This is a genomic window from Mesorhizobium sp. WSM4830, from assembly GCF_055811495.1.
Window position 1 is genome coordinate 269,289 of the sequence record NZ_JBVVQI010000004.1, and the last position, 55,244, is coordinate 324,532.

Consider the following 55,244-nt stretch of genomic DNA (forward strand, 5'->3'; position numbering starts at 1 on the left):
AGAGTCGGCGGCTGAGCCGTCGCCAGCCCGACGCCGAGCGTCGCGATCGCCATGCCGGCGATCTGGAGCGGGCTCAATTGCTCACCGAACAATGCCCAGGCGATGACCGCGGTGACGGCCGGCACGAGGTAAAACAGCGAGGCGACCTTCGACATCTCGCCGTCGCGGATCATCACCATCAACAGGAAGATGGCGCCGATCGACAGCACCAGCACGAGCCAGGCCATGGCGAAGATCAGTTCGCCGTTGACGATCACCGTTCGGGTCTCGAAGGCGAGCGAGGCCAAGGCCATCACCGATGCGCCGCCGACATATTGCCAGAACGTGGCAGCCACCAGATCTCCGCCGGAGGCGAAACGCTTCTGCCAGATCGTACCGGCGCTCATGCCGAGTACGGAGACCAGCGAGGCGCCCAGTGTTTCGGCCGTCACGCCGCCGCCGAGCGCGCCGAGCTTCGGCCAGAGCACGATCACCACGCCGATCAACCCGAGGCCGAGACCGGTCCAGTGGCGCGGCAGGATGGCCTCGCCCAGAAGCCGGCCGGCGAGCACTGCCGTGATCAGCGGCTGCAGGCCGACGATCAAGGCTGAAAGCCCGGCGGGCATGCCCCTGTGGATTGCCCAGAACACGCCGCCGAGATAGATGCCATGCATCAGGATGCCGGCACCGGTCGCGTGCAGCGCCTCGTCGCGGGTAGCGCGGCTCGAACCAAGTGCGGCCATCAAAGCGACAAGCAGGATTGCAGCCAGGACAAAGCGCGCGGCCAGGAAAGTAAAAGGCTCCGCCCACGGCATGGCATAGCGCGCGCCGATGAAGCCGGTCGCCCACAGGACGACAAAAGTGGCGGGGACGAACCGCTTGAGGCTGTGCATTTCCGGAGGCCGCGGTGAATTCGGATGAGGGATCGACTGTCGCGACTGCTTAATGCGGTTCGGAGCGGCAGGCAAAACCAAACGGTTGATCCATAGAATTATTGGAATTGAAGGAGCGCCGTTGATGGCCGTCAGCTCACCGGTCCAGTCTAGAGACCGACCAGCCGTTTGACATCGGCCGGCGATGCGCCCGCCTTACGCTGGGCGGCAAGGCCGGTATCACCAAAACTCTTCGACAGCTTTCGTCCGTCCGGGCCGAGGATCAGGCGATGGTGAAAATAGGCCGGCTGCGGCAGGCCAAGCAGTTGCTGAAGCAGCCGCTGCACGCTGGTCGCGGAATAAAGGTCCTGGCCGCGCACGACATGGCTGACCCCCTGCAGCGCGTCGTCCATGATGACGGCGAGATGATAGCTGGTCGGGATTTCGCGGCGCGCCACGATCACGTCGCCCCAATCCTGCGGACGGGCTTCGACACGACGCGTCGCGGAGAGCGTCTCGTCCGTGTATTCGGCCCATGACAGGTCCTTGCCGGCGCGCGCCATTGCCGCATCGACGTTCAGCCGCCAGGCAAATGGCACATTTTCGGCGATGCGCCGCTTGCGCTCGCTCGCCGGCAACGCCTTGTCGGCGGCGGGATAGAGCGGCACGCCGTCCGGGTCGCGCGGCCAGTCGCGGCCGCGCTTTTCACTGTCGGCGATGAAGGCGCGGATCTCACTTCTGCTCATGAAGGCCGGATAGACAAGCTCCGCTTCGATCAGCCGCTCGAGCGTCGCCCGATATTCGGCAAAATGCTCGGACTGGCGGCGCACCGGTTCTTCCCAGCCAAGCCCCAGCCATTTCAGGTCGCGAAAAATGCCTGCCTCGAATTCCGGCGTGCAGCGCGTCGTATCGATATCCTCGATGCGCAGCAGCAGGCGTCCACCCGCCGCCTTTGCCAATTTCTGATTGAGCAGGGCCGAATAGGCATGGCCGAGATGCAGTTCGCCGTTCGGGCTCGGCGCGAAGCGGAATGTCAGCAGTGTCATTGTCCGGCGGCAATCGGGTTGTGCGGCGCTTTCGCCAATTGCTACTTTGCGCCGGTGGCGTCGTGCGTCGAGAGGAACACGTGACGAAGCGTGCGGCACTTTTGATTTTGGAACAAGCAGACATGCAACGCATCGCCAGTCTCGACGACATTGCGCAAGGGCTGGATAGGCTATGCTTACTCGACCCACGCCTGGAACAAGTGCGCGGCATGGCCGGCGAAGTGCCGCTCAGGTTGTCGGAGCCGGGGTTCAGGAGCCTTGCCTCGATCGTTGTTTCGCAACAAGTGTCCCGCGCGAGCGCCGATGCCATCTTCGGCCGGCTGACGAAACTGCTCGATCCGCTGACGCCGCAGGCGATCCTTGCCGCCGACGAGGCGATCTTTCGCGAGGCCGGGCTGTCGCGGCCCAAGCAGAGCGGTCTGATTGCCGTCGCCCGGGCGGTGGCCGACGGGCTCGACCTCGATCACCTGTGCCGGCTCGATGCAAGCGAGGCGATCGCGGCCATGACCAAGGTGCCGGGCATCGGCTCGTGGACGGCTGAAGTCTATCTTTTGTTTGCCGCCGGACACCCAGATATCTTTCCGGCGCGCGACGTCGCATTGCAGAGCGCGGTCGGCCATGCGCTCGGCATCGACCCGCGTCCGCCGGAGAAAATGCTGATCCGGCTTGCCGAATCATGGAGCCCGTGGCGCGGTGTCGCATCGCGGCTTTTCTGGGCTTATTATCGCGAATTGAAGGGCAGGGATGCCGCGCCTCCGGCCTGAATCCGCAAAAAAGCATTGAAATCATGCGTTTTTGAGACCCGGCATGATCGACAATCCGCTTCACATCCCTGTCATGTCGGGCTTACAGTATCCGCGTCGACCGGTTCTAGGGTGAAGGAGGTCAACGACGTGACGGTTGCCGTATCTCCGGATGGGCTTCCAGCGCTGGTGCTGAATGCGGATTACCGTCCGCTCAGCTATTACCCCCTGTCGCTCTGGTCCTGGCAGGATGCCATCAAGGCGGTGTTCCTCGAGAGGGTGAACATCGTCGCCGAATACGAACACGCCGTCTCTTCACCGACCTTTTCGATGAAGCTGCCGAGCGTCGTCAGCCTGAAGGCTTACGTGAAGCCGTCGAGGCATCCGGCGTTTACCCGTTTCAACGTCTTCCTGCGCGACCGTTTCCAGTGCCAATATTGCGGCACGCCGGACGATCTGACGTTCGACCATGTCATTCCGCGCCATCGCGGCGGCGCCACGACCTGGGAGAACGTCGTCGCTGCCTGCTCGCCCTGCAATCTGAGGAAGGGGGGCATGATGCCGGCCCACGCCAAGATGTGGCCGCTGCAGAAGCCCTATCAGCCGACGGTGCATGATTTGCATAATAACGGCCGGCTGTTCCCGCCCAACCATCTGCACGAAAGCTGGATGGATTATCTGTACTGGGATGTCGAACTCGAGCCGTAGGGCCGGCTTCAACATCGGGGCTGTTTGGCCGACGCATGTACAAGATCACGATCGAGTGCCTCGACGTCGCGCCGCGGTCAGGTGCGCAAGCGGCCATCGAGATAGAGCAAGAGTTTCGCACCCATCGGACTTGGCACGAGCGGCCTAGCTGCACCTATGCCGATGGGAGACTTCTGCTAATCGCACGAAATAACTTTGACGCCGACGGAAAGGCCCTGCTCGATGAATTCTGGGACTGTCTGGCCGCGTATCTCGGTGAGCACGGAGCGATGCACATCCTTAGCGTCGAGCAGGTCTGAGCAGCCCTAATCTGTTTGCTCAATCGCGGGCGAAGGCGCTGCGGAAGGCTACGGCTGCCAGGACAAAGCTGGCGATGGCGTTCCAGCCGGCCAAGGATAGGCCGAGGATGCGGAGCGCCGCCTTGTCGCAGGAGGGCGGGACGAATTTGTCGAGAGCGTCGAGCACGCCCTTGCCGCCGGTGTCCACCGGTCCGGCGGCTGCGGTGCAATCGGTCGGGCCCGGCCACCACGCCCATTCGACCCCGGAGTGATAAACGCCGAGATAGACGCCGTAGAGCATCAGCAGGCCGCCAATGGCCAGCAGGCCACGGCTTATCCAGGCTGGCGCCTTGAGGGCCGACGCAAGCACCGCCAGCAGCATCAAGGGCACGCCGACGTAGTAAGGCGTGCGCTGCTCGAGGCAGAGCTTGCAGGGGATGTAGCCGCCGAGATACTGGAAGGCCAGCGCCGAGCCGACCGTGGCGGCCATGGCGACAGCGAGAAACAGGGCGGTGCGCAGCCGCTGGCGTCCGGTATCGGGATTCACGGTCGCTGTCATCGGACTCAGTCCATTCGGTTCGATGCCGTTCAGACGGCGTATTTGACGACGATATAGAGCAAAATCAGGGCAGCGGCGGCGGCGCCGGCAATCTGGCCAAGGCGCTTTTCGATGAAGTGGCGGATCGGCTCGCCATAGCGGCGCAACAGCCAGGCGAGAAACAGGAAGCGGGCGCCGCGCGCAACAATTGCCAGCACGATGAACAGCAGCAAAGGAACGCCGATGACGCCGGACAGGATCGTCACCACCTTGATCGGCGGCAGATGGGCGAGGCCGGAGGTGACCAGCATCAGGATGATGAAGCCGACACCCGACGAGACGCGCATCGCCTCGAACTCGTCGTATTTGCCATAAAATTCGAGGATCGGCCGCGCCACCGCATCATAGGCATAATGGCCGATGAACCAGCCGGCGATGCCGCCCAGCACCGAGGCGACGGTCGCGACCAGCGCGTAACGATAGGCGCGATCCGGCCGCGACAGCGCCATCGGCAGATAGAGCACGTCGGCCGGCACCAGGAACACTGAGCTCTCGACGAAGGCGATGAAGGCCAGCCACCATTCGGCGGATTTGCTCGCCGCCAGCGACAAGGTCCAGTCGTAAAGTCCGCGAAGCATCGGCACTCCTAATGCACGCCCAAACCAGTAGCGGTCTTGGGATCACGACATGGCACAAACAAGACTTGGAAGCGCCCCGCATCAACCTCGTCGGACAGGGTGCGCTTCAATGACATGCGCCGCCTGTCTAGAAAGATTTTCCGCGCTGCACAATGGCAGCTGCTTCACGAAATCGAAAGGCTGAGGCTTGAGCGAGACCGGATCTCGGGAATTGGCCAGTTGACGAACAGGCAAGAGCATCGAACTTTTGTGCCTGAAATGCGTCAAGGCGAGTTCTAATACGTTGCCGCGTTTTCCGGTCGAACACGATCCGTGTTTAAATACCGGTGATTCCTGTCGCATCCTCTCTCCCTGCTTCGCCCTTTGCGCCGCCATGTCGTTGTCTGATTTCATTTATCGCCCCTTTGAGACGCTCATCCGTCCGCTGGATATTCCACCCGCGCCGCTGCCTGCGAGCGGGCCGTTTGCACTGCTCCTGCATTTTGCGCGGATGTTCCGCAGCACCCTTGCGGCCATTACCATCCTGATGATGGCGGTCGAGGGGATCAACCTTGCGACGATCTGGGGTGCCTCGTTCGTCGTCGACGGGGTGAGCGCGAAGGGCGCGGCGGTGTTCCTGCAGGAGGACTGGCCGACGCTGGCCGTGCTCGGCGTGCTGGTTCTGCCCGTGCTGCCGTTGCTCATCTTCGTGGGCAACGCGCTGAACTCGCAGACGGTGGCCGTATGCATGCCGGCGGCGATGCAGTGGCAGGGCCACAAGGCGGTGGAACGCCAGGACCTTGCCTTCTTCCACGACCTCTTTGCAGGTCAGGTGGCGTCGCGCATTTCGCAAGTCGCATCCGCCGTGCAGCAGCAGATCGTCGTGGCCTTCTACAGAATACCGCTGTTCCTGGTGCAACTCGTCGGTTCGCTCGTTCTGCTTGGCGCGTTGTCCTGGCCGCTGGCGCTTCCGGTTTTCGTCTGGATCTCCGCCAACATCGCCATTGCGGTGGTGGCGGTACCCCAATATTCCGAGCGGTCGCGCCGCTCGGCGCGGGGGCGAAGCCTCGTGGTCGGCGCCATGACCGACCTCTACAGCAACATCCAGATGGTCAAGCTGTTTGCGGCGGAAGACAGCGAGGCGGGCGCGATGCGGACCGTCATGGAAAACGCCATCGAGACCCAGCAGCGCGAAAGGCGCATCTATCTGACGACCGACATGGGCGTCGTCCTGCTCAACGTTGCCCTCTTTCTCACCAACGTTGCTATAGGGCTCTGGGGATTTGTCGCCGGCTTCGTCACGGTTGGCCAGTTCGCCGCTTCGATCGCCATCGTGCAGCGGCTCAATGCCAACTCCCGTGCCTTCCTGCAGATGGGCCAGCAGATTTTCCAGGCGGTGGGCACCATCCGTGACGCAATGCCGGTCGTGACGACGCCGCCGACCATAAAAGACGTGCCGAACGCCAAGCCGCTCGACGTCACTGCCGGCGAAGTCGAGTTCAAGAATATCCAGTTCGAATACCGCGAGGGGCAACGGGTGATCGAAGACCTGTCGCTCACCGTGCGCGCAGGCGAGAAGGTCGGGCTCGTTGGCCTCTCCGGCGCCGGCAAGTCGACCCTTGTCAGCCTGCTCCTAAGGTTCTTCGAGCTGAAGGGCGGCGCGATCCTGATCGATCGGCAGGATCTCCGCAGCGTGACCCAGGCCAGCCTTCGGGAGAGCATCGGCGTCGTCACCCAGGACGTCTCGCTGCTGCATCGCTCCGTCGGCGACAACATCCGTTATGGCCGGCCCGATGCCCCGCCGGAGGAGGTGGAGCACGCCGCGATGCTGGCCGAGGCCGACGGCTTCATCGCCGATTTCAGAGATGGTGAAGGCCGCATCGGCTACGACGCTTTCGTCGGCGACCGCGGGGTGAAGCTTTCCGGCGGCCAGCGCCAGCGCGTCGCGATCGCCCGGGTGCTGCTCAAGGACGCGCCAATCCTGGTTCTCGATGAGGCGACGTCCGCATTGGACAGCGAAGCCGAGGCGGCGGTCCAGGACAAGCTCGCTCTTCTGATGGAAGGCAAAACCGTGATCGCCATCGCCCATCGCCTGTCGACCATTGCCAGGATGGACCGGATCGTCGTCCTCGACAAAGGCCGCATCGTCGAGGAGGGAAAACCATCGGCGCTGCTGGAGCGCGACGGGCTCTATGCCCGACTGTGGAAGCTTCAGACCGGCGGCTATATTGCCGACGCCCTCGAGGAGATGTGAGCCGCCCTCGGTGATGATGGTTTGCTGATGGCCGGCTCGATACATTCTGCTTTCACTCCGGAAACCGGAATCGGCTGAACTCGTTTCCGCCGTAGCGTTCGGACGCCGATCCCACTCCATCCGATCATGAGCGAAGCCACAATCCCGAACTCCCGTGCCGCCATTCTCGAGCGGCAATCTGGCGGCGCGCTGACATGGTCCGGCCCCGCCCTGATGTTGTTCGCACGGTCGGCTTTCGCTGTTGCCGCGCAGGGCTTCGTTGCGGCCATGTACGCTGCGCACGGTTCGGCGACGCCCTGGCGCGACGCAGGGGCTTGGCTGCCGGTATACGGCAGCTTGATCGACGCGGGCTGCCTTGGCCTCCTTTGGTGGCTTGCGCGGCGCGAGGGCATCACCTTGCTCGATTTGATCGGCTTCGATCGCAAACGCTTGGGCGCGATCTGTTGCTGGGCGTTGCGCTCATCCTCCCGAGCCTCGTTTTCATCTACGGTGGGATCACCACCAGCAGCTTGTTGGTCTATGGCAACGCTGACGCACCGCAAATATACGGACCTTTGCCGCTCTTGCCTGCGCTCTACGGGGTGCTGATCTTTCCGTTGGTCTGGGGCATTACGGAGCAGACCACCTATAACGGCTATCTTCTGCCGCGTTTCCAAGTCTTGTCGGGAAGCACGGGATTTGCCGTCGCCGTCGTAGCGTTTTCCTGGTCGTTTCAGCATGCGGTGATGCCGCTGACGTTCGACCCACACTTCATGCTCTACCGGCTCTTGGCGCCAATCGCACATTCGACATTCATCACCCTCGTGTACCTGCGGGTGCGCCGCATCCTGCCGTTGGCGACGGCGCATTGGCTCATGGATGGGGCGTCGGTATTCATCGGCATTCTGTGGCCGCTGTTGCGGTAGAAGGGTTCAAACGGGCTGAGATGCCCACTATGGACCGAAGCCTTCGAGGACGAAATCGAAAGCCTGGGCTTGGGCTAGATAGGTTCCCGGGAATTGGCCAGTTGACGAACAGGCCTCCAACCGTATAGTCCGCGCCCATCCAGGCCGCCCGGCCTGAGCCCCTATGGCGGAATTGGTAGACGCGCTCGACTCAAAATCGAGTTCCGCAAGGAGTGCTGGTTCGATCCCGGCTAGGGGCACCACTTCCCAAAATCCCCACGCCACTTCTTATTAAAGCCAATGGCGTGGGTGGGATCGTCCAACCCACTGAAATGATTGCACCTCGCCAGCCCCGCCGCCATGCCTAGCGGAGGGCCGCCACGACGTCGGCGAGGTCGGCCTGCTTGCCATTGCCAGCGCGGCGCAATTGCACCTCGACGGGCTTACCGTCGGATTGGTCGCAGTAGAAGATGGGTCCGGGCCGCACCCATTTGTCGCCCCACTCGGTCAGCGCGATAATGACCGTTTTGAATTCCAGGCCCTTCCGGGTCAGGACGTATTCGGACTGCTCGCCGGCGGTGCCCGGGCGACGGTCCATCAGACCGGCCTCGACAAAATCCTCGAGTCGCTTGGCCAGGATGTTGGTGGCGATCCCCAGGCTCTTCTGGAATTGCGAAAAGCGCGTGTAGCCGCCGAATATCGCGTCGCGCAGGATCAACAGGCTCCAGCGCTCGCCGACCAGTTCCAGGGCGCGTGAGGCCGAGCAGTTCTGTTTTTCATAGAGACGACCAAGCATGGTGTGAACATACCCTGTTGACTTGCATCATGCAAGTATGCATTGTGCTTGCATGATGCAAGCGAAAGAGGTCGCTCACGTCATCGCCCGAGATTTCGGGTGTCCACCAATCAGATCCAGACGGGAGATATGTCATGAAAAAGCAAGAAGATTACACGACGTCATTTGTCGTTGAGCAAAGCCCGCAAGAGGTTTTTGCGGCGGTTGTCAATCCGCGCGCCTGGTGGTCCGAAGACATCGATGGCGATACCGATAGACTCGATGCGATATTCTACTATCACTTCAAGGATATCCACCGCGGCACCTTCAAGGTCACCGAGCTTGTGCCCGGCAGGAAGGTCGTCTGGCACGTCGTTCAGAACTACTTCAACTTCGTCAAGGATGCGACCGAGTGGACCGGCACGGACGTGGTCTTCGAGATCGCGCCAACCGACAAAGGGACCGAGCTGCGTTTCACCCATGTCGGGCTGAAGCCGAGTGAAGAATGCTACGATGTCTGCCATGATTCCTGGCGTTTCTATGTCGCAAGCCTTCGCGACCTGATTTCGACGGGCAAGGGGCAGCCCAACAAAGGCGAGGAGAACGCCAATCCAACGGTCGTGCCGCAAAACGAGAACATCGGTCTCGAGCGCAAAGCGGCGGGCGATGGCGCCGAGATGATCGTCATGACGACGGCAGCGGCCAAGCCCGGCATCGAGAGCAAGGTGCGGGATGCCTTGCGGGACGTAGCGGGGGCGGCCCGCAAGCAAAGCGGATGCATCGACTACAGCGTCTTTCGCTCGCAGGCAGAGCCCAACGTTACCATCTGCGTCGAGCGCTGGGCATCGAAGCAGGAGCGCGACGCTTTCCTGGGCTCGGCGGACGCGAAGAATTTCGTTTCGGCCATAACCGGTGCCTTCCTGGAGCGGCCGTCGCCGATCTCCTACACGACATTGGAAGTCAGGTCTTAATTGCAAGGGTTCGCCCGACGCCGGCTGCCCTGGAGCAATGCAAAGGGGGACGGCATCCAAGCATGGAACAGAAAATTATAACCGACTTGCATGATGCAAGAATAAATCGCCTGCACTCATGCAAGTAGGAGGAGAGATCGCCGTGCTGAAATCGATGGAAGTCACAGACAAGGCCGTTCTGGTGACCGGGGCCAACCGCGGCCTCGGCAAGGCGCTGGTCGAGGAAATATTGAGGCGGGGTGCCAAGCGCGTCTATGCCGGCGCGCGCAAACCGCTCGCCCACGCGGATCGGCGTGTCACGCCGCTGATCCTGGACGTGACCGATACGGCGCAGATTGAGGCGGCTGTCGAGCGGATCGGGTCTCTCGACATCCTCATCAACAACGCTGGCATCGGGCTCTATGACGACCTTGGCGATCGTGCTGCGCTCGAGCGACACCTCGCCGTCAACCTGCTCGGCGTGCATGGCGTAACCCACGCATTGCTGCCGCTGCTCACGCGTTCGCGCGGCGCCGTGGTCAACATCCTGTCGGAAGCGGCCCTCGTTCCCTTCCCGATTATTCCGTCCTACTCGCTGTCGAAGGCCGCCGCGTTCTCCATGACTCAGTCGTTACGTGCTCTCGCCGGGGCTCGTGGCGTGAGCGTTCATGCGGTCCTGTCCGGTCCCATAGACACCGACATGAGCAGAGACGCCGACATACCGAAGAGCTCCGCGGAGAGCGTCGCGAAAGGTATTCTGGACGGTATGGCGCGAGGGGAGGAGGAAATTTTCCCGGATCCAAAATCGGCATCAATGGCCGAGAGCTGGCGCGGCAGCGCGTTCAAGGCGCTCGAACGCCAGATGGCGGCTTTCGTCCAAGCCATGCCCGCCAAGCCATAGGGCGACCGCCATCAGTGCGCTGCCAGGATTTGCAATTCAGCGCCAGTGGTGAGCAACACCGCTGCTGTTGAACGAAACTTCCCGGTTTTCACCAGCGGATCACGATGACTTTCTCGGTCCCGTTGGCGAGTTCGACAGCTTCGGTGCCATCCGGCTTGCGGCTTTGGATTCTGGCGCTCCCGACAGCTTCAACGCCAACAACGTTGACTGCGAAGGCTTCATCGATTTCGGCGGCACAAACCAAGGTGTCAGGCGGCAGGTCCTTTACTTGATCCAACAACTCGCGAAGTTTCATGGTCGAATCTCCTTGGCGACAGCAGGATGAGGAGCAGCACGCTTTCGCCGCCCATTCGGAACCATGTCCCCTGCGAAAGGTTCCCGATGTCACTTCGCGTCGGGGTCGAGTCGTGATTGCCAAACGGCAAAACGAGTCCGAAGTCCGGGCACGGAGTTTGGTTGGACGTTATCCCGGGAGCGTCCTCTGGGATAACGTCTGAGATCCGGCAGCCCTGGCAAGCTCGGATCGTAGCCTGAGCTATCACATCGGCCCCGGCACCATCTTGGTCGGCTGCTCCGGCATCGGAAACGCATAATTGTCGCATTTCACGTCCGGGTTCGTCGGGCTGAACATTCCGAGCGGGTTTTCCTTGAACAGCCAGGCGTGAAGGTCGTAGTGGTGGAACTCCTTCGGGATGAGCGGATAATGCCCCTCCATCGGCCCCATGAATGTCTGGCCGAAAAGCTTCGGCGGCTCCTTGGTGTCCGGCGTCAAGGGCACGAGCCATTCCACACCGACCAGGCGCAATTCGCCGCCGACCGGCTCATAGATCAGCACATTGGGGCGCGTCGGATCCGCGGTCGGGCCGACAGTCGTGACATTGACGAAATGGATGCCCATCGCGCCCTTCGGGTAGTCCATCGCCCCTTCCACCTTTTCTCCGCTGTAGAAGACGCATCCAACCGTCGATAAATAAAGCTCGCGAACGGCAACCTTGTAGTCTTCATACCTGGACAGCGATTTACGCAGGGCATCGATCTCGGCCTTGTCGGGTTCGGCGGCCCGAGGCGCGGCGGCATTCAGACACGCGCCAACGAGACCTGCCAATGTGAGGATACCGAGACGCCTGAGGTGAGTTGTTTTCGTCATGCATTCCTCCCAGATTTTTCTTCTGGCCGTGCAGGACCGAGGCGGCAATGATGCTGGACGCGCGGCCGTAATTGATCGCCTCATCCCGGTTGGGACTGCGTCGATGCTAATCCTTTCCGTTGATCGGGAGAATTAACCCTGACGAGCTAGGCCCGAGCGGGCCGATGGTTCGGAGACGCGGGCAGTCGCTCAGGGGAAAGTGCCCCCTCACCCGGATTGCCAACACAAATGCTAAGGGGAATAGAGGGCAAGACCACCACACCCCGACCGGAGACGAGCAGGGGAACAGCGCGGGCGTCCGCCTGTTCTCCCCAGCGGGGAGAAGGTGGCCGCGAAGCGGCCGGATGAGGGGGACTCCATGTGCAATAGCCCATGGTGCGGACCTGACCAACAGCCGATCCGGTCGCATCCCTAGGACCCGATGCACTAGCGCCGGCGCAGCAGGCTTCTCATCCGGTTGCGCAGCAGGCGCGCCATGTTGCGGGTCTCGCGGTAGAGGTGAAGCTGCGAGGCCGCCTGGCGGGCGAGGCGGTCGGCATCCGGCGTCAGCCCGATCACCAGCGTGCCCATCGGCTTGCGTTCGCTCCACAGCCGGCTCATCACCGGATGGTCGGGCACCGCGCAGGAATCGGTCATCATGATGTTGGGGTCGTCGAGATGCTGCCTGGTCACCTCGATCATCAGCAGCGTGCCCGGCGAATAGGCGGCGAGCGTCTCGTCATAGGCGGTCTTCCAGGTGTAGGCGACGCCGGCCTCGACGAAGACGACCAGGCAGGCGATGGTGCGGCCGTCGAGCGTCAGCGAATGGATACGGCAGAGATCCTGCTCGGCCAGCCGGTGCACCGCTTCGCGGGCGAAGGCGGCGCGGTAGCGGTCGATGGCCATGGCGGTGCGCTCGCGGCCCTTCCAGCCGGCAGCCTCCAGCGTCAGAAAATTTTCGATGGCGTGGCGGATCTCGTCCGGCCCGCGCGCCACGACATGCTCCAGCCGGCCGAGGTCGGCGAGGCGGCGCTTCAGGCGGCGGAACTCGCGATAATGGTGGGCGCGCAGCGAAGCTTTCAGATACTCCTCGCCGTCGAGCTCGCTTTCGAGCACCGGGCGGTCGGCCTTGCCGGTGGTGACCAGCGTCAGGCCGCGTGTCTCGGCGACGCTGGCGAGCAGGCTCGCCACCGGGCCGTCCAGCCTTATGTCGGGCAGCACGAAGACCTTCGGCAGTTTGAGATGCGGCCTCGACAGCATCGAAAAGAAATCTTCGATCACGCCGATCGGATCGTCGCGGTCGACCAGCGGCGTGCCGATCGGGCCGAACGGGCTCGACCAGGTGCGCATGACGGGAACCCCGAGCGGCACCATCGGCCGCTCGACCGAGAACGGCACCAGCAGGCGCAGCCGATTGCGATACTGGTCGCCGTCGCGGATGACCGCCAGCCGCACCTCGCGGTCCTCGAGCCTCGGCATGGCCGGCGCCAGGAAGCGCGGATTGAAGAAGACGTTGGGCTCGATCGTGCGGGTGCAGAGATAGTCGAGTTCCTCGACCAGGTCGAAGCCGGCGGAGGCCGGATAGATGGCAAGCCTGCGCTCGGGCCGGTTGTTGGCGGGGATTTCGACATGGGCGGGATCGGCTTCGCGGGCAAGCCCGGCAAGGCCGGACACCATGGTGCCGGCCGGGCCGCCGCTGGTTTCCTCGAGCAAGGGGACGGCAGCCATCAGGCGGCTCCTTTGGCGGGCACGAAAATGGCCATGGCGATGCCGAGCTTGCGCCAGACCGTAAAGGACAGCGCGCCGGCCTCGAAGATCATGGCGAAGACGGTGGCCATCGCCGCGCCCCACAGGCCGAAGAGCGGGATCAGGACGACGCTGAGCGCGATGTTGAAGGCCAGCGTCATGGCATAGACGGCGGCACAGATATTCTGGTTGCCGCTCATGGTGAGCAGGCTTTCGCAAGGGCCGACGGCGGCCCGGGCGACGACGCCGAACACCAGCAGGAACAGCAGCGGATAGCCGGCGGAAAATTCCGGGCCGAACAGGGTCAGCATCGGCTCGCCCAGCGCCAACACCAGCAGCGCCATCGCCAGCGACGGCCAGAAGGTCCACGACACGGTTTCGCGGGCGAAGGCGGCGAGCTTGTGCGGCTCGCCATGGGTGAATTGCGCATAGCGCTGGGCGACACCGGCCTTGACGGCGAAATAGACGAAATGCACCAGCGCCAGCGTCTTGACCGTGGCGAAATAGACGGCGACGTCGTTGGGATCGAGATAGGCGCCGACCATCAGCACGTCGGCATTGGTGAGCAGGAAGAAGAAGCTCTCGACCAGGAAGATCGGCAGCGAGACGATGAACCATTGGCCGAAATGCAGCTTCATCGGCCCGGCCGGGATCCTTTTGTCGATGCGCGAGGTGACGCCGATGAGCTGACCGAGCGTGGTGGCATAGGTGGCGGCGATGGCGGCGAAGATCGCCGTTTTCGCGTCCGGCGCGTAGCCCGCCAGCAGCATCAGCGCCATGAACGCCAGGATCAGCACTGGCCGCACCAGAAAGGTCGGCGACAGCGCAAACAGCGCCCAGGAATTGGCTCGCGCCAGCCCTTGCAAAAGGTCGGACATGGCGATCATCGGCAGGCAGATGATGCCGAGGATGAACGGCACGACGTAGTAGTCTTCGATATAGGCCGACAGCAGCCAGACGCCGAGCGCGCCGATGCCGGCGATCACCGTCGAGGCAATCAGCACGAACAGCCGGCTGGCCCGCACGATACCGCGCAATTCGGCCAGCATGCCGCGCTCGCGATATTCGGGGATGAAGCGGATGATCGAGGTGTGGAAACCGAGGCAGGCGAGATTGCCGACGATGACCATCGTCACCCAGACGAGAACGAAAATGCCGTATTCGAACGAGCCCATCCAGCGCGCCATCAGGACCTGGCTGACGAAGGCGATGACGGCGCTGACGATGCGGACCGAAAAGGCGATCAGCGACATGCGGCCGGCCTCGCCGCGCGCGCCGGCGCTGAACAGCAAGGCATCGATCAGGCCAAGCAGCGGTCTTATGCGCAGCGCAAGGCGCTGCGGCAGGAACCGCCCGGCTGTCGTCGCCGCGGAAAAACGCACCCCGATCACACTCCGTTTTCCGCCTCTTTCTGGCTATGCGTCTAACGAAAACACATTAAGAAACGGTTGGGTGGCACCTTCGCCCCGTCTCTATACGGGGAGAAGGTGCCGGCAGGCGGATGAGGGGCGGGGCGGGCGTTGGCCGCCTACATACCCTTCACCGGTTCGCACGACACCTTCGGGTTCATATCGGCGAACGCGCCGGTCGGGTTGCCCTTCCAGGCCCAGACATGCAGCTCGTAAAACGGGCCGAGACCATAGCGGTTGGGCGCGCTGTTGAAGTTGAACAGATGCCCATCGAGCGATGCCGGGCCTTTCGACGTGATGTATTCGACCGCGATCAGTTTCAGCGTGCCGTCGGCCATCGGCTCGTACATCACCGCTTCGGGCTTGGCGACATCGACAGCGTCGTCCTTGAGGTAGCCGGGATTGACGTAGTGGATGCCCATGGCGCCGCCGGTGATGCCGCTGGCGCAAGGAAGGGGCGCATAGCCCTCGGCGGTCGCCGCCGCCACATTCTCGAAGCGGCTGTTGGCGGCGCGCACCTTGTCGGCCAGCGGATTGCCGTCCTTCGCCTGGGCCGCGGTGGCGGCGATCGACAGGATGGCCAGGGCGGCGAGGCGCCCGGTGCAAGGATTGATGTTCATGTGTTTCTCTCCGGTTGTTTGAGGCCGCGCGGGTCTGCTCAACGCTGCGGCGTCCGTTGGAATTTTGCGAAACAGGTCGTTCGTCCTGTTTTCATGTCGGCCGCAATGGTGCGGCCGTTTCCGCGGCTTGTTTTCAGCCCGTCAAAACGGCGCGGCGCCTTAATGGTCCCACCAATAATATTCCCAATATTCGTGCCGCTGCTCGCGGTCGGGAAGGCCCATGTCCTGCCTCAGATAGTCGTCTTGCGGGGGCAGCCGGCGCCGCCTGCCCAGCAGATGCGAAGGCAGCGCCGCCGCGATCCGCCATAGACGGCCAAGCAGGGAGCCGCCGGGGTTTCCCACGACAGGCGCCGGTTCGCCGACCGGCATGCCATCAGGCATGTCGCCATTGCCGCGAAGGGCAGTCTGATACTCATCCTCGTCTCCGCCATGGGAGGCCTGCCAGCGGTCAGCGATAAAAGTAGGGGTCAAGAACCCGCACCTCCGTGATCTTGTCGACGGGCAGCGAATTCTTCTGGGCGGTGCTGCGGATCGCTTCGGGCGAGGGCGCGTCGTAGATGCAGAAGCTGCGCTTCTTGTCCGGCGACACGTAGGACTGCAGCCAGGTGACACCCTTTTCGGCATTGCGCATGACGACGCCGCCCAGCGCGTCGGCGCCGGCCTCGTTCATCGGCACGTTGAGGCCATCCGGGAATGTGCGTTCTATCAAATAGCGAGGCATCGAAGCCTTCCTTTCTCCAGCGGTCGCGCCCGATCTGAGCGCGGCTCGACATTGATCACGCCCGGCAAGAGCGCACATCGGAACCTTTCCCCATTTTTGGCGGGACGATTCCCTATGTTGGCAGCGTTAAGGGCGGGGGATATGTTGGCGGGTCCATCGCGGGTCCGCTTTTTCGATGAACTCGATCTCCGTGAGCGAATGATGCTTCTGGAACGGCAGATACAGCTTGAGCGACTCGATGGGCTGCTGACGGAGGCCGGGCGCGGCCGTGGTTGCGTCGCGGTGCTTGCCGGCGAGGCGGGAGCTGGCAAGACCGCGCTTGTCGAGGCCTTTGTCGATCGCATGGTGCAGAGCACTCGCATCTTGCGCAGCGCCTGCGAGGATCTGTCGATACCCGATCCGCTCGGGCCGCTTTACGATCTGGCGCGGGACGCGCAATGGGTGCTGCCGCAGGCGATCGATCATCGGCAAGGGCAAAGGCTGCCGCTATTTTCGGATGCGCTCGATATTTTCGAGACGAAGGCGCAGCCGACCTTGCTGGTCATCGAGGACTTGCACTGGGCCGACGATGCGACGCTCGATTTCGTCCGCTTTCTCGGCAGGCGCATCGCCAACACCCATCTCCTGCTGCTGCTGACGGCGTGCACCGACCGCAGCGAGGGCCAGGTGCGGGTACGCCGCGCGCTCGGCGAAATCCCGGCAGGCAGCGTCGCGCGCATCGACGTTCCGTTGCTCAGCGAGGCGGCGGTGCTGTCGCTGGCCGAGGCGGCCGGCCGCAATGGCGATGCCATCTACCGGGCGACGGCGGGCAACGCCTTTTTCGTCACCGAGCTGTTGTGCAGCGGATGCGAGGAAAAAACGGCGCTGCCGGCAAGCGTGCGCGACGCGGTTCTGTCGCGCGCCGAGCGCCTGTCAGCCGGTGCCCGTGCGATGCTCGACGCGGTGTCTGTTTTCCCCCGGCGGGCCGATGCCTGGGCGTTGCAGGGCCTCTGCGGCGTCGCCAGCGCCGGCCAGCTTGCTGAATGCGTCGCCAACGGCCTGCTGGAGGATCTGGGCAATGGTTATGCCTTCCGCCACGAGATTGCCCGCCGTGCCATCGAGGCGATGCTGACGACGAGCCACCGGCGGCAGTTCAATCAGCGCGCCCTGACCGCCTTGCTTGAAAACAGCGAGGTCTCCACCGGCCGCCTGGTGCACCACGCGGTCGAGGCGCACAATCTGCAGGCGGTGCGTGAACTGGCGCCGGTTGCGGCGCGCGAGGCCTCTCGGGTCGGCGCCCATCGCGATGCCGCCGGCTTCTACGAAGCCGTGCTGCAGCAGGCCGACAGCCTGCCGTTGGAGGAGCGCACGGCGCTCTATGAGACATATGCCTTCGAGTGCCATCTGATCGGCAAGATCGACGAGGCTGTCGCCGCGCAGGACCAAGCGCGGCGGCTGCATCAGGCCCAGGGGAATGCGGCGAAGGAAGGGGATTGCCTCAGATGGCTGTCGCGCTTCGCCTACCTGCTTGGCGACCGCCAGGCAGCCGACGTTCTTGGCGAGCAGGCGGTTCAGCTGCTGGAGACCGCGCCGGCCGGGCCGGAACTCGCCATGGCCTATTCCAACCTCTCGCAACTAGCGATGCTGGCCGAAAGACTCGACGACACGCTGCGGCTCGGCAACAAGGCGATTGCGCTCGCCGAACAACTGAACCGGCCCGACATCGTCTGCCACGCGCTCAACAATGTCGGCAGCGCCGAGCAATGGCTGGATCTGGCGAGCGGACGGCTGCACCTTGCCCGCAGCCTGGAGATCGCGCTGGAGCAGAACTTCCAGGAACATGCGGCGCGCGCCTTCACCAACAGCGCCTGCAGCGAGATGAACCAGCTCGGTTTTGATGAGGCGCGCTCGTTCCTCGATCGCGGCATCAACTATTGCGTCGAAAACGACCTTGTCACCTGGCGCGACTATATGCGCGGCGTGCTGGCGCAGCTGCTGCTGCGCCAGGGGCAATGGGAAGAGGCTGCGGCCGAGGCACTCGAGGTGATCGCCAACGAGCAGGCGACGATGCTGGTCCGCCATCCCGCTGTGGTGGCGCTGGCAAAGCTGCGCGTACGGCGCAGCGATCCTTCCGCCGAGCCGCTGCTTGCCGAAATGGCGCGGTTCCTCGAAAAGGGATCGGAATTGCAGCGGCTGGCGCCCTATGCGGCATTGATGGCCGAGCGGGCATGGCTTGGCCAGGGCGATCGGGACGAGGCGCTCGGCCTGATCGCGCTGGCCGAGAGCCTGTCGACGACGCGGGCGGTCTTCGGCGAGCTGGCGATGTGGCGGCAGAAGCTGGCGCCGGACATGGATCCCGGCGACACCGCCGGGATGGCCGCGCCCTACCGGCTGCTGCTCGCCGGCGATTGGCAGACGGCGGCAGGACTATGGGCTGAGATGAACGCGCCCTACGAACGCGGGCTGGCGTTGGCAGAGGGCGACGAGACCGCGCAGCGCTCGGCGCTGGAGATTTTCGAGAGCCTCGGCGCCAGGCCCGTCGCCGTTCACCTGCGCGATATCATGCGCCGCAACGGCGTCAGCAACATTGCAAGGGGGCCGCGGCATACGACGCGTGCCAATCGTGCCGGCCTGACCCAGCGCCAGATGGAGGTGCTGCAACTGATTGAGCGCGGCTTCTCCAACAAGCGGATTGCCGAGCAGCTGACGATTTCGCCGAAGACGGTCGATCACCACGTTTCGGCGGTTCTGGGGAAACTGGACGCGGTTTCGCGGGGTGAGGCAACGGCCGCGGCACGCGATTCAGGGCTGATTTGAGCTTCTGAACAGGCAAGGGCCGGCGGGACAGAGAGGGGCCCGCCGACCTACGAAAAAAATCGCTTAAGCAAACGCCCCATGACAATGCTTATACTTCTTGCCCGAACCGCACGGGCAGGCTTCGTTGCGGCCGACCTTGCCCCAGGTGGCCGGGTTCTTCGGGTCGCGGTCTTCGGGGGCAACGATGGCATTGGTCTCCTGGCGGACCAGCACGGCCGTCTCGCCGCCTTCGAAATCGTCTTCGCCGGTGCTGCCGTCGATATGGCTGCCGAACATGTCGGGGGCTTCGGGCGGCGGCGCTTCCGCTGCCTGGCGGACCAGTTCGACGCGCATCAATTGCGCGGTGACGGCCTGGCGCAGATTGCCCAGCATCGCCTGGAACAGCTCGAACGCCTCGCCCTTGTACTCCTGCAGCGGATCGCGCTGGGCATAGCCGCGGAAGCCGACGACCGAGCGCAGATGGTCGAGGTTGACGATGTGCTCGCGCCACAGATGGTCGAGCGTCTGCAGCACCACGGAGCGCTCGACATAGCTCATCACGTCGGGGCCGAATCGCTCGGCGCGATCCTTGGCGGCGGCTTCGGCGGCCTGGCTGATGCGCTCGCGGATGTCGTCCTCGGCAATGCCTTCTTCCTTGACCCAGTCCTCGACCGGCAGATCGAGGTTGAGGAATTCGGCGATCTCGGCCTTGAGCCCGGCGACGTTCCACTGCTCGGCATAAGCGTTTTCGGGGATGTTCTTGGCGACGATCTCCTCGATGACGCCTTCGCGCATCTCGGTGATGGTCTCGGACAGGCCTTCGCCGTCCATCAGCTCGAGGCGCTGTTCGAACACCACCTTGCGCTGGTCGTTGGAGACGTCGTCATATTTCAAGAGGTTCTTGCGGATGTCGAAGTTGCGCGCCTCGACCTTCTTCTGCGCCTTCTCCAGCGCCTTGTTGATCCACGGATGGATGATCGCCTCGTCTTCCTTGAGGCCGAGCTTCTGCAGCATGCCGTCCATGCGCTCGGAACCGAAGATGCGCATCAGGTCGTCCTGCAGCGACAGGAAGAATTTCGAGCGGCCGGGATCGCCTTGTCTTCCTGAACGACCTCTAAGCTGGTTGTCGATGCGGCGCGATTCGTGGCGTTCCGTGGCGAGCACGTAGAGGCCGCCGGCGGCGAGCGCCTTTTCCTTTAGGCGGGCGATGTCGTCGCGGATTTCCTTTTCCCTGGTCTCGCGCTCGGGGCCGGCCGGCATGTCGCCAAGCTCCTCGGCGATGCGCATGTCGGCATTGCCGCCGAGCTGGATGTCGGTGCCGCGGCCGGCCATGTTGGTGGCAATGGTGATGGCGCCGGGTTTGCCGGCCTGGGCGACGATCGCCGCCTCGCGCTCGTGATGGCGGGCGTTCAGCACCTCGAAATCCTTGAAACCTTCCTTGCGCAGGCGTTCGGCCAGTTGTTCGGACTTTTCGATCGAGGTCGTGCCGACCAGCGTCGGCTGGCCCTTGGCGCGGGCTTCCTTGATCTCCTTGACGATCGCCTTGTATTTCTCCTCGACCGTCCGGTAGACCTCGTCGTCTTCGTCAATGCGGATGACCGGCAGGTTGGTCGGGATCTCGGTGACGTCGAGATTGTAGATGTTGGCGAATTCTTCGGCCTCGGTCAGCGCCGTGCCGGTCATGCCTGCGAGCTTCTTGTAGAGGCGGAAATAGTTCTGGAAGGTGACCGAGGCGAGCGTCTGGTTCTCCGGCTGGATCGCGACGTGCTCCTTGGCTTCAAGCGCCTGGTGCAGGCCTTCCGAATAGCGGCGGCCGGGCATCATGCGGCCGGTGAACTCGTCGATGATGACGATCTCGCCGTTGCGGACGATGTAGTCCTTGTCCCGCTGGAACAGCCGGTGCGCCTTCAGCGCGTTGTTGACGTGGTGGACGATGGCGACATTCTCGACGTCGTAGAGCGACTCGCCCTTGAGCAGGCCGGCATCGCGCAGCATGTTCTCCAGCTTCTCGGTGCCTTCCTCGGTGAAGATCGAGGTCTTCTGCTTCTCGTCGATCTCGTAGTCCTGCGGCTGCAGCTGGATGATGAAGGTATCGATGGTGTTGTACATTTCCGAACGGTCCTCAAGCGGACCGGAAATGATCAGCGGCGTGCGGGCTTCGTCGACCAGGATGGAATCGACTTCGTCGACAATCGCGTAGCTATGGCCGCGCTGCACCATCTGGGCGCGCTCGTATTTCATGTTGTCGCGCAGATAGTCGAAGCCGAGCTCGTTGTTTGTGGCGTAGGTGACGTCGGCGGCGTAGGCGACGCGGCGCTCTTCGTCGGACAAGCCATGGACAATGACGCCGACCTTGAGGCCGAGGAATTTGTAGACGCGGCCCATCCATTCGGAGTCGCGCGTGGCCAGATAATCGTTGACGGTGACGACATGCACGCCATTGCCGGCGAGCGCGTTGAGGTAGACCGGCAGCGTCGCCACCAGCGTCTTGCCTTCGCCGGTCCGCATCTCGGCAATGCCGCCATTGTGCAGCACCATGCCGCCGATCAGCTGCACGTCGAACGGGCGCATGCCGAGCACGCGGCGGGCGGCCTCGCGCACGGTGGCGAAGGCCGGCACCAGCAGGTCGTCGAGGCTGGCGCCGTTGGCGATGTCCTGGCGGAATTTGTCCGTGCGGGCCTGAAGCTCGGCGTCGGAAAGCGCCCGCATCTCGTTTTCCATGGCGTTGATCGCCTCGACCCGTGGCCGGGTCGATTTGACCCGACGATCGTTGGAGGAGCCGAAAACCTTACGGGCGAGACCGCCGAGACTGACCATCCAATGGCCCTTTCGATAGCATTCCAAGTCATTGCGACGGGCGCCGGCCGGCCCCATCAACTCCACGTGAACGCGGACAAACGCAAAAAGCGCCCGGAAAACGGTTCTGGACGCAAAGTCGTTGGACAGATAAGAGGGGGCTCATTCGATGTCAACGCCGCGCTCGCCCTGTCGACCGCGCCAAATTCCGCCACAATCCTGCTGGTCTGGAAGCCATTCCGCTCTAGCTACCCCGCTTTGGAGATAATCGTAATGTCTATATTGTTCCGCCGCGCGTCGCTCGCCAGCCTTGGTCTGGCATTCGGGCTGTCGGCCCTCTCGCTGTCGCCGCTGATGGCGCAGGAAGCCGCCCCTGCCCAGCCGGCAGCACCCGCCCCGGCGGCCAAGCCGGTCGATCCGAACGCCGTGGTCGCCACCATCAACGGCCAGACGCTGACCGAGGCAGACCTTGGGCTTGCCGAGGGCGAGCTGTCGCAGCAGTTCGCGCAGCTTCCGCCCGAGCAGCGCCGCGCCGCGGCGCTGTCGGCGGCGATCGAAATCCGCGTCATGGCGGCTCAGGCGGTGACCACCGGCCTCGACAAGGATCCCGACTTCCAGCGCCGCATGGCCTTCCTGCAGCAGCGCGCTCTGCATGGCGAAATGGTCGAGAAGGGCGTCGTCGACAAGGTTACCGATGCCGAGGTCCGCGCCCGCTACGACCAGGAAATCGCCAACACGCCGCCCAGCAATGAGGTGCACGCCCGTCACATCCTCGTGAAGACGAAGGAAGAGGCAGACGCCATCATCAAGCAGCTCGACGGCGGCGCCGACTTCCAGAAACTCGCCAACGAGCACACCAGCGATCCGAGCGGCAAGACCAGCGGCGGCGATCTCGGCTGGTTCGGGCCTGGCCAGATGGTGCCGGAGTTCGACAAGGCGGTGTTTGCGCTGGCGGTCGGCAAATACACCGAGCAGCCGGTGCAGTCGCAGTTCGGCTGGCACGTCATCAAGGTCGAGGACAAGCGCACCAAGCAGCCGCCGGCCTTCGACCAGGTCAAGGACCAGGCGCGCCAGGCGGTCATCCGCGACAAGTATTTCGCGCTGGTCAAGTCGCTGCGCGCCAACGCCAAGGTCGACATCCCCGATGCCAACCTGAAGAAGACGGTCGACGCACTGGAAAGCGCGAAGTAGGCCAGATTGAGCTACGACAGGGCGCGCTGCCGCCCTGTCGCTTCTATTTGGTAGGGCGAGCGATGATGCGTCGACGCCGCCGCCGGACCGCCGTGGCGTCGCCGGCATCGCCAGCGACTATGCCTTTCAAGATATAGCCGACCGCCCTGCGTAAGATCGCTTCGTCCTCGTCCAGGCGGTCTGTCAGAAGGTGCGCCCAGGCAAACGAGGCGATCAGGTCGGCGACGACCGTGGCATCGACATCGGCTGCCACCTCTCCCCTTGCCTTGGCGCGTTCGACCATCTGGCCGGTGTGGACGCGACGCCCTCGCGCGTATTCGGCAAGGGCGGCGGCGGCTTTTTCGTCCGACTGCGCCTCGGCAATCAGCGATCTGAACACGCTGCCCGACGATGTGTCGCGCCAGTGCGCGAACAAGCTCTTCAGGAAGCCGACGAGATCCTGCTCCAGGTTCCCGGTATCGGGATTGTCGACGCGCTTTTGCCGCTGGTAAACGTCGAGCAGCAAGGCGGCCTTGCTTGGCCACCAGCGATAGATCGTCGGCTTTCCGGCGCGTGCGCGGCGCGCCACAGCCTCGATCGAGAAGCCGGAATAGCCGGCCTCGACCAGTACCGCCTCGGCGGCATCAAGAATGGCATCGGCGCTTTCGGGGCTGCGCCGTGCGCCGGCTGATTTGCGCCCGGGATCGGTGGTTTCGCCCATTTCTTCTTCCTTACCCGCGATTTCTGCAGCCATCATATACAACTCTTGACGAAACGGAACGATCCGTTTTATATGTAACGAAACGTTCCGTAACGATAGAGAGAAAAACAATGACCTGGACCGCCGCCACCCGCTTTTCGCGCTTGCGCTTCGCTTTGCTGGTGCTGCTCGGCGTCTACCCGCTGATCACTGCCATTTTGTACGTGGTTTTTCCGCTGACGCAGGAATGGCAAATCTGGCAGCGTACGCTGGTCATCGCGCCGCTTATGGTCTCGATCATGATCTGGGGGCTGATTCCGGGCGTGCAGCGGGTGTTTCGCGGGTTCATCAACCCTGCGGTCCGCTGATGTTCATTCCAGCGCTTGCGACGCTTCCGACGCAACCCGCCATGCGCCGTCGGCCAGCACGAGTTCCAGCGTCACCTGCGCCTTGCCGGTCAGGCGCTGCGCCGATTTGTCCTTGGGCACATAATCGTAGCTCATGGCGAAAACCACGTCGGCACGATCCTTGCCGTTCGGCGTCACCTCGAGGCTGCCGGGCTCGAGACCGAACGACCACGACGCCCATTGCGCGAACCAGTCGGTCTTGACTTTGACGATGGCCTCGCTGTCGTAACGCGTGCCGTAGATGGTGGCCGACGAACCATAAAGCCGCTTGACGGTTTCGCGCATTCTCCTGGCATCAGGCGCCAGATAGTCCTGGCGCAGAAACTGCTCGATGGCGCCCTTGTCGCCGACGGAGCGCTCGAGCGCGGCCACCTCGGACGCGGGCGCCGGGCTAACGGCCGGTTTCGGTTGCTGGGCAGTGTCTCCGCCCGGAACGAATTCGAAGCGCTCGAGCAGCGATCCCTGCTCCCAGGGACGCTGCGCCTCGCGCGTTGCGGAAACGACGTCGCGGCGCACCGCGATCATCATGTCGTTGATGCTCTGTCCGGGCTCAGCCATGTGCCGCAAAAGCGCCGCCGCAAAGGGCGAGTTTCGCCCCGTCCCGTCCATTGCGACGGCGCCGGGCGCCGTCGAGAAGGCGATGAACGAGCCGCGTGTCGACTCGAACTGGGCAAGGCCGGCGAGAGCCGTCGCCGAGCGTGTCGTGGCGCTGCGGCTGAGACTTCGGGCAAACGGGTTGTTGCGGCAGGCATCGAGGAAGACCAGGCTGACCTTGGTCTGCTGCTCCATGATGTCGAGAACCTCGTCGATCGGCACCGCCTCGAGCTGCAGCTTGACCGGCATATCCAGCCTGGCGTCGACCGGCACGATGAAATTGTGCCCGTCGACCTGCAGGCCATGGCCGGCATAGTAGAACAGCCCGACACCGGCGCCTTGCAGCGCATCGGAGAATTCGCCGATCTTGCGTTCGAGCTCGCGCTTGCCGAGATCGTTGCCTTCGATCACCTCGAAGCCGATGGCGCGCAGCTTGTCGGCGATGTCGAGCGCATCGTTGACGGGATTGGCCAGCGTACCGGCTTCGGCGTAGCTGCCATTGCCGACCACAAGCGCTACGCGCCGCGCCGTCTGCGCATCGGCGCGCAGCAGCAGAAAGCCCAGAAACGCCAGTGCCAAGACCACAAGCCTGCCCATCGGGCAGGATCATAGCGCTATCGGTCGCAGCGACACCAACAAATTTGCAACAGCCTGCTTGCTGCCGCGGCAGGCGTCAGGCGTCCGGCACCCGTAACGGCTGTGAAAACGCCTTGCGCCGGCGCGTGCTATCGGGCAAACCGGCGTTCCTTTCGCGATTTTTCCCGCCCGGGGTCTTCCATGTCCACACAGGTTTCGCCGCTCGCGCCGAAGAAATATCCCAAGATGCCGGTGATCGAGGGCGTGCGCATCGCCACCGCCGAGGCCGGCATAAAATACAAGAACCGCACCGACTTGCTGGCCATAGTGTTCGACGCCGGCACCACCGTCGCCGGGGTGTTCACCAGGTCGAAATGCCCGTCGGCGCCGGTTGATTTCTGCCGGCAGAACCTCGTGGCCGGCAAGGCACGCGTGCTGGTGGTCAATTCCGGCAATGCCAATGCCTTTACCGGCCAGAAGGGCCGCGCCTCGACAGCACTCACGGGCCAGGTGGCGGCGAAGGCGGCCGGCTGCACGGCGGGCGAGGTGTTCCTGGCCTCGACCGGCGTGATCGGCGAGCCGCTCGACACCGGCAAGTTCAGCCATCTGCTGGCCGGGCTGGTCAAGGACGGCAGGCCGGAATTGTGGACCGAAGCCGCCAAGGCGATCATGACCACCGACACCTATCCCAAACTGGCGACCGCGACGGTCAAGCTCGGCGATGCCGACGTCACCATCAACGGTATCGCCAAGGGCGCCGGCATGATCGCGCCCGACATGGCGACGATGCTTTCCTTCATCGCCACCGATGCGCCGATCGCAGCACCCGTGCTGCAAGATCTCTTGTCGCGCGGCACGGCCAAGACCTTCAACGCGGTTACCGTCGACAGCGACACCTCGACCAGCGACACGCTGCTGATGTTCGCCACGGGTGCTGCCGCCAGGCGCGGCGCGCCGGCAATTTCCGACCCCAAGGATGCGCGTCTCGGCGCCTTCCGCCGTGCCCTGGGCAAGGTGCTGAAATCGCTGGCGCTGCAGGTGGTGCGCGACGGCGAGGGCGCCCGCAAGCAGGTCGAGGTCACCGTCACCGGGGCCAAATCGGCCCGCTCGGCCAAGCGCATCGCGCTGTCGATCGCCAATTCGCCGCTGGTCAAGACGGCAGTCGCCGGCGAGGACGCCAATTGGGGCCGCGTCGTCATGGCCGTCGGCAAGGCCGGCGAACCGGCCGACCGCGACCTTCTGTCGATCTGGTTCGGCGACAACCGCCTGGCGTATCAGGGCGAGCGCGACGCCGCCTATTCCGAGGCGGCGACTTCGGCGTATATGAAGCGCGACGAGATCCGCATCCGCGCCGATATCGGCATCGGCCGCGGCAAGGCGACGGTGTGGACCTGCGATCTCACCAAGGAATATGTCGCCATCAATGGCGATTATCGGAGCTGATGGCGTTGGCTTCCAGACATCCGGCAAGCGTGTTGGCGATCGTGCGCCGCTATGAGGCGGCCGGCTTTCGCGCTTGGCCGGCGGCCGCCGTCCATTATGACGGCACCTGGGTGGTGCGGCTGACGGCCGGCCACCCGGCCAAGCGGCTGAATTCGGTCAATCCGCTCGATCCGGGCGACATCCAGCACATTGCCGAGCGCATCGGCCGCGCCAGCCGCCGCTTCGACGCCTATGGCAGGCCGCTGACCTTTCGCATCTCGCCGCTGTCGGGGCCGGATCTTTCAAAATACCTCGATACCGAGGGCTGGAGCATATTCGCCGAATCGCTGGTCATGCGGCTGCCGCTGGCGGACGCCGCGCTCGACGACGCCATGGACCAGATTCCGTTGAAGGACATCAGCCGTTTCATCGGTGCCGCACTCAAGGTGAGCGGTTCGGATGTGTCGCTGCGGCCGGGCCTGTCGGAGATCATCGGCGCCATTCAGCCGGAGGCCGGGCTGTTTGCGCTGGAGGCCGGCAGCGAGCCGCTGGCAACGTTGATCTGCGTACATGACGGCGATCTTGCCGGACTGTTCGAGATTGCCACCGACAGATCGGTGCGCAACCCGGGCCATGGCCGCCATCTCATCTGCTCGGCGCTGAAATGGGCGCGGCTGCGCGGGGCGCGGGAAGCCTGGCTGCAGGTCGAGGCGGACAACGCGCCGGCGCTGGCGCTCTACCGTTCGCTCGGATTCGATGAAGTCTATCGCTATCACTATCGCCGGCCACAAGGCGCATGAGCGGCTTGGATACTGTCGGCAAGCGCCTGCTCCTGGTCGCGGCCTGCGCGCTGGTCGATGCCGACGGGCGCGTGCTGTTGGCGCAGCGGCCCGAAGGCAAGCAGCTCGCCGGCCTGTGGGAGTTTCCGGGCGGCAAGGTCGAGCCCGGTGAGACGCCGGAACAATGCCTGATCCGCGAATTGTACGAGGAGATCGGCATCGAAACCGACATCCCTTGCCTGGCGCCACTCACCTTCGCCAGTCATTCCTACGATGATTTTCACCTGCTGATGCCGCTGTTCGTCTGCCGTCGCTTCCGCGGCATTGCCCAGCCCAGGGAAGGCCAGGTGCTGAAATGGGTGAGGCCGCGCCAGATGCGCGATTTTCCAATGCCGCCGGCCGACGCCCCGCTGATCCAGTTCCTCATCGACCTGCTGTAACGGCCGACGTCCGTAAACCGGGCAGCGCCGCAACGCGATATCCGCAGCGTTAATGAAAGATTTATCTGGCCGTGAAAAATTGACGCTAGGCGGTTACGCCGATTCCACCGCTGGGGAGCGATTTGCATGAGCCTCGACAAGGACTGGGACTCGCCTTGGTCCGACCGCCTTCCCGGCGCCGCCAATGCCGGCATGGGAATATTGCGCATCGCCCTCCTGTTCGGCTCGGCCGCAGTGGCTCTGGCCTTGATCGCGACACCCTACCTCGACAGCCGGACCCGGTCGCAGTTTGCCCGCGACGGCCTTGATACGATGAGCACCGGCTCGATCGGCCAGCGCGACAGCTATACGCTGCGCAAGAGCGTGCTGCAGCCGCTGCCCAGTTCGGTCTGCGTCATACGGGCCGATGGCAGAAGCAGCGGCGACTGCTGACTCCTCAACAGATCTCTAGGATGCAGCTGTTTCACTGCCCGTTAAGCCTGTCGCGTTAACCTTTCTTAACGGGTCGGCGCTAGGTTCGGGCAAGAGGGATGGGCGCCCATGAAAATCTTGCTGCAACGATTTTTAGAAGACGAGAGGGGTGCGACGGCTATCGAATATGGTTTGATCGTTGCCGTGCTGTCGCTTGCCATTGTCGCTGGTATTGGCCAGGCTGCCGGCGCCATCCAGTGGTTGTTCAGCGACAACAGCAGCAAGCTTGCCAACGCTTTTGGACAGTGACCCGCTTAGTTTTTGCGTGGGATAGCTTAGCTTTTGCGCAGGGATTCCGCTCAGGTGCCGCCGGGATTTTCCAGGATTGTCTTCAGCGATATTTTTGCGGAGCCCGGCTTCAGCGGCTTTTGCTGAGAGGCATCGGGGGCCCAGCCTGACATCCAGACCACCGAGAAACTCGCCCTGACGCGGCCATCGGCATCCGAAAACCGCTCCGCATAGATTTCGGCGGCGCGAGCGAACAGCGCTCGCGTGCCCGGCCGCCTGCTGCGGTCGACAAGCGCGCTGGTCTCGCCCATGGCGCGCAGGTCGGCGACCAGGCCAAATAGCGAATCGTAGCGCACCGTGATCGTCTCGACGTCGGCAACCGGCAGCGCCAGGCCGGCGCGCTGCAGCAGCGCGCCGGCGTCGCGGACGTCGGTGAACGGGATCACACGCGGGCTGGCGCCGCCATAGAGCTCGGTCTCGGCGGCAAGCAGGCTTTCGCGCAGTTCGGAGAGCGTGCCTGTGCCGGCGAAGGCGCCGAGGAAAAGCCCGTCCGGCTTCAGTGCCCGGCGGATCTGCACCAGCATGCCGGGAATATCGTTCATCGCCTGCAGCGACAGCAGCGACACTGCGAGGTCGAGGCTTTCCGGCTCGAATGGCACGGTTTCCAACGGCGCCAACAGTCCTGGCTGGCCGCCCAGGAAAGCGGCGTCGGCCTCGACGCGCACGTTTTCCGTCACCTTGCCGCTTTCGGCGAGCACCTCTGTTGCTGCCGGCGTCTGGCAAAACAACGAGGCCGCTTTGCCGAAGCTGCGTTCGACGGCGCCGAGCCGGTCAGCAAGATCCTCGGCTGCCCGCCGCATGAGGAAATCCGCGCCGGCGATGGGACGAGTCAGTGCCCGGCGCTTGCGCGCCAGCCAGAGCGAGGTGTCGATTACAGGCTGCAATGGGCAGGTCCTTGTGCTTCGCTCTCTGATATAGTGATGCGGAGGACCAACCACGTGGCCGATCCCATGCCAGAGATCAAGCGTATTGCGATCAAGCGCATTGCCAGCAAGGCATTGGGCTGGCCAGCGCGCCTCTTGTTCCCGTCGGTCTGCGCCGGCTGCCGCCGCCATGTCTCGCAGCCCGGCGTGTTGTGCGGTGCGTGCTGGCCGAAACTCAGGTTGCTGGAACGGCCATGGTGCCCGGTGATGGGCACGCCGTTCACCCACAATATGGGTGACGGGTTCCTGTCGGCGGAGGCGATAGCCGACCCGCCGCCGTTCGAGCGCGCGCGGGCGGCGGTTGCCTATTCCGGCGTTGCCCGCCAGATGGTGCAAGGGCTGAAATACCAGGACCGCACCGATCTGGCGCCGTGGATGGCGCGCTGGATGGTTCGCGCCGGCGCCGAGCTCATCGCCGAGGCCGACGTGGTCGTGCCGGTGCCGCTGCACTGGCGGCGATTCTTCCGGCGGCAGTTCAACCAGTCGGCGGAACTGGCGCGGGCGGTGGCGCAGCTCGGGGAGCGGCCTTTCGCGCCATCAGCCATCAAGCGCGTCAAACTCACGCGCCAGCAAGTCGGGCTGGAGCGGCGGGAACGCGAGGAAAATGTTCGCGCCGCATTCAAAGTGCCTGACGAGGCGGAGATCGAAATCGCCGGCCGGCGGGTGCTGTTGATCGACGATGTCTACACCACCGGGGCCACCGTCCGCGCGGTCGCCAGGGCATTGAAGAAGGGCGGTGCCGGCGCGGTCGACGTACTGACCTTCGCGCGCGTGCTGCCGGGGGACTTTCGGGCCGACGAATCGGCGCCTATATAGCCTACATGACAGCGGAACGAGGCAGGGTTGCTGACCGATGGTCGATGTGACGATCTACACGCGGATGATGTGCGGTTATTGCACCGCGGCCAAGCGGCTGCTCGACAGGAAGGGTGTCGCCTATACCGAGCATGACGCCTCCTTCTCGCCGGAACTGCGCCAGGAAATGATCTCCCGGGCCCATGGCCGTTCCACCTTTCCGCAGATATTCATCGGCGACACGCATGTCGGCGGCTCCGACGATCTCCATGAATTGGAGGCGGAAGGACGGCTGGACAGATTGCTCGCCAACGGCTCGACCAGATAAGGACATGACGATGGGTGCCATCAAGTCGGGGGATGCTTTCAAGGCGGCGGCGATCCAGATGCGTTCGGGAACCAGCCCGGAGCGCAATGCGGTCGATCTGGAACGGCTGGTGCGCGAGGCGGCAGGCCTTGGCGCGACCTATGTCCAGACGCCGGAAATGACCGGCGCGCTGATCCGCGACAGCCAAGCGCGGGCCGCTTCCTTCACCTCCGAAGACAAGGACATCGTCGTCTCGACGTCGCGGAGGCTGGCCAAGGAGCTAGGCATCTTCCTGCATATCGGCTCGACCGCCATTCTGCGCGCCGACGGCAAGCTTGCCAACCGCGCCCTTCTGTTCGGGCCGGACGGCGCCACGATTGCCACCTACGACAAAATCCACATGTTCGACGTCGATCTCGACAATGGCGAGAGCTGGCGCGAATCCGCCGCCTATGAGCCGGGCACTGAAGCCGTCGTCGCCGAAATCGATGGCGCGAAGCTCGGCTTTGCCGTCTGCTACGATCTGCGCTTTCCGCAGCTGTTCCGTGCCGAGGCGCTGGCCGGCGCCGATCTGCTTTCGGTGCCCGCCGCCTTCACCCGCCAGACCGGCGAAGCGCACTGGCATGTGCTGCTCAGGGCGCGCGCCATCGAGAACGGCGCCTATGTGGTTGCCGCCGCGCAAGGCGGAGTGCACGAGGACGGCCGCGAAACCTATGGCCACTCGCTGATCGTCGATCCCTGGGGCCGCATCGTCTCCGAGGCTGCGCATGACGAGCCGGCGGTGATCGTCGCCGAGATCGACGCGGCGCAGTCAGTCGCTGCGCGCAAGAAAATACCGAATCTCAAAAACGCACGCGATTTTGCCGTAAACGCCGGTTCGGCGGAGGCCATGCCGCTCAGGGGTGCTGCCTCTTGATCCGCTTTTCCCTGATCTGCGAGCACGAGCACGAATTCGAGGCCTGGTTCCGCAGCAACGACGATTTCGACACACAGAAGAAGCGCGGCTTCGTCGATTGCCCGGCCTGCGGCTCGCACAAGGTCGAGAAGGCGCTGATGGCGCCTGCGGTCTCCACCGGGCGCAAGCGCGAAAGCATCGCGCTGGCCATGGGCGAGGCGCAAAAGCAGGCGCTGGCGCAGCTCAAGGCGCTGGCCGAGAAGGTGCGCGAGAACGCCGATTATGTCGGCGACAAGTTCGCAGAGGAAGCGCGCAAGATCCATTTTGGCGAGAGCGATCCGCGCGGCATCTATGGCGAGGCAACGCTCGAGGAGGCCAAGAGTCTCGCCGATGACGGCGTCGAGTTCTTGCCTATTCCAAGTTTTCCCGACGACCGCAACTGATCCGTCAACCTGCTCCAGCCCCAGCGAGGCATCTCTTCGCCAGGCAGCGCCGTGAAGGTCGGGGGCGGCGCCGAGGGGCGGCGATGCCGCCACCCCCGCACAGGCGTCTACAGTTTCAGGCCGAGCAGCAAGGATGGGGCTCGCGGGTAATCGTTTCGCTGCTTCTTTCATGCCCACTGCCTGACGGGCTTGCTTCACTGGACGGGCTTGCTTCCGCATAGGCTGCAAACTGGCGTTCAAGCGCCTTGACCGCACTGCTGCGCCAGCCCTCCGCCAGGGATTCCGACATGGGATCGGGGAAGATTTCCTCCTCGCCGTTCTCCACTCCGTCCAGGATTGCCCGCGCGACAGACTCCACAGAGGCCTTCGCGATGTCCAGCCCCTGGGTCATGTCCGTATCCACCGGGCCGGGAAGCACCCTGTGGACGCTGACACCCCGTCCGGCCAGGAGGACGCGCAACGACTGTGACAGAGAGAACGCGGCCGCCTTCGAGATCGAGTAAGCCGGACTAAACGGCACGGCGGCAATCGAGGCCAGCGACAGAATGTTGACGATGGCTCCCCGCGACCGGGCCAGCAACGGCAGCAGAGCCTGGGTAACGTCATACGAGCCGAAGAGGTTTACGGCGAGCTGTTGTTCGAGCACACGACGGTCGCTGAGGTCATCGAAGGGCGATACGCCGGCGTTGTTGATGAGGATATCGAGAGTATCGATCTTCTCGACGGCCTCCCGGATCTGCGCAGCGTTGGTCACATCCATGGTCAGGGACGTCACACGCCGGTCAGGATGGGCCATCGGTTGGCGGGTTGCGGCGAAGACGCGCTTCACGCCTCTGCCCAGGGCTTCCTCGACCAGTGCCCGACCGATGCCCCGATTGGCTCCAGTCACCAGGATGGTTGTACCTTGGATCATCATAGTGTCTCTCCTAGTGCTTATCGTTGCGTTCGAGCCTAGTGCAGAATCGCGCCCGCAACTCAGGTTGGCTACAGTCGCCGTTGCCGATACGACTGGTTGGTGAGATGGACTTAGCGCCGGATGTCGAAGCCGGGGGAGTGACAAGTGTGACGGGATTCCGATGGACTCGCTGATCACGGCCGCGGCGCATGCGCTTGCGGCGGGCGATCCGCTCGGCGCCTTGAAGCGGGTTGCGCTGCGCGACGATGCGCCGGCACTGGCGTTGCGCGGTATCGCGATGGCGCAGCTTGGGGACCTGGTTCGGGCGAAGGTTCTCCTCAAGAGGGCGGCGCACGCATTCAGCCCGAGGGAGGCCGTGGCCCGCGCGCGGTGTGTCGTCGCCGAGGCCGAGATCGCGCTCGTCTCGCGCGACCTTACCTGGCCGGCCAAGGCACTCGACGCCGCGCGGGCAACGCTTGAAAAGCATGGCGACCGCGTCAACGCCGCGCATGCGCGCAACCTCGACGTCCGGCGCCTGCTGCTGATCGGCCATCTCGACGAAGCCGAGCGCAGGCTGGACGGCTTCGATCCCTCGCCGCTGCCGCCGGCATCGCGGGCCGCCCACGAGCTGGCTGTCGCCGGCATCGCCATCCGCCGCTTGCGGACCGGCCCTGCGCGCGCCGCCCTCGGCCTGGCGGCGCGAGCGGCGCGCGCGTCCGGCATCCCCGCGCTGATCGCGGAGGTGGAGAGCGCATCGCTGGTGCTGGACACGCCGGCCGCACGCCTTGTCGCGCGTGGCGAGGAACGGCCCCTCCTGCTCGACGAAGTCGAAGCCCTCCTGGCGTCGGGAGGGCTTGTGGTGGACGCATGCCGCAATGTCGTGCGGGTCGCAGATACCGTCGTCTCGCTGGCGACCCGCCCGGTGCTGTTCGCGCTGGCCCGTGCGCTGGCCGAAGCCTGGCCGGGGGACGTGGCAAGATCGACGCTTATTGCGCGCGCTTTCCGGGGAAAGGACGCGGACGAATCACATCGCGCACGGTTACGGGTCGAAGCCGGGCGGCTTCGCGCGGAGCTTCGGAGCTTGGCCGATGTGAGCGCGACGAAGCGGGGCTTTGCGCTGGCGCCACGCCGCGCCGGCGAGGTCGTCGTGCTGGCGCCGCCCGTCGAAGAAGAGCATGCCGCGGTGCTCGCCTTCCTCGCCGACGGCGAGTCGTGGTCGAGTTCGGCCCTGGCGATTGCGCTTGGGGCCAGTTCGCGTACCGTGCAGCGGGCGCTCGAGCAGCTCGCCCAGGCCGGTAAGGTGCAGTCGTTCGGCCGCGGACGGGCACGTCGCTGGATGACCCCGCCGCTGACGGGTTTCCCGACAATCTTGTTACTCCCCGGCCCACTGCCGGGCTACTAGGATGGAATCATGGAACGATCCGCAGCCGAAATCCTTCGAGAATATGGACCCTTTCCGGGTGTCGACCATGTGGACGGCGTTACCTTCGATGGTGAGCATGTCTGGTTTGCCTCAGGCGACAGATTGAACGCCTTCGATCCGGCGAGCGGCAAAGTGGTGCGCTCGATCGATGTAGCGGCACACGCCGGAACGGCTTTCGACGGCCAGTACCTCTATCAGATCGCGGAGGATCGCATCCAGAAGATCGATCCTAAGAATGGCCAGGTGCTGGCGTCGATACCGGCTCCTGGCAACGGCGGTGATTCCGGACTCGCTTGGGCCGAAGGAACGCTCTGGGTCGGGCAGCACCGGGGCCGAAAGATTCATCAGGTCGATCCCGAGACAGGAGCAATCCTTCGCACCATCGTTTCCAACCGCGTCGTCACCGGGGTCAGCTGGGTCGACGGCGAGCTGTGGCATGGCACCTGGGAGGGTGAGGAGAGCGATGTCCGGCGGATCGATCCTGAAACGGGAAAGGTCCTGGAGAAGCTCGATATGCCGCCGGGAACAGGCGTGTCGGGGCTCGAATCCGATGGCGGCGACCAGTTTTTCTGTGGCGGCGGAAACAGCGGCAAGATCAGAGCTGTTCGCCGCCCCAAACGTGGCTCGGCGGCCAGGATCTGAGCTTTTGCCGTCCGTGGTCGTTTGATTTCGGGACCATTCAACCAGATCAAGAGCTAACTGGTTTTTGCGGTTTTTAGCCCGGTGGTCCGAACCAGGTGTTCATCGCGTGTTGAAGACCATCCTGCGTCCCGTCGCCTACCCAAGCAACATATCCATCGGGTCGGATTAAAACTGCGATCGGAGCGGAGACCAAGCCTAGCGCAGGCAACTCCCATGGATCGTCACATTTGGCGTAAACCAACTTAATGCGGTCTGACCACGGCTTGATGTCGAAGCTGCCCGGCGCGCCGAGATTCAAGAGCACTGGCCGTGCATTTTGGAGGAGCGCAAATACGCGCATAGGACCATCGGGCGTGGCCAGGTCGAGGTCAGGCATGCGGCGGCCGACCAGCGGATGCCCCTGGCCGAGGTCGTAATGGATACCAAGTCCGGACATTTCGGCAGCGATCCGTTTGCGAGGCTCCTCCATCCCAAGGAGCTCTGATACGATTTCACGCAAGGCTTCAGTGCGATCATCAGTACGTTGCAATGCGACCTGTGCCATTGTCGTGCGCAACACGCGGGCCGCAATCGGATGCCGCTCGATGTGATAAGTGTCGAGCAAGCCTTCAGGCGATGTTCCTTTCACCACTTGGGCCAACTTCCAACCGAGGTTCACCGCATCCTGCACACCGGTATTGAGGCCTTGTCCGCCCACCGGGGAATGCACATGGGCGGCATCGCCCGCCAAGAGAACCCGGCCCTTGCGGTAAGCCGCCGCCTGCCGCGACATGTCCGTGAACCTGGAAATCCAGGTTGGGCTATGGATTCCGTAATCTGTTCCGCATGCGGCGACGAGTGCTTCGCGGAGATCGCGCAGCGTGGGCTCGGTCGTGGCGCCGACATTCTTTTCAGTGACCATGACGCCTATGGGACCTTTATCGGCAAAGACGACCTTGCCGTCACGAATTTCGTGCTCTTCCCTGCCGAAGGCATGGATGCCAAGTGCCGTGCGATGAATGCCCAGTGGCGGCTCCTCCGCCATCTCGGCCTGGGCGAGGATGCTGCTGGTCGTCGCATCCCATCCTCGAAACTCAATGCCAGCAGCTTTGCGGACCAGACTGCGGCCTCCATCACACCCGACGAGATAGCTTGCCCGCAGCGAGGCACCATCGGACAGTTCGATGGTGACGCCGGCGTCGTCCTGCACGAAACACGTCAATTCACGGCCGCGATAGATCGGCACTGCCAGCTCGCTGACCCATCCAGCTAGAATGCGCTCAATGTGTTTCTGCCTCAGCGCCAGCCCGTAGTTGTGGCGGGTCGGAAAATCGCTGATGTCTAAACGCATCGCCGCGAATCCCGTGACTTGGGCTTTTTGTCCTTCGGCGAGGAACCGGTCCGCGATGCCGCGCTGATCGAAAACTTCGAGAGTGCGTGAGCTCAGACCGCCAGCACGCGAACCGGCAAGCTCTTGGTTCGGGCGGCGTTCGACAATGGCTACGTCGATGCCTGCCAACGCCAACTCGCCTGCCAGGGTTAGGCCCGTCGGACCTCCTCCAGCAATCACGACTGCATGTTCTGTCATCCGCAAACTCCCCTGGCAGTTACGACTCCCAATGCAATGATCGCAGAGTGGTTGCCGTTTGGGCTAGCTCAGGCTCGCTATGAGTTTTTCGAGCAGGCGGGCGAGCATGATCTGCTCCGGGCGTGCTAACCCAGAAAGTATCTGGTGCTCGTTGGCGACGTGAGCGGTAACCGCCTCGTCGATTAGAGCGAGGCCCTTCTCGGTCAGCTGAACGACAATCCCGCGGCGATCGTCGGGATGCGGCCCGCGCTTGATCAGGCCGGATTTCTCGAGCCGATCGAGGCGGTTGGTCATCGCGCCCGACGTCACCATCGTTGCCTCATAGAGCGCCGTCGGTGTCAGCGCGTATGGCGGCCCGGAACGACGCAGCGTCGCCAGCACATCGAATTCTCCGGATTGCAGCCCGTAACTTGCAAACAGCGGCGCCAGCCGCTCTCGTGCGATCAGCGAGGCGGCCTCGCTCAACCGTCCGAGCACGGCCATCGGCGAGACATCGAGATCCGGCCGTTCGTTTTTCCATTGCTCGATCGCTTTTGCTGCGCGATCCATGTCTCTCACCGCTATGTATCTTGACGTGAAGAATCTTTACCTTATCTTACCTCAGCTTTTAGTATTGGCCAAGTGCCGCGAACAGGCGATGGGACGGCGATGAAATTTCTCTGGGACTCGGCGCTTGGCCTTCTGGTTGTCACCGGTGGACTGCTCGGCCTGACTCTGCCGTTCGGCAAGATCGCGACGGCGGCCGGCGTGCCCGCCATGGTCTGGGCCTTCGTCATCTCGCTTGGTGCCGGCGGCGTGCTTTTGTGCGCGTTGCTGCTCAACGGGAAGCGCATGCGGCTTACGCCGCACAGACTGCGCTATTTCTTCGTCACCGCGGCCGTCTCCTATGCAATCCCCAATCTGCTGATGTTTTCAGCCATTCCGCATCTGGGCGCCGGCTACAGCGGCATCATGTTCACGCTGTCGCCGGTCGTCACGCTGGTGTTCTCGATGCTGCTCGGCGTCAGGCGCCCGACCATGCTGGGCATCGTCGGCATAGTCGTCGGTTTCGTCGGCGCAGTCATGGTGGCCGTGACGCGCGGCGAAGCGGGCCAGCCGGCCGAATTTTTCTGGGTTGCGATGGGCCTGCTCATCCCGGTCAGCCTCGCCGCCGGCAATATTTACCGCACCGTCGACTGGCCCGAAGGCACCGGCCCGATCGAGCTTGCCGTCGGCAGTCATCTGGCAGCAGCCTTGATGCTGTTTTCCGGCATTCTGGTCCTGCTGGGCGGCAATGCATTCGGCTCGCTCGGCGGCGTGCCGCTGGTCGCTGCGGCACAGGTGGCATCAGCCTCGGCGATGTTCGCATTCTTCTTCCGGCTGCAAGCGGTCGGCGGCCCGGTCTATCTCAGCCAGATCGGCTATGTCGCGGCGGCGGTCGGGCTGTTTGCCGGGACCCTCTTCCTCGACGAGCGCTATCAATTGCTGACCTGGGCCGGTGCCGTCATCATCACCGCCGGCGTGTTCATCACCACCAAGGCGCAAAGCCAGAAGACATAGGGGCCAGAAGACATAGGGGCCAGAAGGCGTAAGGTTCAGACGGATGCCTTCTCCGCCAGCACCATGTAGTTGACGTCCATGTCCTTCGAGCGCTGCCAGCGGTCGGCGAGCGGGCTGTAGGTGACCCCGGTGCGGTCGATGACGCTCAGGCCGGCGCCGGCAAGCGCCTTTTCGAGTTCCTCGGGGCGCACCAGCTTGCCGAACTGGTGGGTGCCGCGGGGCAGCCAGCGCAGCACGTATTCGGCGCCGATGATGGCCAGGCCCAGGGCCTTCAGCGTGCGGTTGATGGTGGCGACGAACATAATGCCGCCAGGCTTGACCATTTCGCCGCATTTGGCCAGGAACAGATCGACATCGGCGACATGCTCGACCACTTCCATGTTGAGGATGACGTCGAATTTTTCGCCGGCGTCGGCCAGGTCTTCCGCGGTCGTGGCGCGGTAATCAACGCTCACGCCGACTTCCGCCGCATGCAGCTTGGCCACTTCGATGTTGGTGACTGAGGCATCGGCGCCGACCACTTCGGCGCCAAGCCGCGCCATCGGCTCGCACAACAGCCCGCCGCCGCAGCCTATGTCGAGGAAGCGCAGGCCTTCGAACGGCCGTGCCGCACGCGGATCGCGGCCGAAGCGGGTCGCCACCTGGTCGCGGATATAGGCAAGCCGGATCGGGTTGAACTTGTGCAGCGGGCGGAACTTGCCGTTCGGGTTCCACCATTCGGCGGCAAGGGCGGAAAAGCGTTCCACCTCTCCGGCATCGATCGTCGATCGTCGGGGCTCTGGCATGGTGTGGTCTCCTCGGACGCTAGGAAGTCGGGCGCGAGGCTGCGAATGTCAAGGCGCGAAATTCACCGCCGGCGGCGCGACGGGCGTGATGCCTGCCGGCGGCGCCTTTCGCCTGCTGCATTTGTGTCAGCACGTGTCAGTTGATGGTGTGCCGGAAGGAAACACCAATGCTTTGGCGGACGAAGCAGAGACATCGGGACCGGAGGAGTGCGCATGATGCGAGCGGTTGCTTCCATTCTTTGGCGCCGGCTTGACCAGGAAGGCCACGACGCTTGCCTGCTGTCGGAAGCGAGTTCCGGGTGGAACCTCAGGGGACACGCGCTTTTGGTCCAGGATGGCAAGCCGTGCGGCATCGCCTACGAGGTGGACTGCGATGCCGACTGGCATACACGCTCGGCGCGCGCCGACGGCTTTCTCGGCACGCAAGAGCTGCATTATGGGATCGACCGGCTGACCGAGCGCCAATGGACGCTGAACGGCGAGCATCAAGCGGAAGTCGACGGTCTCATCGATATCGATCTCGGCTTCACGCCCGCCACAAACCTTTTGGCGCTTCGCCGTTTTGCCCTCGATGTCGGCATGGCGACGCCCGCCCCGGCAGCCTATCTGACATTTCCCGAACTCAGGCTCGTTCGCCTCGAGCAAACCTATCAGCGCGTCGATGCTGCACACTACGCCTATGCCGCCCCGATGTTCGGCTACCACGAGACGCTAGAGGTCTCGCCGCTCGGTTTCGTCCTCGACTATCCGCGCCTGTGGAGAGCCACGGCACAGCTGGGCTGAAGCGCGCACCATTTTGGGAAAAAGTATGCGGGCGCCATGCTGCGCTGGTGTGTCGCCCGGCCGGCAGCGGCGGCACGCCTTGCGAAACGACTGTCATTTGGCTAAGGAGGCCGCGCATTGAGCGCCCGGCCACAGCTTGGCGCATTTTTCCGCTTTTCGGCCTTCGGTCCGGCATCCAGTCAAAGGCATTTCGCTTCCATGGCGCGCATCGTGATGAAATTCGGCGGGACCTCCGTCGCCGACATCGCCCGCATCCGCAATGTGGCGCGCCATGTCAAACGCGAGGTCGATGCCGGCCATGAGGTCGCCGTCGTGGTCTCGGCGATGGCCGGCAAGACCAACGAACTCGTGCAATGGACGCGCGAGGCGTCGCCGATGCACGATGCGCGTGAATATGACGCCGTCGTCGCGTCCGGCGAGCAGGTCACCGCCGGCTTGCTGGCGATCGCGCTGCAGAATATCGGCGTGCATGCCCGCTCCTGGCAAGGCTGGCAGATCCCGATCAAGACCGACAACGCGCATGGCGCGGCGCGCATTCTCGATATCGACGGTGCGTTCCTGATCAAGCGCTTCGGCGAAGGCCAGGTGGCGGTGGTCGCCGGTTTCCAGGGCATCGGGCCGGACAACCGGATCGCCACGCTCGGCCGCGGCGGTTCCGATACCAGCGCTGTCGCCATCGCGGCAGCGGTCAAGGCCGACCGCTGCGATATCTACACCGATGTCGACGGGGTCTACACCACCGATCCGCGCATCGAGCCGAAGGCGCGGCGGCTGGCCAAGATTTCCTTCGAGGAAATGCTCGAAATGGCGTCGCTCGGGGCCAAGGTCCTGCAGGTGCGCTCGGTCGAGCTTGCCATGGTGCACAGGGTGCGTACCTTTGTGCGGTCGTCCTTCGACGATCCCGATGCACCCGGAATGGGGGATTTGCTCAATCCGCCGGGAACGCTTATTTGCGACGAGGAAGAGATCGTGGAACAGCAGGTCGTCACCGGAATTGCCTATGCCAAGGACGAGGCGCAGATATCGCTGCGCCGCGTCGGCGACCGGCCGGGCGTCGCCGCCGGCATTTTCGGGCCGCTGGCCGAGGCCAACATCAACGTCGACATGATCGTCCAGAACATTTCCGAGGACGGCAAGTTCACCGACATGACCTTCACCGTGCCATCCGGCGACGTCGAAAAGGCGCTGGCCGTGCTCGAGCGGCTGAAGGCGACGATCGGCTACGATGTGGTGCAGTCGGAAGCCGGCATGTCGAAGGTCTCGGTCATCGGCATCGGCATGCGCAGCCACGCCGGCGTCGCCGCCACCGCCTTCAAGGCGCTGGCCGACCGCGCGATCAACATCCGCGCCATCACAACGTCCGAAATCAAGATTTCGATCCTGATCGACGGTCCCTATACGGAACTAGCAGTTCGCACTTTGCATTCCGTGTACGGTCTGGATAAGCAGTAGCAGACTGCATCGGCCCGAAAATCGGGAATCGATTTTCGGAAGGCAGGATGCAGCGGATCGAAAGTCTTGGAGCGGCCTTTATGCGTCCAAATTGGACGATGGCGCTCTAATTGAGTTGTTGCGTTTGTGCCGCTGTGCAGGGCAACCTGCACCGGTTGAAACGCTATTGGAGAAGAAGCCGCGATGCGTGATTCGGCCAGTGGCCCGCGCGTTTTGCTGAAACGGCTCCGCGAGCTCATGCAAGAGCCGCTGGAGCCGCAGGAGCGGCTTGACCGAATCGTGCGCGACATCGCCTCCAACATGGTGGCCGAGGTCTGCTCGCTCTATGTGCTGCGTGCCGATTCGGTGCTCGAACTCTACGCCACTGAAGGCCTGAACCCGAACGCCGTCCACCTGGCGCAGCTCAGGCTGGGCCAGGGCCTGGTCGGCACGATCGCGGCCTCGGCGCGGCCGCTCAACCTCTCCAACGCGCAGGAGCATCCGGCCTTCGCCTACCTGCCGGAGACTGGGGAAGAGATATACAATTCCTTCCTCGGCGTGCCGGTGCTGCGGGCAGGGCGGACACTCGGCGTCCTGGTCGTGCAGAACAAGACCATGCGCCATTATCGCGACGACGAGGTCGAGGCGCTGGAAACGACGGCGATGGTGATCGCCGAGATGATCGCCACCGGCGATCTGGAGCGGCTGACAAGGCCCGGCCTCGAGCTCGATCTGCGCCGCCCGGTAAGCTTTACCGGCCTGTCCTTCAACGAAGGCGTCGGGCTCGGCCATGTGGTGCTGCACGAGCCGCGCATCGTCGTCACCAATCTGTTCAACGAGGACAGCGAGGAAGAGGTCAGGCGGCTCGACGCGTCCCTCGGCTCGCTCAGGCTCTCCATCGACGACATGCTGGAGCGCCGCGACGTCGCCTTCGAGGGCGAGCATCGCCAGGTGCTCGAAGCCTATCGCATGTTCGCCAACGACCGCGGCTGGGTGCGCCGGCTCGAGGAGGCGATCCGCAACGGCCTGACGGCCGAAGCGGCGGTCGAAAAGGTGCAGAGCGACATGCGTGCCCGCATGCTGCACATGACCGATCCATACCTGCGCGAACGGATGAGCGATTTCGACGATCTCGCCAATCGGTTGTTGCGGCAGCTGATGGGGCGCGGTCCGGAGGACGTCGCGGCCTCGCTGCCCAAGGACGCCATCATCGTCGCCCGCTCGATGGGGGCTGCCGAGCTGCTCGATTATCCCAGGGACAAGCTGCGCGGGCTGGTGCTGGAGGACGGCGCCGCGACCAGTCATGTCGTCATCGTGGCGCGGGCCATGGGCATACCCGTCGCCGGCCAGATGAAGGGCGCCGTTTCCATGGCGGAAAACGGCGATGCCATCATCGTCGACGGCGAGGAAGGCGCGATCCATCTGCGCCCGCAGCCCGACCTCGAGGCGGCCTATGCTGAGAAAGTGCGCTTCAGGGCGCGGCGGCAGGAGGTCTACCGCGAACTGCGCAAGAAGCCGTCGGTGACCAAGGACGGTGTCCAGGTCGATCTTCTGATGAATGCCGGGCTGGCGGTCGATCTGCCGCAACTGGCCGAAGCGGGCGCGGCCGGCATCGGCCTGTTCCGCACCGAGCTGCAGTTCATGGTCGCCTCGACCTTTCCGCGCGCCGAAGCGCAGGAGCGGCTCTATCGTGACGTGCTCGAAGCGGCGCGCGGCAAGCCGGTAACGTTCCGCACCATCGATATCGGCGGCGACAAGGTGCTGCCCTATTTCAAGGGCTCGATCCAGGAAGAGAACCCGGCGCTCGGCTGGCGCGCCATCCGCCTGACGCTCGACCGGCCCGGATTGCTGCGCACCCAGATCCGCGCGCTGCTCAAGGCGTGCGGCGGGCGCGAACTGAAGCTGATGCTGCCAATGGTGACCGAACTCGGCGAGATCGCGCAGGCGCGCGAGATCATCGATCGCGAGGTGCGGCATCTGTCGCGCTTTGCCCATCATTTGCCGACCAGCCTCAAGCTCGGGGCGATGCTGGAGGTGCCGTCGCTGCTGTTCCAGCTTGACGAGCTGATGAAGGCGGTCGATTTCGTCTCGGTCGGCTCGAACGACCTGTTCCAGTTCGTCATGGCGGTGGATCGCGGCAACACCCAATTGTCCGACCGCTTCGACCCGCTCTCGACGCCGTTCCTGCGCGTCCTGAAGCAGATTGCCGACGCCGGGGCGCGCAACCATACGCCGGTGACCCTGTGCGGCGAACTTGCCGGCAAGCCGATTTCGGCGATGGCGCTGATCGGCCTTGGCTACCGCTCGATCTCGATGTCGCCGGCATCGATCGGCCCGGTCAAGGCGATGCTGACGGAACTGCCGCTCAGCGAGCTGGAAGCGTTCTTCGACGACAATCTGATGGCGCCGGCGCATGGCCTGCCGATGCGGGCGCTGCTGCACGCCTTTGCCGACGACCGCTCTATACCGCTATAGACTTCGCCATGATCAACCTGCCCCGCGACCGTATGGATCAAGTCGTCAAGCGTTTCGACATGCTCGAAGCGCAGATGTCGGCCGGGCCGGCGCCGGACGCCTATGTCAGGATGGCCTCCGAATATGCCGACATCCAGGAGATGGTGGCAAAGATCAGGGCATTGCGCGCCGCGGAGCGCGAACAGGCCGATCTGGAGGCGATGCTCGCCGACAAGGGCACCGACGCCGAGATGCGCGCCTTGGCCGAGGCCGACCTGCCGGAGCTCAAGGATCGCATCGAGGCGCTGCAGAAGGACATCCAAATCCTCCTGTTGCCAAGGGATGCCGCCGACGACAAGAACGCCATCCTCGAAATCCGCGCCGGCACCGGCGGTGACGAGGCGGCGCTTTTCGCCGGCGACCTGTTTCGCATGTACGAGCGCTATGCGGCGGCGCATGGCTGGCGTTTCGAGACGGTGTCGGCCAGCGAGGGTGAGGTCGGCGGCTACAAGGAAATCATCGCCACCGTTTCGGGCAAGGGCGTCTTTGCCCATCTGAAGTTTGAATCCGGCGTGCACCGGGTGCAGCGCGTGCCGACGACCGAGGCGGGCGGACGCATTCATACCTCGGCGGCGACGGTCGCTGTGCTGCCGGAAGCCGAAGAGGTCGACATCGACATCAGGGCCGAAGACATCCGCATCGACACGATGCGCGCCTCGGGTTCAGGCGGCCAGCACGTCAACACCACCGATTCGGCGGTGCGCATCACCCATCTGCCGACCGGCATCATGGTGGTGCAGGCGGAAAAGTCGCAGCACCAGAACCGGGCGAAGGCCATGCAGATCCTGCGCGCCAGGCTCTATGATCTTGAGCGCAGCAAGGCGGACGAGGAACGTTCCGAATCGCGCAAGTCGCAGGTCGGCTCGGGCGACCGCTCGGAACGCATCCGCACCTATAATTTTCCGCAGGGTCGCGTCACCGATCATCGCATCAACCTGACGCTCTACAAGCTTGACCGGGTGATGATGGGCGAGCTCGACGAGATCATCGACGCGCTGATCGCCGATCACCAGTCGAAGCTGCTCGCCGACATCGGCATTGATGGCTGACAGCCTGCCCGCCACGCTGGCGCCGCTGCTGCGGGAGGCGCGAAACCGGCTCACCGCAGCCGGGGTTGGGGATCCGGCGCTCGATGCCAGGCTGATCGTCGAGCATTTTTCCGGCACCAGTCGCACGCAGGCCATCGCCGAGCCCGGGCACGCGGTCGATGCGGACGTGACGGCGGCAATCGAAGCCGCCTTGCGACGGCGCATCGCCGGCGAGCCGGTACACCGGATCCTTGGCTACCGCGAATTCTACGGCTTGCGCCTTTCGCTTTCGCCGCAAACGCTGGAGCCGCGGCCGGATACCGAAACGCTGGTCGAGGCTATACTGCCCTTCGTCAAGGCGATGGCGGCACGCGAAGGTGGTTGCCGCATCCTCGATCTCGGGACCGGCACCGGTGCCATTGCGCTGGCGCTGCTCAGCGCTGTTCCGGCCGCGACCGCCACCGGCGTCGACATTTCGCAGGAGGCGCTGGCCACAGCCATGCGTAATGCCGGGGAATTGGGCCTCGCCGGCCGGTTCACGGCGCTCGAATCCGACTGGTTTGAAAAAGTTTCTGGCCGGTACCATGTAATTGTCGCAAACCCTCCCTATATACCGTCAGACGACATTGGAAATCTGCAGGACGAGGTCCGCGGTTTCGATCCACGCCAGGCCCTCGATGGCGGCGTGGACGGTCTGAGCCCCTACAGGAAGATCGCCGCAGGAGCGGCAGCGTATTTGGAACTCCAAGGCAGGATTGCGGTCGAGATCGGCCATACGCAGCACCAACAGGTTACGGAGATATTCTCCGCGGCCGGGTACCGTTCGGTCGGGGCGTTTCGTGATCTCGGCGGAAACGACAGAGTTCTTGTGTTCGAACGGTGGAAGCCGTGATGCAGTGCGAAAAAAGCGCTTGGCAATACCGGGGAATGCGGCTAGGGTCGCCCTAACCGGATGAGACGAAGCAGGCAGTGCTCTTAGCGATTCGGTTTTCCTTGGAAATAGCTGCCTTCTTGCGCAAACGACGCCCAAGCTTCGTGCGGGAATCGTCCGGCAAGTGAAGTAACCGGAACAGGATGGCACGTGGCGCCAACGCAATTGATGCGGGCGAACGCCGGTGAAGGAACGAAACGGCTGGCCGCATGAGCGCCTCCGTTCGTGAAGAGTTTTTCGAAAATTTCAAAGTGAAGAGAGTCTAATGAGGCCACAACAGCAAAACAGGCGCATGCGCGGTCGCAACAACAATGGCGGCGGCGGCAACAACAATAACAACAACAACCGTAAGGGGCCGAATCCCCTGACGCGCAACTACGAGAGCAACGGCCCGGACGTGAAGATCCGCGGATCGGCTCAGCAGATTGCCGAGAAGTACGCAACCCTTGCCCGTGACGCGCAAAGCTCCGGCGACCGGGTGATGGCGGAAAACTATCTTCAGCATGCAGAGCACTATAACCGCATCATCGCAGCCGCTCAGGCGCAGATGCCGATCCAGAACGCCCAGCAGAATCGCGACGATTTCGACGATGATGGCGACGAGGATCGCGACGAGTTCGACAATGCCGGCAACAACAATGCCAACGAGACGTCGGGCTCGACCGTCAATCACGGGGCCGGCCCGCAGCCGGTTATCGATGGCACACCGGCCGAGCTGGCGCTGAACCAGGAGAACAGCCGCGACAATCGCGGCGGTCGCGATAACCGTGACGGCCGCGACAACAATGGCGGACGCCATCGCGACCGTCGCCCCAATGGCGGTTACGGCCAGAACGGCCAGCGCGGCGAGTATGGCTCGCGCGGCGAGCAGGGTGGCCAGCGCGTCGAACAGCCACGGCGCGACGAGACGCCGGCGCAGGCGGAGCCCGTGCCGGCCGCTGAGCCGGTCTTTGTGGGTGAGCCCGCACCGCAATTCGACAATTTCTCGCCGGCGGGTCTCGCCGCCCAGGCCGAGCTCAACGAAGCCGCTGCCGAAAACAGCCCGGCCCGCCGCCCCAGGCGTCCGCGTCGCCCGCGCCTCGATGTCGAACAGGCAAATGGCGGCAACGACAACGCCGGCCCTGAGAGTGCCGAAACAAGCAATGCCAAGACGGGCAATGCCGAGACGGGCAATGCCGAGACGGGCAATACCGAGACTGGCAATACCGACGCTGGCAATGTCGATGCAGCGCCGGCTGAAGGCCCCGGCGGTCAAGCTGTGATCGCAGACGTCGAGAATTGATCGAAAAACGTTCAGCCGACCTTAGCGCATCCTTTACCCTGGACGGCGGAGAGAAATCTCCGCCGTTTTGTTTTGTGCGCTCGCGATATTATGCGTCCGCCAGTGTCGAGGCGTCTTGAGGGTCCGTGGTTTGCGTCCCATATCTTGCGTGAACAGGATCCGGCTCGAACGGGCGGGTCCGTCACCGCAATCTGATCCGGTGCCGCGAAGCGGGCCGGTGACGGAAGGAGACAGGCATGAATCTTGAAAAATATTCCGAGCGTGTGCGCGGCTTTATCCAGTCCGCGCAAACCATGGCGCTTTCCCGAAATCACCAGCAATTCACCCCCGAACATATCCTCAAGGTCCTTGTCGATGACGACGAGGGCCTGGCTGCGTCGCTGATCGAGCGCGCCGGCGGCAATGTCCGCGACGTCAAGCTCGGCGTCGAAACGGCACTGGAGGCAATGCCCAAGGTCGAGGGCGGCAATGGCCAGCTTTATCTGGCGCAGCCGCTGGCAAAGGTGTTTTCGACTGCCGAGGAACTGGCCAAGAAGGCCGGTGACAGCTTCGTCACCGTCGAACGGCTATTGCAGGCGCTGGCCATGGAAAAATCGGCCAAGCCCGCCGACATCCTGTCCAAGGCGGGTGTCACGCCGCAGGCGCTGAACCAAGTCATCAACGACGTACGCAAAGGTCGCACCGCCGATTCGGCGAGCGCCGAGCAGGGCTACGACGCGCTGAAGAAATACGCGCGCGACCTGACGGCGGACGCCCGCGCGGGCAAGCTCGATCCGGTCATCGGCCGTGATGACGAAATCCGCCGCACCATCCAGGTGCTGTCGCGTCGCACCAAGAACAACCCGGTGCTGATCGGCGAACCCGGTGTCGGCAAGACGGCGATCGCCGAAGGGCTGGCGCTGCGCATCGTCAATGGCGATGTGCCGGAATCGCTCAAGGACAAGCAGCTGATGGCGCTCGACATGGGCTCGCTGATCGCCGGCGCCAAATACCGCGGCGAGTTCGAGGAGCGGCTGAAGGCGGTGCTTTCCGAAGTCACGTCTGCCGCCGGCGGCATCATCCTGTTCATCGACGAGATGCATACGCTGGTGGGCGCCGGCAAGGCGGATGGCGCCATGGATGCGTCGAACCTGCTGAAGCCGGCGCTGGCCCGCGGCGAACTGCACTGCGTCGGCGCCACCACGCTCGACGAATACCGCAAGCATGTCGAGAAGGATGCGGCCCTTGCCCGCCGCTTCCAGCCGGTCTTCGTCAACGAGCCGACGGTCGAAGACACCGTCTCGATCCTGCGCGGCCTGAAAGAGAAATACGAGCAGCACCACAAGGTGCGCATCTCGGATTCGGCACTGGTCGCGGCCGCAACCCTGTCCAACCGCTACATCGCTGACCGCTTCCTGCCGGACAAGGCGATCGACCTGGTCGACGAGGCCGCGTCGCGGCTCCGCATGCAGGTCGATTCGAAGCCCGAGGCGCTGGACGAGATCGACCGCCGCATCATGCAGCTCAAGATCGAGCGCGAGGCGCTGAAGGTCGAGAAGGACGATGCCTCGAAGGACCGGCTCGCCCGCCTCGAGAAGGAACTCTCGAACCTGGAGGAGGAATCGACCGAGCTGACCTCGAAATGGCAGGCCGAGAAGCAGAAGCTCGGGCTTGCCGCCGACCTCAAGAAGCAGCTCGACGAGGCGCGCAACGAACTTGCCATTGCCCAGCGCAAGGGTGAATTCCAGCGCGCCGGCGAACTTGCCTATGGCAAAATCCCGGAACTCGAAAAGCAGCTGCAGCAGGCCGAAGCCAGGGATGGCAAGGCCGGCATGGTCGAGGAAGTGGTCGGCCCCGATCACGTCGCCCATATCGTCTCGCGCTGGACGGGGATCCCGGTCGACAAGATGCTGGAAGGCGAGCGCGACAAGCTGTTGCGCATGGAAGACGAGGTCGGCAAGCGCGTCGTCGGCCAAGGTGAGGCGGTACAGGCGGTGTCCAAAGCGGTTCGCCGCGCGCGCGCCGGCCTACAGGACCCGAACCGGCCGCTCGGCTCGTTCATGTTCCTCGGGCCGACGGGCGTCGGCAAGACCGAATTGACCAAGGCGCTGGCCAGCTTCCTGTTCGACGACGAGAGCGCCATGGTGCGTATCGACATGTCGGAGTTCATGGAGAAGCACTCGGTCGCCCGGCTGATCGGGGCGCCTCCCGGCTATGTCGGCTATGAGGAAGGCGGCGCGCTGACCGAAGCGGTACGGCGCCGGCCCTATCAGGTCGTGCTGTTCGATGAGATCGAGAAGGCGCATCCGGACGTCTTCAACGTGCTGCTGCAGGTGCTCGACGACGGCCGGCTGACCGACGGGCAGGGCCGCACCGTCGACTTCCGCAATACGCTGATCATCATGACGTCCAATCTCGGCGCCGAATATCTCGTCAATCTTAGCGAGGACCAAGATGTCGACGTCGTGCGCGACGAGGTGATGAACGTCGTCAGGGCTTCGTTCCGGCCGGAATTCCTCAATCGCATCGACGAGGTGATCCTGTTCCACCGGCTGCGCCGCCAGGATATGGGCCAGATCGTCCAAATCCAGCTCAAGCGGCTGGAAAACCTGCTTGTCGACCGCAAGATATCGCTTTCGCTCGATCAGGAGGCGATCGACTGGCTGGCGGCCAAGGGTTACGACCCGGCCTATGGCGCGCGGCCGCTGAAGCGGGTGATACAGAAGGAATTGCAGGACCCGCTGGCGGAAAAGATCCTGCTCGGCGAGATCCTCGACGGCTCGACCGTCAAGGTCACGGCCGGCTCCGACCGCTTGAACTTCCGCTCGAAGCCGGCAGTCGTGGCAACCGAGGCGGCCGCCTGACTTCAAGCCAAGAGCCTGTTCCATCCCGATCGAATCGGGATGGAACTCCTATCTTCAATTTTGACCATGATCTTTTCCGAAAAATCGGCCGACCTTCGGTTCAAGGTCTAACACCACTGGCGGGGCGCAGATGACGTTGGACGACTACAACAGTTTCTGCGCCTCGCTGCCTTCGACGACCCACGTCGTGCAGTGGGGCGGCGCGCATGTCTGGAAAGTCGGCAGCAAGGTGTTTGCGATCGGCGGCTGGAGTGAAGGCAAGGAGCCGTTCGTCACCTTCAAATGCTCCGATATCGCCTATGACGTGCTGAGGCAACAGCCCGGCCTTCGGCCGGCGCCGTATCTCGCCTCGCGCGGCATGAAATGGATCCAGCGCCGGACAAGCGAAAGCATGGATGATGAGGCGCTGAAGGACTATTTGCGCGAAAGCCACCGTCTTGTCGCGCTGAAGCTGACGAAGCAGGCACGCAAGGAATTGGGGCTCACTGTCGGTTGATCGGCCAGAAATCCGCCATCTTCATGCCCGGTTCATATTGGAACCTTATGGTTGACAACTGATTTGCCGTCGAAGGGGTTCGCCTGCCGCATCGGCCCGAAGATCGAATTCGATGTTCGGAAAGCACGATGCGGAGATACAGGTGTTGGAGCGACCTTTGCGCGTCCGAAAGGACGCGCGGCTCTGAGGGGACAACGCCGACGGCGGCATTTACGGACCGGAGAATCTTGGCCACCATGTTGCGCACCATCTTCACCCTTTCAGCGCTTGCTGCCGGGCTGCTGGCGTCTAATGCGATGGCCTCACCGCTGGCGGACACCGTACCGGGGGTTGTTCGCGCTGCCGATACGGGCGGCGTTCTGATCGCCCAGAACGGCAATCTCGATATCTACTACGACGCCAGGGGAAACCGCGTCATCGTCGATGCGGAGACCGGCAAGGTTATCGCCATCCAGCCGCCGCAGACCAGGCTCGACCGCCGTGCTTTGCGCCGTGAGCGCTTGCGCAATCTCGGGCCGGTCGAGGACGACCGCTATTATCTCGACGACCCGCAGGACATGGCGCGCTACCGCCGCAGGCAATTGGAAGACGAGGGCAGGATCATCGTGCCGCCGGCCGACGACTACGATCTTAATGGCGACAATTCGGTGGAAGCGTTCCCCGAAGCGCCACGGGATGACGGCTACGGCAACGATTATCCGGAGGCGGCGCAGCCGGTGAAGCCGCGCACCATCGAGCGCCAGCCGCTCAACGAGGCCTCGATCGAGCCGGTCGAGCCGACAGTGCCGAACGAGCAGGCGGCCTTGCCGCCAGACACAGCCCCGCCGCCAAACACTGGCGGCAAGACGGCGGTCGACCCGTCGCTTGCGCTCGGCGCCCGCGAGGACGTGGCGGCGCTGCAGGTGCTGCTCGACCGTGCCGGTGCGTCGCCCGGCGTCATCGACGGACGGTTCGGCTCGAATGTCGACAAGGCGCTCGCCGCCTATAATGAGATCACCGGCAGCAATCTGAAGTCGACCGACGCGATCGGCATCCAGGCCGCCCTGGCGCAATCCGGCGGCGATGCCTTCGCCCCCTATGCGATCACGCCCGAGGATGCGGCCGGTCCCTATGTCGCATCGATACCGGAGGACTACAGCCAAAAGGCCCAGCTCGATCGCATGGGCTACACGTCGGTGCCCGAAGCGCTGGCCGAGCGCTTCCACATGGACGAGGCCTATCTGAAATCGCTCAATCCGGAGGCCAATTTCAATCGTCCAGGCACCATCATCAAGGTCGCCAATTTCGGGAGGCTGGTGGCGACGCCGGTGGCGCGCATCATCGCCGACAAGGCCAACAAGCAGGTCCGCGCCTATGATGCGGCGGGCAAGCTGGTCGCAGCCTATCCGGCGACTATCGGCTCATCGGACACGCCGTCGCCGTCCGGCACGCATACGGTGTCGCGTGTCGCGCTGGACCCGAACTACACTTACAACCCGAACATCAATTTCAAGCAGGGCGAAAACGACAGGATCCTGACCATCCCGCCGGGGCCGAACGGCCCGGTCGGCTCGGTCTGGATTGCGCTGGACAAGCCGACCTACGGCATTCACGGCACGCCGGATCCGTCAAAGATCGGCAAGACTGAGAGCCATGGCTGCGTGCGGCTGACCAATTGGGATGCGCGCGAGCTGGCCAAGATCGTGACGCCCGGCGTGACGGTGGAGTTCGTCGAGTAGGGTATGTTGATATTCAGGTGATGCCGGCCTGCAAACGGCGGCTTCCTGCGCTTCCGGTGCTCACGTACCCAAAAGTACGCTCCGCTCCGGTTCTCGGAAGCCACCATTTTCGGCTCGGCCTGACCTGAATCTCAACACACCCTAAAGCGGACAGGCGTCGCTCCATTCACCCGATGACCTTGCGCAGCAGTGGCGCGCGCAGTGCCGCGGCATAGATCAGCTGCACCACCAGGATGAAGCCGACGCTGAGCAACGGGCTGATCAGACAGAGTGCAGCGCCGACGGCCCACAGGATCTGTGCCTTGACGATGCGCAGATAGACCGTTCGGGTGGTCTCCGCGTCGACACCTTCGGCTAGAAATCCGTTCTTGTCCGCATAGCGCCAACTGGCGAGCAGCGTCAGGCCGAGCATCAAAAGATTGAGCCAGTAGACGATCACCGCAGTCCTGAATTCGAGGAAGTCGGCGAGAAGGTCGGTCGAGAACGGCAGCAAGGCGATGAAGCCGAGGAAGCAGAGGTTCAGCGTGGCAAGCCGCCGGTCGGATTTTGCAATCAGCCCGTGTTGCGCCTGCTGGCCGAACCAGAAGATGGTCAGCGTCAGGAAGCTGAGCGCATAGGTCAGGAAGCGCGGTGCCAGTGCCGTGATCGCGGTGATCAACTCGCTTTCGGAATGCACCGTTTCATGCGCCGGCACCCTGATCTCGAGAACGATCAGGGTGAGCGCGATGGCGAACACGCCGTCGGTGATGCCGACGACGCGCCCGCGCCCTTCCGCCGAGGGTTCGAGCGGTCGTTTCATGCGGTATTTCCCCCTTGTCCGTAGCGCTGCGAGAAGCTTAGCACGGCATCTGTCGTTTGCACCCGGAGCGCCGTGATCCTGCCTGTGTGGCCAGGTGGGGCCTGGTTTCAAGGAGAACACCGTGCTGGCCGGTTGTCGCCGGCGCGCCGGCGATCTAGGTAAGGCGGCATGCACATGCCAACCAAAGTCGGTACCGGTGCCGTTCCCCTGACCGGCTCGCTTCCCGCTGATACGTTCTGTCCGCAGGCGCAGCGGCGGTTCGTGCTGATCGCCGCGATCCTGGCTTCCGCGCTCGGCTTCATCGACGGGTCGGTCCTGGCCATTGCGACGCCGGCGATCCGCGTCGATCTCGGCGCCAGCCTTGCCGAGGCGCAATGGATTTCCAATGCCTATGCATTGACGCTTTCAGCCCTCATTCTCGTCGGCGGCGCCGCTGGCGATCGCTTCGGCCTGCGCCACTCTTTCGTCGCCGGCATCGTGCTGTTCATTGCCGCCTCGCTTGCCTGCGCGCTGGCGCCTAACCCGGCGATGCTTATTGCATTTCGGGCTATCCAGGGTGTCGGAGCGGCCATCATGGTGCCGGGCAGCCTGGCCATTATCGCCAAAGCCTATCCGAAAAAGGAGCGCGGCCGGGCGATCGGCATCTGGGCCGCCGCATCGGCACTGACGACGGCGCTCGGCCCGGTGCTGGGCGGTTTCGTGCTGTCGGCGTTCGGCGATGGCATCTGGCGGGCGATCTTCGCCATCAATCTGCCGCTCGGTCTTGTCTCGATCTATCTTCTGCTGGCCAAGGTCCCTGCCGACGCGCCGGCGGAAAAGCGCAGCCTCGATCTCGGCGGCGCTGCACTCGCCATATTGGCGTTCGGAGCTCTCGCTTACGGCCTGACCTCGATGAGCGGCGACGGGGAGGGGCTGATGTCCGGCCCGAGCATTGCCGCCGGTGCGGTTTTGCTCGTCGTATTCATCGTCTTCGAGCGCCGGCGGCGCGAGCCGATGATCGATCTGTCGCTGTTTCGGATCGGCGCGTTCGCGGGCGCCAATGTGGCGACCTTCTTCCTTTATTTCGCGCTGTCGGCCAATCTGTTCTATCTGCCGATGCTCATGATCGCCGGATGGGGGCTGAGTGCCGCCGAGGTCGGCTTCATATTCCTGCCGCTGTCGGCACTGATCGCACTGTTGTCCGGACCGGTCGGCCAGTGGTCCGACCGCATCGGGCCTCGCTTTCCGATCGCCAGCGGCAGTCTGGTTGTGGCTCTTGCCTTTGCCGGACTTGCCTTGCTGGCCTATTGGGGCATCCACAATTTCTGGCTGGGAGTATTCCCGCTGATGGCGTTGATGGGGCTCGGCATGGCGCTGGTGGTATCGCCGCTGTCGACCGCCATCATGACGGCGGTCGAGGACAAGGATACGGGTGCGGCCTCGGGCATCAACAACGCCGTCTCGCGCATCGGCGGCCTGATTGCCGTGGCGGCGATGGGATCGCTGGCGGCCTGGGTTTATGCTGGCGTGCTCGGCACCGGTGCCGGCTCCGGCATTCCGGGTTTCGGCGAACCGCCGCCAGCCGGCCTGGCGCCCGGCCTCGATGCGGCACGACTTGCCGCCAGCGACGCGGCATTCGCCGCCGTTGCCGCGGTGACCGCGCTGCTTTGCCTGCTTTCGGCAATCACTGCGTGGACGACGGTTTCGGGCGAGCGCCTGCCATGGGCGCGCGACACGGCGAATCAGCAGGGCTGACGACGAAAAACGTCGGCTCAGCCTTCGATCTTGGCGCTCGCGACCTTCAACTGATTGCTGTCTTCCTGCTTGAGCAGGTCGTCGATGCGTTCGCGCTCGCGCTTGAAGGCGACGAGGTCGTCGCCCTTCAGCGTCTTGCCGACCGGCAGGCGGACGCGCATCGAATCGACCTTGGTGCCGTTGACGATCAGTTCGTAATGAAGATGCGGACCGGTGGAGAGGCCGGTTGAGCCGAGATAGCCGATAACCTGACCCTGGCGAACGCGAACACCCGGCTCGATGCCTTTGGCAAAGGCGCTCTGGTGATTGTAGGACGTCTCGTAGCCATTGGCGTGACGCAAGATGATCTGTTTGCCATAGCCACCGGCCCAGCCGGCCTTTTCGACGACGCCATTGCCTGCGGCGATGATCGGCGATCCCACGGGAGCTGCCCAGTCGGTGCCGGTATGCATTTTCACATACCCCAAAATGGGGTGGCGCCTGGCACCGAACCCGGACGTAAATCGGCCATTGGGCAAGGGATTGCGCAGCAGAAACTGCTCGGCGCTGCTGCCATTTTCGTCGAAGTAGTCGGTGCTGCCGTCCTGCATCTGGAAACGGTAGAAATTTCTTGTCGTGCCGCCGAAAGTCGCGGAGACGTAAAGCAGCTCGGATTCGTCGGACGCCTGGTCGTCGCCATCGGGCTGCGAGAACAGCACCTCGATGCGGTCCGTGGGATTGAGGCGCGACTGAAAGTCGACACTGGATGCCAGCAACTTGATCAGCCGTTGCGTCATCGCCTTGGACATGCCGTAGGAATAGGCGGTGCGGTAGATGCCGTCATAGATGTTCGGCAGATTGCCGCGCACTATGGGCGCAGGCGAATCGTCGAACGCCGTCAGCAATT

Annotated in this window: 56 protein-coding genes and 1 tRNA gene (3 of these 57 running past the window's edge); 34 read left to right on the forward strand and 23 right to left on the reverse strand. The window is 63.8% G+C overall.

What is annotated here, in order from left to right; translation table 11 throughout:
• Window positions 1-15: the 3' end of a YihY/virulence factor BrkB family protein gene (locus AC0L2Y_RS08275; RefSeq protein ID WP_031212039.1), read on the forward strand. It extends 840 nt beyond the left edge of the window; only the last 15 of its 855 coding nucleotides appear in the window; its start codon lies beyond the left edge, outside the window; its stop codon occupies window positions 13-15.
• Here the strand turns inward: AC0L2Y_RS08275 and AC0L2Y_RS08280 are convergent.
• Window positions 1-872: the 5' portion of a DMT family transporter gene (locus tag AC0L2Y_RS08280; RefSeq protein ID WP_473555222.1), read on the reverse strand. 19 nt of this gene lie to the left of the window's left edge; 872 of the gene's 891 nt are visible here — the first part of the coding sequence; its start codon is at window positions 870-872; the stop codon falls past the left edge of the window. The genes AC0L2Y_RS08275 and AC0L2Y_RS08280 overlap by 34 nt on opposite strands.
• A gap of 149 nt (window positions 873-1,021) precedes the next feature.
• Window positions 1,022-1,897: a tRNA glutamyl-Q(34) synthetase GluQRS gene (gene gluQRS, locus AC0L2Y_RS08285; protein WP_473555225.1), complete on the reverse strand. Its 876-nt coding sequence runs from the start codon at window positions 1,895-1,897 to the stop codon at window positions 1,022-1,024.
• Window positions 1,898-2,019: 122 nt separating this feature from the next.
• On the opposite strand from gluQRS, the gene AC0L2Y_RS08290 reads away from it, so the two are divergent.
• From AC0L2Y_RS08290 to AC0L2Y_RS08300, 3 genes are all read left to right on the forward strand, one after another.
• Entirely contained in the window at window positions 2,020-2,661 is a 642-nt protein-coding gene (locus AC0L2Y_RS08290) for a DNA-3-methyladenine glycosylase family protein (protein ID WP_473555227.1), read from the forward strand.
• Window positions 2,662-2,790: 129 nt separating this feature from the next.
• On the forward strand, window positions 2,791-3,348 hold the full coding sequence (locus AC0L2Y_RS08295; RefSeq protein WP_023677956.1) for an HNH endonuclease: 558 nt from the start codon (window positions 2,791-2,793) through the stop codon (window positions 3,346-3,348).
• 35 nt (window positions 3,349-3,383) lie between these two features.
• Window positions 3,384-3,647, forward strand: coding sequence for a hypothetical protein (locus AC0L2Y_RS08300; protein WP_473555230.1), 264 nt, complete (start codon window positions 3,384-3,386; stop codon window positions 3,645-3,647).
• Between the two features lie 19 nt (window positions 3,648-3,666).
• Here AC0L2Y_RS08300 and AC0L2Y_RS08305 read toward each other — a convergent pair whose 3' ends face one another.
• The 3 genes from AC0L2Y_RS08305 to AC0L2Y_RS08315 form a co-directional block, all read right to left on the reverse strand.
• On the reverse strand, window positions 3,667-4,185 hold the full coding sequence (locus AC0L2Y_RS08305; protein ID WP_473555232.1) for a disulfide bond formation protein B: 519 nt from the start codon (window positions 4,183-4,185) through the stop codon (window positions 3,667-3,669).
• A 29-nt stretch (window positions 4,186-4,214) separates the two neighbouring features.
• Window positions 4,215-4,802, reverse strand: a complete 588-nt coding sequence (locus AC0L2Y_RS08310; protein ID WP_023677958.1) for a YqaA family protein — start codon at window positions 4,800-4,802, stop codon at window positions 4,215-4,217.
• A gap of 81 nt (window positions 4,803-4,883) precedes the next feature.
• Window positions 4,884-5,195 carry a hypothetical protein gene (locus tag AC0L2Y_RS08315; protein ID WP_473555235.1) on the reverse strand — a complete coding sequence of 104 codons (312 nt, stop codon included), beginning with the start codon at window positions 5,193-5,195 and terminating at the stop codon, window positions 4,884-4,886.
• Between AC0L2Y_RS08315 and AC0L2Y_RS08320 the strand changes: the two genes are divergently transcribed.
• The 3 genes from AC0L2Y_RS08320 (at window position 5,176) to AC0L2Y_RS08330 (ending at window position 8,182) form a co-directional block, all read left to right on the forward strand.
• Window positions 5,176-7,035: an ABC transporter ATP-binding protein gene (locus tag AC0L2Y_RS08320; RefSeq protein ID WP_473555237.1), complete on the forward strand. Its 1,860-nt coding sequence runs from the start codon at window positions 5,176-5,178 to the stop codon at window positions 7,033-7,035. The two genes, AC0L2Y_RS08315 and AC0L2Y_RS08320, sit on opposite strands and share 20 nt — an antisense overlap.
• 443 nt (window positions 7,036-7,478) lie before the next feature.
• Window positions 7,479-7,940, forward strand: a complete 462-nt coding sequence (locus tag AC0L2Y_RS08325) for a CPBP family glutamic-type intramembrane protease (RefSeq protein WP_473555240.1) — start codon at window positions 7,479-7,481, stop codon at window positions 7,938-7,940.
• Between the two features lie 157 nt (window positions 7,941-8,097).
• Window positions 8,098-8,182 (forward strand) — tRNA-Leu (locus AC0L2Y_RS08330).
• Between the two features lie 101 nt (window positions 8,183-8,283).
• Here AC0L2Y_RS08330 and AC0L2Y_RS08335 read toward each other — a convergent pair.
• Complete coding sequence (locus tag AC0L2Y_RS08335; protein ID WP_473555241.1) at window positions 8,284-8,715, reverse strand: winged helix-turn-helix transcriptional regulator; 432 nt, start codon at window positions 8,713-8,715, stop codon at window positions 8,284-8,286.
• A 134-nt stretch (window positions 8,716-8,849) separates the two neighbouring features.
• Between AC0L2Y_RS08335 and AC0L2Y_RS08340 the strand changes: the two genes are divergently transcribed.
• Together AC0L2Y_RS08340 and AC0L2Y_RS08345 are read left to right on the forward strand one after the other, a co-directional pair.
• Window positions 8,850-9,665: an antibiotic biosynthesis monooxygenase gene (locus tag AC0L2Y_RS08340; protein ID WP_473555243.1), complete on the forward strand. Its 816-nt coding sequence runs from the start codon at window positions 8,850-8,852 to the stop codon at window positions 9,663-9,665.
• 142 nt (window positions 9,666-9,807) lie between these two features.
• Window positions 9,808-10,545, forward strand: coding sequence for an SDR family NAD(P)-dependent oxidoreductase (locus AC0L2Y_RS08345; protein WP_473555245.1), 738 nt, complete (start codon window positions 9,808-9,810; stop codon window positions 10,543-10,545).
• A gap of 88 nt (window positions 10,546-10,633) precedes the next feature.
• Here the strand turns inward: AC0L2Y_RS08345 and AC0L2Y_RS08350 are convergent, their stop codons facing one another.
• The 7 genes from AC0L2Y_RS08350 to AC0L2Y_RS08380 form a co-directional block, all read right to left on the reverse strand.
• Window positions 10,634-10,840, reverse strand: a complete 207-nt coding sequence (locus tag AC0L2Y_RS08350; protein WP_292659581.1) for a sugar phosphorylase — start codon at window positions 10,838-10,840, stop codon at window positions 10,634-10,636.
• Window positions 10,841-11,083: 243 nt separating this feature from the next.
• The gene (locus tag AC0L2Y_RS08355; RefSeq protein ID WP_473555248.1) at window positions 11,084-11,692 is read right to left on the reverse strand and encodes a hypothetical protein; all 609 of its coding nucleotides are present in this window, start codon (window positions 11,690-11,692) and stop codon (window positions 11,084-11,086) included.
• 426 nt (window positions 11,693-12,118) lie between these two features.
• The gene (locus AC0L2Y_RS08360; RefSeq protein ID WP_473555250.1) at window positions 12,119-13,399 is read right to left on the reverse strand and encodes a GNAT family N-acetyltransferase; all 1,281 of its coding nucleotides are present in this window, start codon (window positions 13,397-13,399) and stop codon (window positions 12,119-12,121) included.
• The gene (locus AC0L2Y_RS08365) at window positions 13,399-14,799 is read right to left on the reverse strand and encodes a lipopolysaccharide biosynthesis protein (RefSeq protein ID WP_473555346.1); all 1,401 of its coding nucleotides are present in this window, start codon (window positions 14,797-14,799) and stop codon (window positions 13,399-13,401) included. The genes AC0L2Y_RS08360 and AC0L2Y_RS08365 overlap by 1 nt, the downstream gene beginning before the upstream one ends.
• A gap of 146 nt (window positions 14,800-14,945) precedes the next feature.
• A complete protein-coding gene (locus AC0L2Y_RS08370; RefSeq protein WP_473555252.1) occupies window positions 14,946-15,446 on the reverse strand; it encodes a hypothetical protein in 501 nt (166 codons plus the stop codon).
• Between the two features lie 159 nt (window positions 15,447-15,605).
• The gene (locus AC0L2Y_RS08375) at window positions 15,606-15,917 is read right to left on the reverse strand and encodes a hypothetical protein (RefSeq protein ID WP_473555255.1); all 312 of its coding nucleotides are present in this window, start codon (window positions 15,915-15,917) and stop codon (window positions 15,606-15,608) included.
• A complete protein-coding gene (locus AC0L2Y_RS08380) occupies window positions 15,895-16,167 on the reverse strand; it encodes a DUF4242 domain-containing protein (RefSeq protein ID WP_023677971.1) in 273 nt (90 codons plus the stop codon). Before AC0L2Y_RS08380 ends, AC0L2Y_RS08375 begins: the two co-directional genes overlap by 23 nt.
• 201 nt (window positions 16,168-16,368) lie before the next feature.
• On the opposite strand from AC0L2Y_RS08380, the gene AC0L2Y_RS08385 reads away from it, so the two are divergent.
• Complete coding sequence (locus tag AC0L2Y_RS08385; RefSeq protein WP_473555257.1) at window positions 16,369-18,963, forward strand: helix-turn-helix transcriptional regulator; 2,595 nt, start codon at window positions 16,369-16,371, stop codon at window positions 18,961-18,963.
• 63 nt (window positions 18,964-19,026) lie between these two features.
• Here the strand turns inward: AC0L2Y_RS08385 and secA are convergent, their stop codons facing one another.
• Entirely contained in the window at window positions 19,027-21,759 is a 2,733-nt protein-coding gene (gene secA, locus AC0L2Y_RS08390; protein ID WP_352491822.1) for a preprotein translocase subunit SecA, read from the reverse strand.
• Between the two features lie 252 nt (window positions 21,760-22,011).
• Here secA and AC0L2Y_RS08395 point away from each other — a divergent pair, with 252 nt between their 5' ends.
• A complete protein-coding gene (locus tag AC0L2Y_RS08395) occupies window positions 22,012-22,929 on the forward strand; it encodes a peptidylprolyl isomerase (protein WP_473555260.1) in 918 nt (305 codons plus the stop codon).
• A gap of 43 nt (window positions 22,930-22,972) precedes the next feature.
• On the opposite strand, the gene AC0L2Y_RS08400 is transcribed toward AC0L2Y_RS08395, so the two are convergent.
• The gene (locus AC0L2Y_RS08400; RefSeq protein ID WP_473555348.1) at window positions 22,973-23,629 is read right to left on the reverse strand and encodes a TetR/AcrR family transcriptional regulator; all 657 of its coding nucleotides are present in this window, start codon (window positions 23,627-23,629) and stop codon (window positions 22,973-22,975) included.
• 110 nt (window positions 23,630-23,739) lie between these two features.
• Here AC0L2Y_RS08400 and AC0L2Y_RS08405 point away from each other — a divergent pair, with 110 nt between their 5' ends.
• On the forward strand, window positions 23,740-23,976 hold the full coding sequence (locus AC0L2Y_RS08405) for a hypothetical protein (RefSeq protein ID WP_473555263.1): 237 nt from the start codon (window positions 23,740-23,742) through the stop codon (window positions 23,974-23,976).
• A 3-nt stretch (window positions 23,977-23,979) separates the two neighbouring features.
• Here AC0L2Y_RS08405 and AC0L2Y_RS08410 read toward each other — a convergent pair whose 3' ends face one another.
• A complete protein-coding gene (locus AC0L2Y_RS08410; protein WP_473555264.1) occupies window positions 23,980-25,206 on the reverse strand; it encodes a caspase family protein in 1,227 nt (408 codons plus the stop codon).
• A 180-nt stretch (window positions 25,207-25,386) separates the two neighbouring features.
• On the opposite strand from AC0L2Y_RS08410, the gene argJ reads away from it, so the two are divergent.
• The 5 genes from argJ (at window position 25,387) to AC0L2Y_RS08435 (ending at window position 28,546) form a co-directional block, all read left to right on the forward strand.
• Window positions 25,387-26,628: a bifunctional glutamate N-acetyltransferase/amino-acid acetyltransferase ArgJ gene (argJ, locus tag AC0L2Y_RS08415; protein ID WP_473555265.1), complete on the forward strand. Its 1,242-nt coding sequence runs from the start codon at window positions 25,387-25,389 to the stop codon at window positions 26,626-26,628.
• A complete protein-coding gene (locus tag AC0L2Y_RS08420; RefSeq protein WP_473555267.1) occupies window positions 26,628-27,407 on the forward strand; it encodes a GNAT family N-acetyltransferase in 780 nt (259 codons plus the stop codon). The genes argJ and AC0L2Y_RS08420 overlap by 1 nt, the downstream gene beginning before the upstream one ends.
• Window positions 27,404-27,826: a (deoxy)nucleoside triphosphate pyrophosphohydrolase gene (locus AC0L2Y_RS08425; protein ID WP_473555269.1), complete on the forward strand. Its 423-nt coding sequence runs from the start codon at window positions 27,404-27,406 to the stop codon at window positions 27,824-27,826. Before AC0L2Y_RS08420 ends, AC0L2Y_RS08425 begins: the two co-directional genes overlap by 4 nt.
• Before the next feature lie 126 nt (window positions 27,827-27,952).
• The gene (locus AC0L2Y_RS08430) at window positions 27,953-28,258 is read left to right on the forward strand and encodes a hypothetical protein (RefSeq protein ID WP_473555272.1); all 306 of its coding nucleotides are present in this window, start codon (window positions 27,953-27,955) and stop codon (window positions 28,256-28,258) included.
• Between the two features lie 108 nt (window positions 28,259-28,366).
• On the forward strand, window positions 28,367-28,546 hold the full coding sequence (locus AC0L2Y_RS08435; protein ID WP_352566909.1) for a Flp family type IVb pilin: 180 nt from the start codon (window positions 28,367-28,369) through the stop codon (window positions 28,544-28,546).
• Window positions 28,547-28,596: 50 nt separating this feature from the next.
• Here AC0L2Y_RS08435 and AC0L2Y_RS08440 read toward each other — a convergent pair whose 3' ends face one another.
• Window positions 28,597-29,469 (reverse strand): methyltransferase domain-containing protein, encoded by an 873-nt coding sequence (locus tag AC0L2Y_RS08440; protein WP_473555275.1) that lies wholly within the window; start codon window positions 29,467-29,469, stop codon window positions 28,597-28,599.
• Between the two features lie 66 nt (window positions 29,470-29,535).
• Here AC0L2Y_RS08440 and AC0L2Y_RS08445 point away from each other — a divergent pair, with 66 nt between their 5' ends.
• The 4 genes from AC0L2Y_RS08445 to AC0L2Y_RS08460 are packed head-to-tail and all read left to right on the forward strand — an operon-like array spanning window position 29,536 to window position 31,948.
• Entirely contained in the window at window positions 29,536-30,324 is a 789-nt protein-coding gene (locus AC0L2Y_RS08445) for a ComF family protein (RefSeq protein ID WP_473555350.1), read from the forward strand.
• Between the two features lie 37 nt (window positions 30,325-30,361).
• Window positions 30,362-30,631 (forward strand): glutaredoxin 3, encoded by a 270-nt coding sequence (grxC, locus tag AC0L2Y_RS08450; protein ID WP_352566915.1) that lies wholly within the window; start codon window positions 30,362-30,364, stop codon window positions 30,629-30,631.
• A 10-nt stretch (window positions 30,632-30,641) separates the two neighbouring features.
• Window positions 30,642-31,526 carry a carbon-nitrogen hydrolase family protein gene (locus tag AC0L2Y_RS08455; RefSeq protein WP_473555278.1) on the forward strand — a complete coding sequence of 295 codons (885 nt, stop codon included), beginning with the start codon at window positions 30,642-30,644 and terminating at the stop codon, window positions 31,524-31,526.
• Window positions 31,523-31,948, forward strand: a complete 426-nt coding sequence (locus AC0L2Y_RS08460) for a DUF1178 family protein (RefSeq protein WP_473555280.1) — start codon at window positions 31,523-31,525, stop codon at window positions 31,946-31,948. Before AC0L2Y_RS08455 ends, AC0L2Y_RS08460 begins: the two co-directional genes overlap by 4 nt.
• 115 nt (window positions 31,949-32,063) lie before the next feature.
• Here AC0L2Y_RS08460 and AC0L2Y_RS08465 read toward each other — a convergent pair whose 3' ends face one another.
• Complete coding sequence (locus tag AC0L2Y_RS08465; protein WP_473555282.1) at window positions 32,064-32,864, reverse strand: SDR family NAD(P)-dependent oxidoreductase; 801 nt, start codon at window positions 32,862-32,864, stop codon at window positions 32,064-32,066.
• A 160-nt stretch (window positions 32,865-33,024) separates the two neighbouring features.
• On the opposite strand from AC0L2Y_RS08465, the gene AC0L2Y_RS08470 reads away from it, so the two are divergent.
• Both AC0L2Y_RS08470 and AC0L2Y_RS08475 read left to right on the forward strand, forming a co-directional pair.
• Window positions 33,025-34,245 carry a helix-turn-helix domain-containing protein gene (locus tag AC0L2Y_RS08470; protein ID WP_473555285.1) on the forward strand — a complete coding sequence of 407 codons (1,221 nt, stop codon included), beginning with the start codon at window positions 33,025-33,027 and terminating at the stop codon, window positions 34,243-34,245.
• 9 nt (window positions 34,246-34,254) lie between these two features.
• Window positions 34,255-34,908, forward strand: a complete 654-nt coding sequence (locus tag AC0L2Y_RS08475) for a Vgb family protein (protein WP_352491808.1) — start codon at window positions 34,255-34,257, stop codon at window positions 34,906-34,908.
• 73 nt (window positions 34,909-34,981) lie between these two features.
• Here the strand turns inward: AC0L2Y_RS08475 and AC0L2Y_RS08480 are convergent, their stop codons facing one another.
• Together AC0L2Y_RS08480 and AC0L2Y_RS08485 are read right to left on the reverse strand one after the other, a co-directional pair.
• Complete coding sequence (locus AC0L2Y_RS08480; protein ID WP_473555288.1) at window positions 34,982-36,475, reverse strand: FAD-dependent monooxygenase; 1,494 nt, start codon at window positions 36,473-36,475, stop codon at window positions 34,982-34,984.
• 63 nt (window positions 36,476-36,538) lie between these two features.
• Complete coding sequence (locus AC0L2Y_RS08485) at window positions 36,539-37,024, reverse strand: MarR family winged helix-turn-helix transcriptional regulator (RefSeq protein WP_473555290.1); 486 nt, start codon at window positions 37,022-37,024, stop codon at window positions 36,539-36,541.
• A 99-nt stretch (window positions 37,025-37,123) separates the two neighbouring features.
• Here AC0L2Y_RS08485 and AC0L2Y_RS08490 point away from each other — a divergent pair, with 99 nt between their 5' ends.
• Complete coding sequence (locus tag AC0L2Y_RS08490) at window positions 37,124-38,014, forward strand: DMT family transporter (RefSeq protein WP_473555292.1); 891 nt, start codon at window positions 37,124-37,126, stop codon at window positions 38,012-38,014.
• Between the two features lie 35 nt (window positions 38,015-38,049).
• On the opposite strand, the gene ubiG is transcribed toward AC0L2Y_RS08490, so the two are convergent.
• On the reverse strand, window positions 38,050-38,799 hold the full coding sequence (gene ubiG, locus AC0L2Y_RS08495) for a bifunctional 2-polyprenyl-6-hydroxyphenol methylase/3-demethylubiquinol 3-O-methyltransferase UbiG (RefSeq protein WP_473555295.1): 750 nt from the start codon (window positions 38,797-38,799) through the stop codon (window positions 38,050-38,052).
• 213 nt (window positions 38,800-39,012) lie between these two features.
• Between ubiG and AC0L2Y_RS08500 the strand changes: the two genes are divergently transcribed.
• The 9 genes from AC0L2Y_RS08500 to AC0L2Y_RS08540 all read left to right on the forward strand — a co-directional run bounded on the left by AC0L2Y_RS08500 (window position 39,013) and on the right by AC0L2Y_RS08540 (window position 51,825).
• Window positions 39,013-39,582: a putative glycolipid-binding domain-containing protein gene (locus AC0L2Y_RS08500; protein WP_352491803.1), complete on the forward strand. Its 570-nt coding sequence runs from the start codon at window positions 39,013-39,015 to the stop codon at window positions 39,580-39,582.
• Window positions 39,583-39,780: 198 nt separating this feature from the next.
• Entirely contained in the window at window positions 39,781-41,034 is a 1,254-nt protein-coding gene (locus AC0L2Y_RS08505) for an aspartate kinase (RefSeq protein WP_473555352.1), read from the forward strand.
• A 183-nt stretch (window positions 41,035-41,217) separates the two neighbouring features.
• The gene (gene ptsP / locus AC0L2Y_RS08510) at window positions 41,218-43,488 is read left to right on the forward strand and encodes a phosphoenolpyruvate--protein phosphotransferase (protein WP_473555297.1); all 2,271 of its coding nucleotides are present in this window, start codon (window positions 41,218-41,220) and stop codon (window positions 43,486-43,488) included.
• An 8-nt stretch (window positions 43,489-43,496) separates the two neighbouring features.
• On the forward strand, window positions 43,497-44,576 hold the full coding sequence (gene prfA / locus AC0L2Y_RS08515) for a peptide chain release factor 1 (RefSeq protein WP_473555298.1): 1,080 nt from the start codon (window positions 43,497-43,499) through the stop codon (window positions 44,574-44,576).
• Window positions 44,569-45,447 (forward strand): peptide chain release factor N(5)-glutamine methyltransferase, encoded by an 879-nt coding sequence (gene prmC, locus AC0L2Y_RS08520; protein WP_473555300.1) that lies wholly within the window; start codon window positions 44,569-44,571, stop codon window positions 45,445-45,447. The genes prfA and prmC overlap by 8 nt, the downstream gene beginning before the upstream one ends.
• A gap of 331 nt (window positions 45,448-45,778) precedes the next feature.
• Window positions 45,779-46,768, forward strand: coding sequence for a DUF4167 domain-containing protein (locus tag AC0L2Y_RS08525; RefSeq protein ID WP_473555302.1), 990 nt, complete (start codon window positions 45,779-45,781; stop codon window positions 46,766-46,768).
• A gap of 236 nt (window positions 46,769-47,004) precedes the next feature.
• Window positions 47,005-49,611 (forward strand): ATP-dependent chaperone ClpB, encoded by a 2,607-nt coding sequence (gene clpB, locus AC0L2Y_RS08530; RefSeq protein ID WP_473555303.1) that lies wholly within the window; start codon window positions 47,005-47,007, stop codon window positions 49,609-49,611.
• A 130-nt stretch (window positions 49,612-49,741) separates the two neighbouring features.
• A complete protein-coding gene (locus AC0L2Y_RS08535) occupies window positions 49,742-50,107 on the forward strand; it encodes an MmcQ/YjbR family DNA-binding protein (RefSeq protein ID WP_473555305.1) in 366 nt (121 codons plus the stop codon).
• 236 nt (window positions 50,108-50,343) lie between these two features.
• Entirely contained in the window at window positions 50,344-51,825 is a 1,482-nt protein-coding gene (locus AC0L2Y_RS08540) for a L,D-transpeptidase family protein (RefSeq protein WP_473555354.1), read from the forward strand.
• Between the two features lie 166 nt (window positions 51,826-51,991).
• On the opposite strand, the gene AC0L2Y_RS08545 is transcribed toward AC0L2Y_RS08540, so the two are convergent.
• A complete protein-coding gene (locus AC0L2Y_RS08545; protein ID WP_473555307.1) occupies window positions 51,992-52,624 on the reverse strand; it encodes a TMEM175 family protein in 633 nt (210 codons plus the stop codon).
• Between the two features lie 174 nt (window positions 52,625-52,798).
• Between AC0L2Y_RS08545 and AC0L2Y_RS08550 the strand changes: the two genes are divergently transcribed.
• Complete coding sequence (locus AC0L2Y_RS08550; RefSeq protein WP_473555308.1) at window positions 52,799-54,358, forward strand: MFS transporter; 1,560 nt, start codon at window positions 52,799-52,801, stop codon at window positions 54,356-54,358.
• 17 nt (window positions 54,359-54,375) lie between these two features.
• Here AC0L2Y_RS08550 and AC0L2Y_RS08555 read toward each other — a convergent pair whose 3' ends face one another.
• Window positions 54,376-55,244, reverse strand: the final stretch of a protein-coding gene (locus tag AC0L2Y_RS08555; RefSeq protein ID WP_352491795.1) for a M23 family metallopeptidase. The gene runs 1,090 nt beyond the window's last position; only the last 869 of its 1,959 coding nucleotides appear in the window; its start codon lies beyond the right edge, outside the window; the stop codon is at window positions 54,376-54,378.

Coding starts and splice junctions, on each gene's coding strand:
- AC0L2Y_RS08335 (WP_473555241.1), bottom strand. CDS start 8,715: ATGCTTGGTCGTCTCTATGAAAAACAGAACTGCTCGGCCTCACGCGCC.
- AC0L2Y_RS08435 (WP_352566909.1), top strand. CDS start 28,367: ATGAAAATCTTGCTGCAACGATTTTTAGAAGACGAGAGGGGTGCGACG.
- AC0L2Y_RS08430 (WP_473555272.1), top strand. CDS start 27,953: ATGAGCCTCGACAAGGACTGGGACTCGCCTTGGTCCGACCGCCTTCCC.
- prmC (WP_473555300.1), top strand. CDS start 44,569: ATGGCTGACAGCCTGCCCGCCACGCTGGCGCCGCTGCTGCGGGAGGCG.
- prfA (WP_473555298.1), top strand. CDS start 43,497: ATGATCAACCTGCCCCGCGACCGTATGGATCAAGTCGTCAAGCGTTTC.
- AC0L2Y_RS08350 (WP_292659581.1), bottom strand. CDS start 10,840: ATGAAACTTCGCGAGTTGTTGGATCAAGTAAAGGACCTGCCGCCTGAC.
- AC0L2Y_RS08310 (WP_023677958.1), bottom strand. CDS start 4,802: ATGCTTCGCGGACTTTACGACTGGACCTTGTCGCTGGCGGCGAGCAAA.
- AC0L2Y_RS08500 (WP_352491803.1), top strand. CDS start 39,013: ATGATGCGAGCGGTTGCTTCCATTCTTTGGCGCCGGCTTGACCAGGAA.
- AC0L2Y_RS08370 (WP_473555252.1), bottom strand. CDS start 15,446: ATGAACATCAATCCTTGCACCGGGCGCCTCGCCGCCCTGGCCATCCTG.
- AC0L2Y_RS08405 (WP_473555263.1), top strand. CDS start 23,740: ATGACCTGGACCGCCGCCACCCGCTTTTCGCGCTTGCGCTTCGCTTTG.
- AC0L2Y_RS08480 (WP_473555288.1), bottom strand. CDS start 36,475: ATGACAGAACATGCAGTCGTGATTGCTGGAGGAGGTCCGACGGGCCTA.
- AC0L2Y_RS08505 (WP_473555352.1), top strand. CDS start 39,781: ATGGCGCGCATCGTGATGAAATTCGGCGGGACCTCCGTCGCCGACATC.
- AC0L2Y_RS08320 (WP_473555237.1), top strand. CDS start 5,176: ATGTCGTTGTCTGATTTCATTTATCGCCCCTTTGAGACGCTCATCCGT.
- AC0L2Y_RS08490 (WP_473555292.1), top strand. CDS start 37,124: ATGAAATTTCTCTGGGACTCGGCGCTTGGCCTTCTGGTTGTCACCGGT.
- argJ (WP_473555265.1), top strand. CDS start 25,387: ATGTCCACACAGGTTTCGCCGCTCGCGCCGAAGAAATATCCCAAGATG.
- AC0L2Y_RS08380 (WP_023677971.1), bottom strand. CDS start 16,167: ATGCCTCGCTATTTGATAGAACGCACATTCCCGGATGGCCTCAACGTG.
- AC0L2Y_RS08400 (WP_473555348.1), bottom strand. CDS start 23,629: ATGGGCGAAACCACCGATCCCGGGCGCAAATCAGCCGGCGCACGGCGC.
- AC0L2Y_RS08485 (WP_473555290.1), bottom strand. CDS start 37,024: ATGGATCGCGCAGCAAAAGCGATCGAGCAATGGAAAAACGAACGGCCG.
- secA (WP_352491822.1), bottom strand. CDS start 21,759: ATGGTCAGTCTCGGCGGTCTCGCCCGTAAGGTTTTCGGCTCCTCCAAC.
- AC0L2Y_RS08470 (WP_473555285.1), top strand. CDS start 33,025: ATGGACTCGCTGATCACGGCCGCGGCGCATGCGCTTGCGGCGGGCGAT.
- AC0L2Y_RS08525 (WP_473555302.1), top strand. CDS start 45,779: ATGCGCGGTCGCAACAACAATGGCGGCGGCGGCAACAACAATAACAAC.
- gluQRS (WP_473555225.1), bottom strand. CDS start 1,897: ATGACACTGCTGACATTCCGCTTCGCGCCGAGCCCGAACGGCGAACTG.
- clpB (WP_473555303.1), top strand. CDS start 47,005: ATGAATCTTGAAAAATATTCCGAGCGTGTGCGCGGCTTTATCCAGTCC.
- AC0L2Y_RS08340 (WP_473555243.1), top strand. CDS start 8,850: ATGAAAAAGCAAGAAGATTACACGACGTCATTTGTCGTTGAGCAAAGC.
- AC0L2Y_RS08355 (WP_473555248.1), bottom strand. CDS start 11,692: ATGACGAAAACAACTCACCTCAGGCGTCTCGGTATCCTCACATTGGCA.
- ptsP (WP_473555297.1), top strand. CDS start 41,218: ATGCGTGATTCGGCCAGTGGCCCGCGCGTTTTGCTGAAACGGCTCCGC.
- AC0L2Y_RS08535 (WP_473555305.1), top strand. CDS start 49,742: ATGACGTTGGACGACTACAACAGTTTCTGCGCCTCGCTGCCTTCGACG.
- AC0L2Y_RS08420 (WP_473555267.1), top strand. CDS start 26,628: ATGGCGTTGGCTTCCAGACATCCGGCAAGCGTGTTGGCGATCGTGCGC.
- AC0L2Y_RS08475 (WP_352491808.1), top strand. CDS start 34,255: ATGGAACGATCCGCAGCCGAAATCCTTCGAGAATATGGACCCTTTCCG.
- AC0L2Y_RS08545 (WP_473555307.1), bottom strand. CDS start 52,624: ATGAAACGACCGCTCGAACCCTCGGCGGAAGGGCGCGGGCGCGTCGTC.
- AC0L2Y_RS08550 (WP_473555308.1), top strand. CDS start 52,799: ATGCCAACCAAAGTCGGTACCGGTGCCGTTCCCCTGACCGGCTCGCTT.
- AC0L2Y_RS08540 (WP_473555354.1), top strand. CDS start 50,344: ATGTTGCGCACCATCTTCACCCTTTCAGCGCTTGCTGCCGGGCTGCTG.
- AC0L2Y_RS08465 (WP_473555282.1), bottom strand. CDS start 32,864: ATGATGATCCAAGGTACAACCATCCTGGTGACTGGAGCCAATCGGGGC.
- AC0L2Y_RS08385 (WP_473555257.1), top strand. CDS start 16,369: ATGCTTCTGGAACGGCAGATACAGCTTGAGCGACTCGATGGGCTGCTG.
- AC0L2Y_RS08425 (WP_473555269.1), top strand. CDS start 27,404: ATGAGCGGCTTGGATACTGTCGGCAAGCGCCTGCTCCTGGTCGCGGCC.
- grxC (WP_352566915.1), top strand. CDS start 30,362: ATGGTCGATGTGACGATCTACACGCGGATGATGTGCGGTTATTGCACC.
- AC0L2Y_RS08410 (WP_473555264.1), bottom strand. CDS start 25,206: ATGGGCAGGCTTGTGGTCTTGGCACTGGCGTTTCTGGGCTTTCTGCTG.
- AC0L2Y_RS08305 (WP_473555232.1), bottom strand. CDS start 4,185: ATGACAGCGACCGTGAATCCCGATACCGGACGCCAGCGGCTGCGCACC.
- AC0L2Y_RS08290 (WP_473555227.1), top strand. CDS start 2,020: ATGCAACGCATCGCCAGTCTCGACGACATTGCGCAAGGGCTGGATAGG.
- AC0L2Y_RS08445 (WP_473555350.1), top strand. CDS start 29,536: ATGCCAGAGATCAAGCGTATTGCGATCAAGCGCATTGCCAGCAAGGCA.
- AC0L2Y_RS08300 (WP_473555230.1), top strand. CDS start 3,384: ATGTACAAGATCACGATCGAGTGCCTCGACGTCGCGCCGCGGTCAGGT.
- AC0L2Y_RS08315 (WP_473555235.1), bottom strand. CDS start 5,195: ATGAAATCAGACAACGACATGGCGGCGCAAAGGGCGAAGCAGGGAGAG.
- AC0L2Y_RS08360 (WP_473555250.1), bottom strand. CDS start 13,399: ATGGCTGCCGTCCCCTTGCTCGAGGAAACCAGCGGCGGCCCGGCCGGC.
- ubiG (WP_473555295.1), bottom strand. CDS start 38,799: ATGCCAGAGCCCCGACGATCGACGATCGATGCCGGAGAGGTGGAACGC.
- AC0L2Y_RS08395 (WP_473555260.1), top strand. CDS start 22,012: ATGTCTATATTGTTCCGCCGCGCGTCGCTCGCCAGCCTTGGTCTGGCA.
- AC0L2Y_RS08455 (WP_473555278.1), top strand. CDS start 30,642: ATGGGTGCCATCAAGTCGGGGGATGCTTTCAAGGCGGCGGCGATCCAG.